General features: G+C 72.5%; 50 protein-coding genes and 1 pseudogene. 29 read left to right on the plus strand and 22 right to left on the minus strand.

Annotated features, from left to right (window positions below; genetic code table 11):
* Positions 1-174: 174 nt before the first annotated feature.
* Positions 175-870, minus strand: coding sequence for a PepSY domain-containing protein (locus ACWDZ7_RS35210; protein WP_451802744.1), 696 nt, complete (start codon positions 868-870; stop codon positions 175-177).
* A gap of 211 nt (positions 871-1081) precedes the next feature.
* Between ACWDZ7_RS35210 and ACWDZ7_RS35215 the strand changes: the two genes are divergently transcribed.
* The 3 genes from ACWDZ7_RS35215 (at position 1082) to ACWDZ7_RS35225 (ending at position 3983) form a co-directional block, all read left to right on the plus strand.
* On the plus strand, positions 1082-2644 hold the full coding sequence (locus tag ACWDZ7_RS35215) for an RICIN domain-containing protein (RefSeq protein ID WP_451802746.1): 1563 nt from the start codon (positions 1082-1084) through the stop codon (positions 2642-2644).
* A 99-nt stretch (positions 2645-2743) separates the two neighbouring features.
* Positions 2744-2887: a hypothetical protein gene (locus ACWDZ7_RS35220; RefSeq protein ID WP_451513878.1), complete on the plus strand. Its 144-nt coding sequence runs from the start codon at positions 2744-2746 to the stop codon at positions 2885-2887.
* Positions 2888-2990: 103 nt separating this feature from the next.
* Entirely contained in the window at positions 2991-3983 is a 993-nt protein-coding gene (locus ACWDZ7_RS35225) for an SDR family oxidoreductase (RefSeq protein WP_451802747.1), read from the plus strand.
* A gap of 207 nt (positions 3984-4190) precedes the next feature.
* Here ACWDZ7_RS35225 and ACWDZ7_RS35230 read toward each other — a convergent pair whose 3' ends face one another.
* Both ACWDZ7_RS35230 and ACWDZ7_RS35235 read right to left on the minus strand, forming a co-directional pair.
* Positions 4191-6419 (minus strand): catalase, encoded by a 2229-nt coding sequence (locus ACWDZ7_RS35230; RefSeq protein WP_451802749.1) that lies wholly within the window; start codon positions 6417-6419, stop codon positions 4191-4193.
* A 182-nt stretch (positions 6420-6601) separates the two neighbouring features.
* Positions 6602-6829, minus strand: a complete 228-nt coding sequence (locus ACWDZ7_RS35235; protein WP_451802751.1) for a DUF5133 domain-containing protein — start codon at positions 6827-6829, stop codon at positions 6602-6604.
* Positions 6830-7017: 188 nt separating this feature from the next.
* Between ACWDZ7_RS35235 and ACWDZ7_RS35240 the strand changes: the two genes are divergently transcribed.
* Positions 7018-7173, plus strand: a complete 156-nt coding sequence (locus ACWDZ7_RS35240; protein WP_451802753.1) for a DUF6131 family protein — start codon at positions 7018-7020, stop codon at positions 7171-7173.
* A 49-nt stretch (positions 7174-7222) separates the two neighbouring features.
* Here ACWDZ7_RS35240 and ACWDZ7_RS35245 read toward each other — a convergent pair whose 3' ends face one another.
* Positions 7223-7972: an iron-containing redox enzyme family protein gene (locus tag ACWDZ7_RS35245; protein ID WP_451802755.1), complete on the minus strand. Its 750-nt coding sequence runs from the start codon at positions 7970-7972 to the stop codon at positions 7223-7225.
* Positions 7973-8187: 215 nt separating this feature from the next.
* Here ACWDZ7_RS35245 and ACWDZ7_RS35250 point away from each other — a divergent pair, with 215 nt between their 5' ends.
* The 8 genes from ACWDZ7_RS35250 (at position 8188) to ACWDZ7_RS35285 (ending at position 14589) form a co-directional block, all read left to right on the plus strand.
* The gene (locus tag ACWDZ7_RS35250) at positions 8188-8379 is read left to right on the plus strand and encodes a hypothetical protein (RefSeq protein ID WP_451802756.1); all 192 of its coding nucleotides are present in this window, start codon (positions 8188-8190) and stop codon (positions 8377-8379) included.
* On the plus strand, positions 8376-9188 hold the full coding sequence (locus ACWDZ7_RS35255) for a hypothetical protein (RefSeq protein WP_451802758.1): 813 nt from the start codon (positions 8376-8378) through the stop codon (positions 9186-9188). Before ACWDZ7_RS35250 ends, ACWDZ7_RS35255 begins: the two co-directional genes overlap by 4 nt.
* Complete coding sequence (locus tag ACWDZ7_RS35260; protein WP_451802759.1) at positions 9185-10114, plus strand: DUF6895 family protein; 930 nt, start codon at positions 9185-9187, stop codon at positions 10112-10114. Before ACWDZ7_RS35255 ends, ACWDZ7_RS35260 begins: the two co-directional genes overlap by 4 nt.
* Positions 10111-11283: a serine hydrolase domain-containing protein gene (locus ACWDZ7_RS35265; protein ID WP_451802761.1), complete on the plus strand. Its 1173-nt coding sequence runs from the start codon at positions 10111-10113 to the stop codon at positions 11281-11283. The genes ACWDZ7_RS35260 and ACWDZ7_RS35265 overlap by 4 nt, the downstream gene beginning before the upstream one ends.
* 52 nt (positions 11284-11335) lie before the next feature.
* The gene (locus ACWDZ7_RS35270; RefSeq protein WP_451802763.1) at positions 11336-12028 is read left to right on the plus strand and encodes a ribonuclease H family protein; all 693 of its coding nucleotides are present in this window, start codon (positions 11336-11338) and stop codon (positions 12026-12028) included.
* Positions 12029-12160: 132 nt separating this feature from the next.
* Complete coding sequence (locus ACWDZ7_RS35275; RefSeq protein WP_451802765.1) at positions 12161-12607, plus strand: ATP-binding protein; 447 nt, start codon at positions 12161-12163, stop codon at positions 12605-12607.
* Between the two features lie 201 nt (positions 12608-12808).
* A complete protein-coding gene (locus ACWDZ7_RS35280) occupies positions 12809-13801 on the plus strand; it encodes an ATP-binding cassette domain-containing protein (protein WP_451802767.1) in 993 nt (330 codons plus the stop codon).
* Positions 13798-14589, plus strand: a complete 792-nt coding sequence (locus ACWDZ7_RS35285; RefSeq protein WP_451802769.1) for an ABC transporter permease — start codon at positions 13798-13800, stop codon at positions 14587-14589. The genes ACWDZ7_RS35280 and ACWDZ7_RS35285 overlap by 4 nt, the downstream gene beginning before the upstream one ends.
* Here ACWDZ7_RS35285 and ACWDZ7_RS35290 read toward each other — a convergent pair.
* The 3 genes from ACWDZ7_RS35290 to ACWDZ7_RS35300 form a co-directional block, all read right to left on the minus strand.
* Complete coding sequence (locus ACWDZ7_RS35290; RefSeq protein ID WP_451802771.1) at positions 14570-17737, minus strand: ATP-binding protein; 3168 nt, start codon at positions 17735-17737, stop codon at positions 14570-14572. The genes ACWDZ7_RS35285 and ACWDZ7_RS35290 overlap by 20 nt on opposite strands.
* Positions 17738-17769: 32 nt before the next feature.
* A complete protein-coding gene (locus tag ACWDZ7_RS35295; protein ID WP_451802773.1) occupies positions 17770-18339 on the minus strand; it encodes a tellurite resistance TerB family protein in 570 nt (189 codons plus the stop codon).
* Between the two features lie 94 nt (positions 18340-18433).
* The gene (locus ACWDZ7_RS35300; protein WP_451802775.1) at positions 18434-18859 is read right to left on the minus strand and encodes a pyridoxamine 5'-phosphate oxidase family protein; all 426 of its coding nucleotides are present in this window, start codon (positions 18857-18859) and stop codon (positions 18434-18436) included.
* A 145-nt stretch (positions 18860-19004) separates the two neighbouring features.
* Here ACWDZ7_RS35300 and ACWDZ7_RS35305 point away from each other — a divergent pair, with 145 nt between their 5' ends.
* The 4 genes from ACWDZ7_RS35305 (at position 19005) to ACWDZ7_RS35320 (ending at position 23683) form a co-directional block, all read left to right on the plus strand.
* The gene (locus ACWDZ7_RS35305) at positions 19005-19871 is read left to right on the plus strand and encodes a LysR family transcriptional regulator (RefSeq protein ID WP_451802777.1); all 867 of its coding nucleotides are present in this window, start codon (positions 19005-19007) and stop codon (positions 19869-19871) included.
* Positions 19872-20017: 146 nt separating this feature from the next.
* A complete protein-coding gene (locus tag ACWDZ7_RS35310) occupies positions 20018-20551 on the plus strand; it encodes a 2Fe-2S iron-sulfur cluster-binding protein (protein WP_451802779.1) in 534 nt (177 codons plus the stop codon).
* A complete protein-coding gene (locus ACWDZ7_RS35315; RefSeq protein ID WP_451802781.1) occupies positions 20548-21543 on the plus strand; it encodes an FAD binding domain-containing protein in 996 nt (331 codons plus the stop codon). Before ACWDZ7_RS35310 ends, ACWDZ7_RS35315 begins: the two co-directional genes overlap by 4 nt.
* Positions 21544-21586: 43 nt before the next feature.
* The gene (locus ACWDZ7_RS35320; protein WP_451802783.1) at positions 21587-23683 is read left to right on the plus strand and encodes a xanthine dehydrogenase family protein molybdopterin-binding subunit; all 2097 of its coding nucleotides are present in this window, start codon (positions 21587-21589) and stop codon (positions 23681-23683) included.
* Between the two features lie 224 nt (positions 23684-23907).
* Here the strand turns inward: ACWDZ7_RS35320 and ACWDZ7_RS35325 are convergent, their stop codons facing one another.
* The 5 genes from ACWDZ7_RS35325 to ACWDZ7_RS35345 all read right to left on the minus strand — a co-directional run bounded on the left by ACWDZ7_RS35325 (position 23908) and on the right by ACWDZ7_RS35345 (position 28533).
* A complete protein-coding gene (locus ACWDZ7_RS35325) occupies positions 23908-24942 on the minus strand; it encodes a PHP domain-containing protein (protein ID WP_451802784.1) in 1035 nt (344 codons plus the stop codon).
* 102 nt (positions 24943-25044) lie between these two features.
* Positions 25045-25305 (minus strand): hypothetical protein, encoded by a 261-nt coding sequence (locus ACWDZ7_RS35330; RefSeq protein WP_451802785.1) that lies wholly within the window; start codon positions 25303-25305, stop codon positions 25045-25047.
* Between the two features lie 210 nt (positions 25306-25515).
* The gene (locus tag ACWDZ7_RS35335) at positions 25516-26361 is read right to left on the minus strand and encodes a SigB/SigF/SigG family RNA polymerase sigma factor (protein WP_451802787.1); all 846 of its coding nucleotides are present in this window, start codon (positions 26359-26361) and stop codon (positions 25516-25518) included.
* A 221-nt stretch (positions 26362-26582) separates the two neighbouring features.
* Complete coding sequence (locus tag ACWDZ7_RS35340; protein ID WP_451802789.1) at positions 26583-27245, minus strand: HAD family hydrolase; 663 nt, start codon at positions 27243-27245, stop codon at positions 26583-26585.
* A gap of 25 nt (positions 27246-27270) precedes the next feature.
* Positions 27271-28533 (minus strand): cytochrome P450, encoded by a 1263-nt coding sequence (locus tag ACWDZ7_RS35345; protein ID WP_451802791.1) that lies wholly within the window; start codon positions 28531-28533, stop codon positions 27271-27273.
* Between the two features lie 310 nt (positions 28534-28843).
* Here ACWDZ7_RS35345 and ACWDZ7_RS35350 point away from each other — a divergent pair, with 310 nt between their 5' ends.
* Entirely contained in the window at positions 28844-31681 is a 2838-nt protein-coding gene (locus ACWDZ7_RS35350; protein ID WP_451802793.1) for a BTAD domain-containing putative transcriptional regulator, read from the plus strand.
* A gap of 79 nt (positions 31682-31760) precedes the next feature.
* Here ACWDZ7_RS35350 and ACWDZ7_RS35355 read toward each other — a convergent pair whose 3' ends face one another.
* The 4 genes from ACWDZ7_RS35355 to ACWDZ7_RS35370 all read right to left on the minus strand — a co-directional run bounded on the left by ACWDZ7_RS35355 (position 31761) and on the right by ACWDZ7_RS35370 (position 35098).
* Entirely contained in the window at positions 31761-32027 is a 267-nt protein-coding gene (locus ACWDZ7_RS35355; protein WP_451802794.1) for a hypothetical protein, read from the minus strand.
* Between the two features lie 81 nt (positions 32028-32108).
* The gene (locus ACWDZ7_RS35360; RefSeq protein ID WP_451802796.1) at positions 32109-32282 is read right to left on the minus strand and encodes a hypothetical protein; all 174 of its coding nucleotides are present in this window, start codon (positions 32280-32282) and stop codon (positions 32109-32111) included.
* Between the two features lie 152 nt (positions 32283-32434).
* Positions 32435-33928, minus strand: a complete 1494-nt coding sequence (locus ACWDZ7_RS35365; RefSeq protein ID WP_451802798.1) for an alpha/beta hydrolase — start codon at positions 33926-33928, stop codon at positions 32435-32437.
* Positions 33929-34111: 183 nt separating this feature from the next.
* Positions 34112-35098: an RICIN domain-containing protein gene (locus tag ACWDZ7_RS35370; RefSeq protein ID WP_451802799.1), complete on the minus strand. Its 987-nt coding sequence runs from the start codon at positions 35096-35098 to the stop codon at positions 34112-34114.
* 79 nt (positions 35099-35177) lie between these two features.
* Here ACWDZ7_RS35370 and ACWDZ7_RS35375 point away from each other — a divergent pair.
* The 4 genes and pseudogenes from ACWDZ7_RS35375 to ACWDZ7_RS35390 form a co-directional block, all read left to right on the plus strand.
* Positions 35178-35576: pseudogene (locus ACWDZ7_RS35375) on the plus strand (hypothetical protein); the annotation flags it as partial.
* 223 nt (positions 35577-35799) lie between these two features.
* A complete protein-coding gene (locus tag ACWDZ7_RS35380; protein ID WP_451802800.1) occupies positions 35800-36702 on the plus strand; it encodes an MBL fold metallo-hydrolase in 903 nt (300 codons plus the stop codon).
* Positions 36703-36747: 45 nt separating this feature from the next.
* Positions 36748-37017, plus strand: coding sequence for a hypothetical protein (locus ACWDZ7_RS35385; RefSeq protein ID WP_451802801.1), 270 nt, complete (start codon positions 36748-36750; stop codon positions 37015-37017).
* A 58-nt stretch (positions 37018-37075) separates the two neighbouring features.
* Entirely contained in the window at positions 37076-37852 is a 777-nt protein-coding gene (locus ACWDZ7_RS35390; protein ID WP_451802802.1) for a hypothetical protein, read from the plus strand.
* Here ACWDZ7_RS35390 and uriT read toward each other — a convergent pair.
* Together uriT and uriH are read right to left on the minus strand one after the other, a co-directional pair.
* Positions 37842-39287 (minus strand): uridine transporter UriT, encoded by a 1446-nt coding sequence (gene uriT, locus ACWDZ7_RS35395; RefSeq protein WP_451802804.1) that lies wholly within the window; start codon positions 39285-39287, stop codon positions 37842-37844. The genes ACWDZ7_RS35390 and uriT overlap by 11 nt on opposite strands.
* Positions 39284-40231 (minus strand): uridine-preferring nucleoside hydrolase UriH, encoded by a 948-nt coding sequence (gene uriH / locus ACWDZ7_RS35400; RefSeq protein ID WP_451802805.1) that lies wholly within the window; start codon positions 40229-40231, stop codon positions 39284-39286. The genes uriT and uriH overlap by 4 nt, the downstream gene beginning before the upstream one ends.
* 292 nt (positions 40232-40523) lie before the next feature.
* Here uriH and ACWDZ7_RS35405 point away from each other — a divergent pair, with 292 nt between their 5' ends.
* The gene (locus ACWDZ7_RS35405) at positions 40524-41576 is read left to right on the plus strand and encodes a LacI family DNA-binding transcriptional regulator (protein WP_451802807.1); all 1053 of its coding nucleotides are present in this window, start codon (positions 40524-40526) and stop codon (positions 41574-41576) included.
* 276 nt (positions 41577-41852) lie between these two features.
* On the opposite strand, the gene ACWDZ7_RS35410 is transcribed toward ACWDZ7_RS35405, so the two are convergent.
* Entirely contained in the window at positions 41853-43190 is a 1338-nt protein-coding gene (locus ACWDZ7_RS35410; RefSeq protein ID WP_451802809.1) for a M64 family metallopeptidase, read from the minus strand.
* 233 nt (positions 43191-43423) lie between these two features.
* Between ACWDZ7_RS35410 and ACWDZ7_RS35415 the strand changes: the two genes are divergently transcribed.
* The 5 genes from ACWDZ7_RS35415 (at position 43424) to ACWDZ7_RS35435 (ending at position 51270) form a co-directional block, all read left to right on the plus strand.
* Complete coding sequence (locus ACWDZ7_RS35415) at positions 43424-44950, plus strand: helix-turn-helix domain-containing protein (protein ID WP_451802810.1); 1527 nt, start codon at positions 43424-43426, stop codon at positions 44948-44950.
* A gap of 239 nt (positions 44951-45189) precedes the next feature.
* Complete coding sequence (locus ACWDZ7_RS35420) at positions 45190-46077, plus strand: CPBP family glutamic-type intramembrane protease (protein WP_451802812.1); 888 nt, start codon at positions 45190-45192, stop codon at positions 46075-46077.
* 160 nt (positions 46078-46237) lie between these two features.
* Positions 46238-47434 (plus strand): NAD(P)/FAD-dependent oxidoreductase, encoded by a 1197-nt coding sequence (locus ACWDZ7_RS35425; RefSeq protein WP_451802813.1) that lies wholly within the window; start codon positions 46238-46240, stop codon positions 47432-47434.
* 48 nt (positions 47435-47482) lie between these two features.
* Entirely contained in the window at positions 47483-48874 is a 1392-nt protein-coding gene (hglS, locus tag ACWDZ7_RS35430; protein ID WP_451802815.1) for a 2-oxoadipate dioxygenase/decarboxylase, read from the plus strand.
* Between the two features lie 119 nt (positions 48875-48993).
* On the plus strand, positions 48994-51270 hold the full coding sequence (locus ACWDZ7_RS35435; RefSeq protein WP_451802816.1) for an FUSC family protein: 2277 nt from the start codon (positions 48994-48996) through the stop codon (positions 51268-51270).
* Between the two features lie 10 nt (positions 51271-51280).
* Here ACWDZ7_RS35435 and ACWDZ7_RS35440 read toward each other — a convergent pair whose 3' ends face one another.
* A complete protein-coding gene (locus tag ACWDZ7_RS35440; protein WP_451802817.1) occupies positions 51281-52138 on the minus strand; it encodes an NmrA family NAD(P)-binding protein in 858 nt (285 codons plus the stop codon).
* On the minus strand, positions 52135-52473 hold the full coding sequence (locus ACWDZ7_RS35445; protein ID WP_451802818.1) for a nuclear transport factor 2 family protein: 339 nt from the start codon (positions 52471-52473) through the stop codon (positions 52135-52137). Before ACWDZ7_RS35445 ends, ACWDZ7_RS35440 begins: the two co-directional genes overlap by 4 nt.
* Before the next feature lie 103 nt (positions 52474-52576).
* On the opposite strand from ACWDZ7_RS35445, the gene ACWDZ7_RS35450 reads away from it, so the two are divergent.
* Together ACWDZ7_RS35450 and ACWDZ7_RS35455 are read left to right on the plus strand one after the other, a co-directional pair.
* Positions 52577-53188, plus strand: a complete 612-nt coding sequence (locus tag ACWDZ7_RS35450) for a TetR/AcrR family transcriptional regulator (RefSeq protein ID WP_451802820.1) — start codon at positions 52577-52579, stop codon at positions 53186-53188.
* Positions 53189-53195: 7 nt separating this feature from the next.
* The gene (locus tag ACWDZ7_RS35455; protein WP_451802822.1) at positions 53196-53978 is read left to right on the plus strand and encodes a PIG-L deacetylase family protein; all 783 of its coding nucleotides are present in this window, start codon (positions 53196-53198) and stop codon (positions 53976-53978) included.
* A 27-nt stretch (positions 53979-54005) separates the two neighbouring features.
* Here ACWDZ7_RS35455 and ACWDZ7_RS35460 read toward each other — a convergent pair whose 3' ends face one another.
* Complete coding sequence (locus ACWDZ7_RS35460) at positions 54006-55970, minus strand: M13 family metallopeptidase (RefSeq protein ID WP_451802824.1); 1965 nt, start codon at positions 55968-55970, stop codon at positions 54006-54008.
* Positions 55971-56042 lie beyond the last annotated feature (72 nt).

Below are 56042 nucleotides of genomic sequence, written 5' to 3' on the forward strand. Positions count from 1 at the left end.
CTGGCAGCACTACGCACCCGGCGACCACTCACGGTGACCCCGAGCCCTCAACAGCTGAGGAATACGCGACTCCCGATTACGCGAGGTCGCCAGTTCACGCCCCCTCATGGTGTCCAGGTCGGCACCACGAGGCCCCGCTGGAGGCGCATGGGCGTACAGCGGCGTGCGCGTCGGTCAGTCCCGGTCCACGTGTTCCCGAAGGATCTTGCGGTTGGTCGCGTCGATGTCGAACGTCGTCTTGTTCCAGTCGTTGGTCGTCACGACATCGACAGACCACTTCGGCGCACCCCCGTCGGAGTCCTCCAGTTCAATGGAGCTGACGGTGCCCTTGGTCTTGTCCGTGGCGGTCTTCGCCGCCTGTTCGGCGGTCACGGTGGCCTTGCGGAGGCGGTCCGCCAGCTCGCGCTTGTCGTCGCTGTCCTGGTCCGAGTCGGCCCGCGCCTCGCCCGCCTTGCCGCTGACCGCGTCGACGTCGAGCTTGTGACTGGCTCCGTCGGCCGTCGCCACCTCGGCCTCCCACTTGGGGCTGTCCGGCGTCCCCTTCAGCTCGATCGAGACCGGCTTCGACTTGTCCACCGCCGCCACCGCGGTGCGCAGCGCCTCGTCGTAGCCGATCTTGGCCTTCGGGATGAGAGCCTTCCGCTCGCTCTGGTCGTCGGTGAGGGCGCCGTCGGTTGCCGACGGGGAGGGCGACGTCGCAGGCGTCCGCGCGACCTTGGCCGCGTCGGTCTTCGTGCCGCCGCCGTTGTCGTCATCGCCACAGCCGGTGAGCAGGGCCGCCGCCGCGGCCGCGGCGCACATCAGGCCGGTGCCCCGCGAGATGGGGTGGCGTCGACGCTTTGAAGCGGAGATGTTCCTGTTAGTGACCATAAGGGCACATTAAGCGAGATTGCCGTCCAGTGCCCGGAAAGAACCACCGCCGGGGTCAGCGAGCCGTCAGGGGGGTCTGCGAAGCTCCGGCCCGGTGCGTCCGACGCTCAGGGGTGGGGTCCGTATGCGCAGTGGCAGCAGTGGCAGCAGTGGCAGCGATCGCAGTGGTACCAGCAGCAGTGGCAGTGTCCGTACGCGTGGGTGGTCGCTCGTGTGGCTCCTCGTCACCGCGCTGTCCGTCGTGGCCGCCCTGCTGTCCGCGCGGACCGCGGCGGCTGCCGCTTCGGGGGCTGACACACCGGTCAACCTCCTCAACGTCCACAGCGGCAGGTGCATGGAGGTGGAGAACTCCTCCAGCGCCGACGGGGCGAAGATCCGGCAGTGGGACTGCGACGGCCAGCCCGGAGCGCGCTGGCTGCTGCGGCCCTCGGCCGCCTCGACCGACGCGGTCAACATCGTGAACGCGCACAGCGGCAAGTGCCTGGCCGTACGGACGGACGCGCCCGCGGGCGGCACATCGGCCCCGCGGGTCGAACAGTGGGGCTGCGCCGGCTCGCCGGGCGTCGACTTCGAGCTCGACAGCCGCGCGGACTCCGCCTGGATCCTCTCCATGACGACCTCACCGATGCGCTGTCTGGAAGTGGAGAACTCCTCCGACCGCCGGGGCGCCCCCATCGTGCTTTCGACCTGCGCGAACCAGAAGGGCGTCGCTTTCCAGCAACGGCAGGACCGCGTCGGCAACGACATCCGGCGCGACGACCTCTCCGCCCTCTACGGGTACGACAACGGGTCGGTCTCACTGTTCCGCTTCCCCACGAACGGCGCGGGCGGGTTCGAGATACCCGACGTGCCGTGGAGCTCCCCCACCGGCACCTGGGACTTCGCCCAGAGCCGGATCACCTCGGGCGACTTCAACGGTGACGGCCGCCGGGACGCGGCCCTGCTGCGCGGGCACGGCGACGGTTCCATCGCGCTGTTGACGATGCTCGGCACCGCCGACGGCGGGTACGCGGCCCCCTTCAAGTCGTGGGAGCGGCCACCGGGCAACTGGTGGGGCAGCCACGTACAGCTGACCGCCGGGGACTACGACGGCGACGGCCGCGACGAGGCCATGGCCCTGTACGGCTACGACGACGGCAGCGCCGCGCTGTTCCGCTTCGGCACCACTCCCGAGGGCGCCTTCCAGGTCCCCTCCACTCCCTGGAGAGCGCCCGCCGGCACCTGGGACTTCGCGCAGAGCCGGATCACCACGGGCGACTTCGACACCGACGGCCGACAGGACATCGCCCTTTTCAAGGGCACCCGGGACGCCGCCGCCGAACTGCTCACCCTCGTCGGCACCCCGGACGGCGGGCTCGGGGCGCCGCTGAAGTCCTGGCAGCGGCCGCCCGGCAACTGGTGGGGCAGCCAAGTGAAACTGTCCGCGGGGGATTATGACGGTGACGGCCGCGACGAGTTGATCGCGATGTACGGGTACGACGATGGGTCCGTCGCCCTGTTCCGGTTCGCGACCACCGCCGACGGCGGCTTCCAGGTGCCCACCGTTCCGTGGAGCGCTCCGGCCAGCACCTGGACGTTCTCCCACAGTCATCTCGTGTCCGGCGACTACAACGGCGACGGGCGGCGGGACATCGCGCTGTTCAAGGGAACCGTGGACGGGGCGGCCACGCTGCTCACCCTGTCCGGCACCGCCGACGGCAGGCTCGCCGGGCCCCTCACGTCATGGCAGCGGCCGCCGGGCAACTGGTGGGGCAGCCAAGTGAAACTTGCCTGAGTCCACGATTCGGGCGTCAGCAGGCGGCAGTACTTCTCCGCGGCGGGGTATACGGAGCTGTGCAGGATACGTTCGCCACCCCGTCACAGGAGGAGAGTCATGCCAGGAATGCTGACGAAGATCAAGCAGTTCGTCCGGAGCCCGCAGGGCCGACGCGCCATCGAACAGGCGCGTCGTGCCTCCGCCGACCCGCGGCGACGCGCCCAGGCCCAGCGGTTCCTGGGCAGGCTGCGCCGGCGTTGACGCCGGTGCCGTCCAGCGCTGAGCCGGTTGCCCGTCTCCCGAGTGCGACGCGGGCGTGCCCGCGGTCCACTGCTTGCGCGCAGGCCGGAAGGAGCCGATTCTCGTGGCTGAACAGGGCAAGGTCGTGGTGATCACCGGGGCGTCGAGCGGCGTCGGGCGGGCCTGCGCGCTGCGGTTCGCGTCCCGGGGCTGGTCGGTGGTGCTCGCCGCGCGGCGGGCCGAGGAGCTGGAGCGGGTCGCCGCCATGTGCCGTGAGCGCCGCGGAGCACGGGCGCTCGTGGTCCCCACGGACGTGACGGACACGCGGGCGGTCGATCACCTTGCCCAGCGGGCCGTCTCCGCGTTCGGACGGATCGACGTATGGGTCAACAACGCGGCGGTGGCCGCCTTCGGGTCACTGGAGGACATTCCGCCGGACATCTTCCGGCAGGTCGTCGACGTGGACGTCCTGGGCTGTGTGAACGGAGCGCGCGCCGCGCTCGGTGTGATGCGCGAGCAGGGCGGCGGCACTGTGATCAACGTGTCCTCGGTGGTGGGCGCGGGCGTCGTCCCGTACAACATCCCGTACGTCATCTCGAAGGCGGCGGTCCGGGCGCTGAGCGGCGGCCTGCGTCAGGAGATGCGGCTGGCCGGGCAGCACGGCGTTCACGTCTGCACCGTGCTGCCCGCGACCATGGACACGCCCTTTTTCCGGAGCGCCGCCAACTACTCGGGCCGCGAAGTGACCCCCATGGCGCCCGTGTACACGGCCGAACGAGCGGCGCGGACGGTGCTCCGGCTGACCCACCGACCACGGCGTGAGGCCTACGTCGGTCCGGCGGGCCGACTGCTCGGGATGCAGGCGAAGCTGATGCCCGGCCTCACGGAGCGCGGCCTGGCGCACCAAATGGACCGCTCCCACCTGTCCCGCGAGCACACCGCCGAACCGACCTCCGGCAACGTACTGCGCCCGCTTCCGGAGACGGCGGCGGTGGACGGCGGGTGGCACGGGCGCAGGCGCACGGTGATGAGGCGGCTGGGCGTCGGGACGGCGCTGGCCGTGGGCGCCGTGTGCGCGGCCAAGCAGCGGGCCCGGAACGGACCGGGACGAGCATAGGGCGGGCATAAGGCAATAGACCACTTGGCGTCGCCGAGCATCGCGGTGCGTCGCGGTGCGTCGCGGGCCATCGCGGTGCATCGCGGTGCATCGCGGTGCATCGCGGTGCGTCGCGGTGCGTCGCGGTGCGTCGCGGATGGTCCCGCCCCCCGACCGGGCGCGGGACCAATACACCGCTCGCCACCGACCATTGCGGCGGCCGGAAGGTCAGACGGCGGCGGGGAAGCGGTCCCAGACACGGTGTTCGCCCAGGAGCTGGGCCACTTGCTCCAGCACCCGCACGCCGCCGTCCGCGAACACCACGCCGGGCGCCGCGTCCGTGATCCCGGCCGCCCGGAGCGCTGTGTCCGCTCCTGCCCAGCCGCCGATCGCCTTGCCGTGGCGGAAGGCCTCGGACGCCATCAGCAGGACCCGCGGGTCGATGAGGCCGCCGACGTTGCCGGGGCTCGTCGGCTCACCGGCCTTGGCGTCCCTTGCTCCGTAGGCGTCGGCGCCGGGCGTCGGTGAGCCGGCCAGCAGGAGCGCGTCGAATTCGACCGACCGTGCGTTGACGAACGTACGCTGTACGGCGAGCGCGTCCTTGCCCGAGCCCAGCTGGCCGCCGGTGGGGGCGATGACGAGCGGGACCATGCCCGCGTCGAGCACCGCTTGGCGTACGGAGCGGATTCCGTCCAGATCGGTCGCCCCGTCGGTGATGATGCCGATGATCCGGCCCTGCACGGGCCAGGTCTTGCCGATCTGGGAGAGGGCGGGACTGGGCAGGGGGTCCCTCAGGGGGACGGTCGGCTGCGGTGCGGGGAGGCCGAGTCCGTCGGCGACCTGCTGGCACAGTTCCGGGTCGATGTTGGCCAGGACCTGGAGCGCCCGCTCCTTGATGGCCTGTTCGTAGCATTTGCTCAGCTCGAAGGTGTAGGCCGCGATGATGTGTTCCCGCTCCACGGGCGTCATGGAGAGCCAGAACATCCGGGGCTGGCTGAAGTGGTCCGAGAAGGACTCCGGGGCCTCCCGGACCTTCCTCGCGGCCGGTACCTCGACGGGGACCTCCACGTACGCGCCGTTGTCCGCCCCCGCGAGGAACGGGCAGCCGCCGTCGAGGGAGTTGGGCCGGTACGGCGCGGTTCCCGCGTGGACGGCGGTCTGGTGCATCCCGTCGCGCAGCATGTCGTTGACCGGCGCGTGGGTGCGGTTGATCGGGATCTGGGCGAAGTTGGGGCCGCCGAGCCGACTGATCTGCGTATCGAGGTAGGAGAAGAGGCGGCCGGTGAGCAGCGGGTCGTCGGTGATGTCGATGCCGGGGACGAGGTGGCCGGGGTGGAAGGCGACCTGTTCGGTCTCGGCGAAGAAGTTGGTCGGGTTCGCGTTCAGTGTCAGCAGCCCGATCGGCTGTACGGGGGCCAGCTCCTCGGGGACGATGTTGGTCGGGTCCAGCAGGTCGATGCCCTGGAAGGTCTGCTCGGCGGTGTCCGGGAAGACCTGGACGCCCAGCTCCCACTGCGGGAACGCCCCGGCCTCGATGGCGTCGGCCAGGTCGCGGCGGTGGAAGTCGGGGTCCATGCCGTTGGTGATCTGTGCTTCTTCCCAGGTCAGGGAGTGCACGCCGAGCTTCGGCTTCCAGTGGAACTTGACCAGCGTGGTCGCGCCCTCGCTGTTGACGAGCCGGAACGTGTGGATCCCGAAGCCTTCCATCATGCGGTAGGAGCGGGGGATCCCGCGGTCCGACATGTTCCACAGGGTGTGGTGCGCCGCCTCGGTGTGGAGGGTCACGAAGTCCCAGAAGGTGTCGTGTGCGCTCTGGGCCTGCGGGATCTCCCGGTCGGGGTGCGGTTTCCCCGCGTGGATGATGTCGGGGAACTTGATGGCGTCCTGGATGAAGAAGACCGGGATGTTGTTGCCGACGAGGTCGAAGGTGCCTTCCTCGGTGTAGAACTTGGTGGCGAATCCCCGGGTGTCGCGCACGGTGTCCGACGACCCGCGCGACCCCAGCACCGTCGAGAAACGTACAAAGACGGGTGTCTCGGCGTCCTTGGCCAGGAACGCCGCCTTGGTGATCTTCGCCGCCGTCCCGTACCCCTGGAAGATGCCGTGCGCCGCCGCGCCACGGGCGTGCACCACGCGCTCGGGGATGCGTTCATGGTCGAAGTGCGTGATCTTCTCGCGCAGGTGGTGGTCCTGCAGCAGGACCGGCCCGCGGGCACCGGCCTTGAGTGAGTGGTCGGTCTCGTACAGGCGGGCGCCCTGCGCCGTGGTCAGGTAGGCGCCGCTCTGGGCGCGCGCGGAGGCGGTGGCGCCGGTCGGCTTGCCTGTCGGGGAGACCGCCTCCGGGGCCTCCTGGTCGGGCTTCGGGGGCAGGGGCTCGTGCGGCGTGGTGGGCTCTTCGACCGTCGGGGGCTGCGGGGTCGGCGCTCCGGGGATGTCGTTGCGGTTCTCGTCACTCATGGTCGCTCCAGACGTGAGGGAGGGGGGTGTCACAGCCATGGCCTCAGGAGGGCGAGCCCAAACAGGCATACGTCCGTCCAGCCGTGCGCCTGAGAGCCGTGCGCCTCTGTGGGGAAGGCGTGCTGTGCGCCTGCCGCCCCGTGTGCCCGGGGGCCACGGGGCGAAACGGAGGACCTGAGCGGTCAGGCGGCCAGACTGGAGTCGTTCTGGGAGGCCACTCCGGCGAGCTGGGCGCGGGCCCAGGCGAGGGCCGCGTCGATGGTCCGCGTACCGGTGGAGACGCAGAGGGTGTACGAGACGTCGTCCAGCTGTTGGCGGACCGCCGCGGAGTCCTCCTTGGCCTGGAGGTCTCGGAGCATCGCGTGGGTTTCGAGCAGGGAACGCAGGAACGAGGTGTGGGGCCTGAGCACGGTGGTGATCCTTCCGTCCGGTGCGAGGAGACGCTGTTCTGCGGGGGGAAGCGTCGTTTGGCTGTCCCCTTGTGCCCCCTCGGACGGGCGGTATTCACAGAAACTTCGGGAGGGCCCATAAGAGGACCGATTGGACGAGAAGGCGCATACTTGAATGATTCAGAGGCTCGCGAGGGTCGGAGGATTCAATGATCGCTCTCGGAATCATCCTGCTTGTCATCGGCCTGGTGTCCGGCATCTCCATCCTGTGGACCATCGGCCTCATTCTGGTCATCATCGGTGCGGCCCTGTGGGTCCTCGGCTCCGTGGGCCACGCCGTGGGTGGCCGACGGCACTACTGGTAGCCGGGGCCGGCACCAGTCGTGACCGTCGGCCGTCCGGTGGGCGTCGGCCTCAGCGGCCTCGGCCCATCGCGAGGTCGGCGCGGGCCAGTTCCAGGCACTCGCCCACGAACTCCGCGTAGGAGGCGAGCACTTCGGTGCCCGCCTCCACCATGGCGTCGAGCAGCTGGGGCCGGTCGGTCAAAGCGGTCTCCAGCATGCGCCGGTCCAGGGCGATGTGGCCGACGTCCACGACGACGTGCTCGTCGAGGAAGGTGAAGCGCGAGGGGTCGTCGCCGATGGCGCGCTTGCAGTTGGCGACCAGCTCGATGGCGAAGCCGGCCGAGAGCTGCTCCATCTCGTACAGGGCGGCCACGGTGCACACCGGGTCCTCACCGCCACTGAGGCGCTCGAACAGGGCGTTGTACCGGGCGGCCGAGGCGAGCGCGGGGGCGTCCGCCAGGATGCCCTCGGTGTCCAGGACGGTGCCACCCTTGTCGGCCAGCAAGGGGACCATGGAGCGGGCGTCGTCGACCATCAGCCGGTCGTGGCCCGTCTCGCCACGGGCGTGCTTGACGAGCCCCTCGCCCACGGAGGCGTGGCCCGCGGCCCGGGACCGGGTCCCGGCGGTCTCGATGACGCGCTGCATGTCCTGAGTGACGTGCACGCCGTGCAGGCAATAGCGGTAGTGCCACTGCGAGAACAGCGTGGCGTCGATCTGAGGCGACCCCAACTCGCGGACGGCGGGGTGCTCGGCGAACCCCTTCCTGCCTGCCTCGGCGCGCGCTTCGTACTGATCCAACTGATCCAATACAGCGGCCATGCGCGATCTCCTCCAACTGACGGGAACCTGGCGGGCGTTACGGCCCTCCAGTGTGTGTTCGCCCCCTGACAGTGGACTGACGCGCGTCGGCGTGCCCCCCGTGCGACCTCGGACGATACGAACCAAGCAGACAGTGTTGGAGAATTGCCCTAAAATAGTCCAAGGGTGGGCGTCACTGGACATAGTGACGACGTCTTTCTCTATGAGGAGGCATAATGCTTGCTCAGCACACACCGCTTCTCGTCACCCCGACAGAAGCGACTGCGCTCGGAACGGCCATGGTGGAACCGGAGGCGGTTCTGAGCGACGCTCCGATCTACGCCCCTGAGGCGGCGGGCAAGCTCCTGGCGCTGCTGCTCGCCTCACCGCAGGAGCCGAAGGAGCCGAAGGAGCCGAAGGACAAGTGAGTCCCGATCAGTCGCAGACCGCGTACGCGACGTCAGCGGCTGACCTGGCTCTCCGTGCCCTTGATGCCCTCCAGGGCATCGGGGGCACGGCCCTGGTCGCCCAGTACGTCGAGCGCGCCGACGACCCCAAGGCGGCGCTCGCCGCCGTTCGCGTCGTCGGTGCCGACCTCTTCGCCCCCAGTCTGCTGGGCGACACGGTCTTCCATCCCCAGGACGCGGCTACCGTCGTACAGTCTTTCGATCTGTTCCCGCCCGCGGTGAGCACGCCTCCCGCGCCGCCGGAAGGGCCCGCCGAGCCGTGGCTCATCGCCTGGCGGGACTGGGCCACGGCCGCGCTGCTCGCCCGCTTCACCGACCCCGCCGACACGGGACTGGCCGGGGCTCTTCTGGCCCCTCAGCCCTTTGGCGCCCCGGTGCTCTCGAATACGGACACGGATACAGATACGGATACGGATACGGACGCCGGCACCGGCACCGGCACCAACACTGACACCGACTGGCAACACTGGTCCGTCCGTATGGGCCAGCTCTCGCCCCTCGCCCTGCCGGAGCTCGAAGGACCGGTGCACGACGCCGCCCGCGCCGCCCCGCTGGCCTTGGCGCGCGGCGCCGCCCGCGCGGTACTGCGCCGCGACTACCCCACCGCCGCCCGTATCACGCGCTGGCTCGCCCTGCTGGGCGCCGAGGGCGTGTCCTTGCCCTTCGAGCCGGCACCGCTGATCGAGCATCTGCGACTGCACGGCGGCGGTTCGCGGCTCGCGCTCGACGTCGCGATCTCCGGACGCCTGCTCGCATTGGAGATCCCATGAAGGCGTCCGTGACGCGGAACGCGCATCAGGTGAGCGCACAAGCCCTGGCCTGGCTCCACTCGCACCGCGAGCGTGGCGCGCTGCCCGCCGGCACCACCGCCGATCTCTGCGATCCGGACAGCGTCTACAAACCCCTCGGAGAGGCCGCGCTCGCCGCCTCGCTCGTGCTGCGCGAGTCGGCGGCCGGCAGCGCCGAGCTGGGCATGGCCCGCCAGCTGCTGGACTTCTGCTGGCGGCAGCTCGGCGACGGCGACATGCTGTACGAGCGGCTGCTGCGGTACTCGATGATGACCGATCCCTTCGAAACGTACGCGCCCTTCGCGCGCTGCGGCCTGCGCCACGAACCCCTTGAGCGGCTGCTCACGCACACCACCGCCCTGCGTTCGGTCCGGGGCGTCGAGATGCAGCCCAACCGCAGGCTCGCCGTCGCCAACGCGGCCCACGTCGTCGGCCTCGACCGGGGAGACCGCGCGTACGACTGGCCGAGCCTGACCCGCGCCACCTGGCTCGGCGGCATGCCCGAGCCCTGGCTCATCGACTGGATGACCGGCTACTCCCTCACCCACGCCGTCTTCCACCTCACCGACTGGGGCGGCTCGCCCACGGGGCTCCCGGACGACCTCACATCGTACGTACGTACATGGCTGCCGGTGTGGATCGACATCTGGGCCGAGATCGAGCAGTGGGACCTGGTCGCCGAACTGATGATCGTCGGCTGCTGTCTCAAGGAGCCGTACTGCGAGCCCGCCGACTGGGAGCGGCTCGCCGGGGTGCAGCATCCGGACGGTCTCGTGCCCCGTGACGGCGACCCGGTCACCGACGACCCCGATCAGCGGTTCGTGGCCCACCAGCACACCGCCGTGGTCGCCGTGATCGCCGGCACCCTCGCGGTCTCCCGCACCATGGGCGGGGCGAGCCCGCGGTGACTTTCCGCGGTCTCCCGCACGCGGGCCGGAGCGACGCGCCCGCCGTAGTGGCCCCCGGGAGCCCGGACTGGGCGGCGGACCTGCTCGCCGCCCTGCGTGGTGCCGCGCCTGGCGCGAGCACCGTGGCGCTCGCCGTCCGGCGCGGCCCCGAACGCGCCCTCCTCGCCACCGGGGAGACCGCGCTGCGCGGCGGAGCGCCCGCCGACCCCGACACCCGTTTCGAGATCGGTTCTCTCACCAAGACGTTCACCGCGTTGCTCCTGGCCGAGATGGTCGCGCGCGGCGAGGTCGCGTACGACGACCCGATCACCCGTTTCCTGCCCCGGACCGCCGCGCCGCACCTGCGGGGCTCCCCCATCACCCTCCTCCACCTGGCCACCCACACCTCGGGCCTGCCGCGCCTGCCCCCAGGCTTCCTGCGCGGCGGCGCGACCACCCGGTTCAACAATCCGTACGCCGGCTACTCCCCCGAAGCGTTCCGCCGCGCCCTCGCCCGCACGCGACCGCACGCGGCCCCCGGCATGCGCGTGCGCTACTCCAATTTCGGCGTCGGTCTGCTCGGCGATCTGCTCACCCGCGCCGCCCACGGCGCCGGTTGCCCCGATGGCCCCGATGGCCCCGGGGGCGCCTTCGCCCATCTGCTCGCCGCCCGCGTACTGCGCCCGCTCGGCCTGGCCCGCACCAGCTGCGCCACCGATCAGCCCCAGGCCACCGGGTACTGGCACGGCAGGGCGCGCCCCAGCTGGCAGATGGACGCCATGCCGGGCGCCGGAGCCGTGCGTTCCAGCGCCCGGGACCTGCTGACCGTCCTGGACGGCCTCCTCGACCCCACCAGCGTGCCCACGGGCGTCCCCGGCACGCTGCGGGCCGCGCTCGCCGACGTCACCGTCCCCCGCATCTCCCTGCCGCGCACCGGCAGACGTATCGCCCTGGTCTGGAACATCAGGCCGCGCCCCGGCCACGATCTGTACCACCACTCCGGCGGCACCCGGGGCTTCACGACCTTCGCGGGCTTCAGCCCCCAGACGCGCATCGCCTTCGCCGCGCTGGCCAACACCAGTCCCGCCGTGACCGGCGGCTTCATCCAGCGGGCGTATCTGGGTCTGTGGGCGCTCGCCCAGGGCGAGCGACTGCACCTGCCTTCGTGCGGGCCGGTCGCCTACAGGTGAGCCGGGCCGACCGGAGGTCGGGGAGCGACGGCTCCCGTGAAATCATCGGGGAATGTCTGACTTGATCATTGCCGCCTGTGACGGTGCGGCGAAGAAGAATCCCGGGCCCGCGGCCTGGGCCTGGGTGGTCGCCGACTCCGAGGGCCGCCCGCAGCGCTGGGAGGCCGGTCCGCTCGGCCACTCCACGAACAACGTGGCCGAACTGTCCGCGCTCGCCGAGCTGTTGGAGGCCACGGACCCGGCGCTGCCGCTCGAGGTGCGGATGGACAGTCAGTACGCGATGAACGCGGTCACGAAGTGGATCGCCTCCTGGAAGCGGAACGGGTGGCTGACCGCGGCGAAGAAGCCGGTCGCCAACAAGGACCTGGTCGTACGCATCGACGCACTGCTGCAAGGTCGCGCGGTGACGTTCCGGCACGTGGCCGCCCACCGCGTGGACGGCGACCACCTCAACGCGATCGCCGACGTCGCGGCCAGCGACGCCGCCACGACCCAGCAGCCCGCGGGCACGGCCCACGGCGCGCTGGAGATTCCCGAACCGCGTGCGGAGCGCATGACCGCCTCCCCCGCGAGCCGCACCCCCCAGAAGGCCGGCGGCCGCGCGAAGAAGGCGGGTTCGGGCGCCGTCATCAAGGCCAAGTTCCCTGGCCGCTGCCACTGTCAGAAGTCGTACGCCGTCGGGGAGAAGATCGCGAAGAACCCGCACGGCTGGGGCCACGTGGAGTGCCGGGACGCCGGCGACTGACGGCGCCGAGCCGTTTACAACGGTTCGGCAACCGACGTTTCCCGGCCACTCCGAGCGCATTAAACCTGCCACTTTTCGGGCAGGGGTTCTACTCGAACAGCCATCACACGGGAGGACCCGGAGGAGGGGCTCATGCGGACGCGGCAGACACGGCTCCATGACGTGCCGCCCGGGACGGCTGCCTTCGACAAGGAGCCCCGGACAGCGACCTTCGCCAAGGAGCCCCAAGCGGTCACCGACGCGCGGGACCTCGCACGCGACTTCATCGCCGGGCTGAGTCCCGCTGTGGGCGACCAGACCGCCGCGAGCATCGAACTGGTCGTCTCCGAGCTGGTCACCAACGTCGTACGTCATGCCCGTGGCGCCTTGTGCTCGCTCCGGCTGCAGGCGCGGACCGACGCCATAGCGATCACGGTCTCCGACGCGGACCCGCGACCGCCTCAGGAGCGGACTCCGGATCTCGTAGGGGGAACGGGCGGGTTCGGCTGGCCCATGGTGCGGAATCTGGCCGAGGCCGTGAGCGTCACGCCGGGCGCGACCGGCAAGACGATTTGCGCGGAGCTGGCGAGGAGTGCGTGAGCGGCCGCGTCCCTGTCCCACGAAGGCCGCGGCCGCTCAGCTCACAGGAGGCACCGTCCACTGACCATCCGACGGCGCCATCAGGTTGTCACCCCTGCACCCGTCGCCTGCCCGTCACGGAGACGCCCACACCTGCCGAACGAGCTGGGCTGAAACCGTCGTGAAACCTCCCTGAATGCGTCATGCCGCAACCTCTGCGGCATGACGACCACGACGACAGCGACATCGCGCCCACTCGCCATCGCGGCCAAGGGGCTGCGCAAGGCATACGGGGACAGGACCGTCCTCGACGGCATCGATCTGGCGGTGCCGGCCGGTACCGTCTTCTCCCTGCTCGGGCCGAACGGCGCCGGCAAGACCACCGCCGTGAAGATCCTCTCCACCCTCATCGGCGCCGACGCCGGTGACCTGCGCGTGGGCGGCCACGATCTGGCCACCGACTCGCAGGCCGTGCGGGCCGCGATCGGTGTCACCGGACAGTTCTCCGCCGTCGACGGCCTGATCACCGGCGAGGAGAACATGCTCCTCATGGCGGATCTGCACCATCTCCCCCGCCGCGAGGGACGCCGGGTCACCGCCGAACTCCTGGAGCGCTTCGACCTGGCGGAGGCCGCGAAGAAGCCCGCCTCCACCTACTCCGGCGGTATGCAGCGGCGCCTGGACATCGCCATGACGCTGGTCGGGGCCCCGCGGATCATCTTCCTCGACGAGCCCACCACCGGCCTCGACCCGCGCTCCCGGCACAACATGTGGGGGATCATCCGCGAGCTGGTGTCCGGCGGCGTGACCGTCTTCCTCACCACCCAGTATTTGGAGGAGGCCGACGAACTCGCCGACCGCATCGCCGTGTTGAGTGGCGGCAATATTGTCGCCGAGGGCAGCGCCGAGGAGCTGAAGCGGCTCGTCCCGGGCGGGCACGTGCGGCTGCGGTTCGCAGACCCGGCCGCTTACCGGGGCGCCGCCACCGCCTTGCGCGAGGTCACCCGGGATGACGAATCCCTCACCCTTCAACTCCCCAGCGACGGCAGCCAGCGCGAGCTGCGCTCCATCCTCGACCGGCTGGACAGCGCCGGCATCGAGGCGGACGAACTGACCGTGCGCACCCCCGACCTCGACGACGTGTTCTTCGCCCTCACCAGCAGCAGTCCGCACACCGACGCCCCCGTCGGCCAGGCCGAGGAGTCCGTCCGATGAGCGCCCTCTCCCTCGCCGTACGCGACTCGTCCACCATGCTGCGCCGCAACCTCCTGCACGCGCGCCGCTATCCGTCCCTCACCCTCAATATCCTGCTGACGCCGATCGTTCTGCTGCTGCTCTTCGTCTACATCCTCGGCGACGTGATGAGCGCGGGCATCGGCGGAGGCGGCGCCGACCGCTCGGCGTACATCGCCTATCTCGTACCGGGCATCCTGCTGATGACCATAGGCGCCACCCCGGCCGGGACCGCCGTGTCCGTCGCCATGGATACGACCGAGGGCATCACCGCCCGCTTCCGTACGATGGCGATCCACCGCGGATCCGTGCTCATCGGGCACGTCGCCGGCAGCGTGTTGCAGGCGGTCATCAGCGTGGTCCTCGTGGGCGCCGTCGCCGTGGCCATCGGTTTCCGGTCCACGGACGCGACCGCCCTGGAGTGGCTGGCGGCGTTCGGGCTGCTCGCGCTGGTCGCCATGGCGTTCACCTGGATCGCGGTCGGTGTGGGCCTGGCCGGCCCGAGCGCCGAGGCGGCCAGCAACAACGCGATGCCGCTGCTCATCCTCCCGTTCATGTCGAGCGCCTTCGTCCCGGTCGGGGCGATGCCGGGCTGGTTCCAGCCGATCGCCGAGTACCAGCCGTTCACCCCGGCCATCGAAACCCTGCGCGGCCTGCTCCTCGGCAGCGAGATCGGCCACAGCGGATGGCTCGCCATCGTCTGGTGCCTAGGGCTCACGGTGCTCGGCTACTCCTGGTCCTCCTCGCTTTTCAACCGCGACCCGAAGTGAGCGCGCGGGCCGCGTCCCGCAACTCATCCCGCTTCAGGGCGGCGTACTCCGACACCGCGTCGGCGTACGCCGCCCCGTCGGCGTCCTCGGCCGTCCGCCGGGCGCGGGCCGCCGACATCGTCGGCTGGAACTCGCGCAGCACCCGCAGCCGTTCGGCCAGCGCGATCATCCGTACGGCACGGGCGTCGCCGGACGCGAACCCCGCCATGCCGAGCGCGTGCAGCACCGTCCCGAACACGGGGAGCTCCATGGGCGAGCGGGGCGGGCCGTAGAGCAGCGTACGCAGCCGCTGCCGCAGCCGGTCGGCCGGCTCCGCGACGAGTTCGAGACAGCCGGCGTGCGCGTGCGCCGTCACGGCCGCCGACTGGATCTGCAGCGCCCACGGGTCGAGCCAGGGATCGCCGCTGTGCGTCGAACCGGCCTCGGACAGGCGTTCCAAGGCGCTGCGCCACAGGCCGAGCCCGGCCTCCGTCAGTCCGCGGGTGAGCGCGATCTCGGCGCGCGCGCCGAGATCGGGGCTGTAGAAGGCCTCCTTCTGCGGGATGTTGTCGCCCTCCGTCTGCCGCAGCCAGTACTCGGCCTCGTCGGGGTCGCCGCGCTGCAGGCAGGCGAGGGCGAGCGCCGAGCGGATGCCGATGTAGTCCTGCTCGTCGCCGAGCCGCGGCAACGCCTCACGTGCCGCCTTCAGGTGCTCGTACGCGGTCTCGCCCCGGCCCGTCCGCAACGACAGTTCGCTCAGTCGGGAGTGCCCCATGAGCTGCAGGGACGGGTTGTCGACCGGCGCCAGCACGGCGATCGCCCGGCGAGCCGAGGTGAGTGCGCGGTCGATGTCGTGTTCGTACTCCCATACGTAGGTGGCGACGCACTCGGCGATACCGGCGACCAGCGGCTGCCCGCCGTCGCTGTCACAAGTACGGAGCCGGTGCAGTACTTCGTAGTCGGGTGGCTGCATCTCGGGGATCGCGCTCAGCACTACCGCGGTGGCGCGCAGCAGCGTGTCGGGCGGGGCCGGGGGCAGCCGCCGGAGGGTGACGAGTTGGCGTACGACGTGCGGGCCGTAGTTCATGAACAGGCCCGCCGTGCACAGCACCGCGGCGGCGCGGGCGGCTTCGACGTACGCGGGCTCGGGGTGGTAGTGCGACAGCGGCGGGCCGGTGTCGGCGGCCAGGGCGGCGAGACGGGGGTAGTTGGAGTCGGTGGACCAGAGTGCGGCGAGGACGGCAGTGAGGGCGGCGGTGGTCGGACCGTCCGTCCGGGCCAGGGCGTGCCGCAGGGCCAGTACGAGGTTGTCCTGCTCGGGCCTGATCCGCTCCCAGGCGGCCAGGGGCCGCGAGCCGAAGGGCACATCGTGGTGGGCGACCCCGAAGTCCCGCGCCCAGGCGAGGAACCTGCCGAGGGCCTCGCTCTCCTCACCGGCCTCCGCGCGGCGGGCCGCGCTGAACTCCCGTACGGTCTCCAGCATCCAAAATCGCACGCCGACCGGGGTGTCGGCGACGGTGAGCAGCGACTGGTCGGCCAGCTGTTCCAGCAGGAGCAGCGCGTCCTCGCCGAGGACGTGCTCCGCCGCTTCGCCGGAGAAGCCGCCGGGGAAGACGGAGAGCGTGCGCAGCGCCGCCCTGGCGTCCTGTGCGAGCAGGTTCCAGCTCCACTCCACGACCGCGTGCAGCGTGCGGTGGCGTTCCGGCACGTCGCGGGCTCCGCCGCGCAGCAGCGCGAACCGGTCGCCGAGGCGGCGGGCGATCTCCGGCACCGACAGGGCCCGGACCCGTGCCGCGGCCAGCTCCACGGCGAGCGGCAGCCCGTCGAGGTGGCGGCAGATTCCGGCCACCGCGTCCGGTGGCAGTTCCACGCCGGGCCGGGCGGCCCGGGCCCGCTGCGTGAACAGTTCGACCGAGGTGTCGAGAGCGAGTTGCGGCAGCGCGTACAGCGCCTCCGATGTGAGGTCCAGCGGGGCCCTGCTGGTGGTGAGCACCCGCAGGTCCTTCGAGGACGAGACCAGGGACTGGACGAGGCGGGCAGCGCCGCGGATGACCTGCTCGCAGTTGTCGAGGACCAGCAGGGCGGGTCCGGGGCCGAGCGCACCGAGGATGCCGGGCAGCGGGTCGGCCAGCGGATCGTTCAGCGGGTGGTCGGCCGGGGCGTGGCCGCTCATGGCTCCGTGCCGCCCCTCTCCCGCGCCGAGCGCGGACGCCACCTCCGCGGCCAGGTCCTCGTCCGCGGTGACGCCGGCGAGCGGCACGAAGTGGACGACGCGCTGCTGGGCCCGGCGGCTGACGGCGTGCGCGAGGCGGGTCTTGCCGAGGCCGCCGGGGCCGACGACGGTGACGGCTCGGGAGGCGCGCAGCAGCCGCTCCACGGCGGCGATGTCCTCGTCCCGGCCGAGCAGCGGGTTCGGCTCGTGCGGTACGCCGTGCCGGACCACAGGTGCCTCGCCGTGCAGCAACTCCTGCTGTACGGCCTTGAGTCCGGCGCCGGGGTCCGTGCCGAGTTCGTCGCGCAGTTCACGGCGGTACGCCTCGTACCGTGTCAGCGCGGCGGACGGGCCCGCCGTCGCCGCCTCGGCGCGCAGCAGTTCGGCGAGCACCTCCTCGTCGCGCGGGCGCCGGGAGGCGGCGACGGCCAGCGGCTCGGCCGCCTCCGCGTGTCGGCCGAGGCGGCCGAGCGCGAGCGCCCGCGCGCGTACGAGCGCGCTGTGGACGGGGGCGCGCTCGGCGCGCAACGCGGCTACGGGGTCGTCGGTTTCGGCGGTCCCGTCGTGGGTGCCCGCCCACAGCGCGAGTCCGGCCTCGGCCGCGGCGAGCGATCCCGCGTGGTCGCCTGCCCTGGCCCGCTCGGCGCTCGCGGCGGCGTGCAGCGGCAGGGCGGAGCTGTCGATCTGGTCCTCGGTGAGGGTGAGCCGGTATCCGGTAGGCGTGCCGGCGATGACGCTGGCGCCCAGCTGGGCCCGCGCCCTGGACACAAGGACCTGCACGGCCTTCGCCGGCCGCTCGGGCAACGCGCCCGGCCACAGCCCCGCCACGAGCCGCTCGGTGCTGCACCCGGTCCGCAGGTCGCCCGCGAGCAGCGCGAGGAGAGCCCGGAGCCGGGGCGCGGTGACCTCCTGCCCGCGGTAGGCCACACCGGGCAGGAGGGTCAGGTCGGTGCTCACGCGTGCAGGGCAGCCGGGGCGCGAGCCGGTGATCAGAGGCCGAACTCCTGCGGGGACACGCCCAGTGCGGCGCACGCCTCGCGCAGGACCTGCTCCTCGGCCGGGGCGATGTATCCGTCCGCGCCGGCGACCACGAAGCCGGTCTGTACGACCGCCTTGGCCTCCATCGGCTTCTTCGCCGCCTTGGCGATCTCCTGCATGACCTGGGTCTTGCCCTGCTGGAAGTTGACCGTCAACTGGTCGACGTGCTTGTTGAACCGCTGGCGCAGCTGGTCCGGCGGGAAGTTCTGCAGGACGTCGTTCTGCAGGATCAGCGTCTCCACGTGCTGCCGCTCGGCGGGGTCGACCGAGCCGTCGGCGGCAGCGACCAGGGCGCACATCGCCATGCTGGCGTCCCGGTAGGCACCGCTCTTCAGTTCCGTCTTGAGGGAGGCCAGCTGGGACTTGAGTACGCCCACGAGCTGGGCCTTCGATCCCCCGCCGGGCTTCGATCCCCCGCCGGACCCGGAACCCGGCTGTCCGTGACCGCCGGAGCTCCGCGCCCCCTGCGACTGCTGCTGCAGACCCTTGGCCTGGTCCTTGAGCCGGTCCCACATCGCCATCCGTGCCACCTCGGTTAAGCGTTCACTTGGCCGCGCGTGATCCGCGCGTCCTTCTGCCAACGCCTCCGCGGCTTTCGAAGTTCCGGGGTCGAACTCACAGTGAGCCTAGGTCGGAGGAGTACCAGTGTTCGGGGCGCAGGTAGTAGACGGCCTGTTCGCCGTGCTCCTTCTGCGCGAACCGGACGTACTCCTCCACCTTGTCGGCCGGAAGGTAGCGGGCCGACATCTCCCGCAGCTGCTCGATCGTGGCGTCCTCGCTGCGGACCACGGGGCCCTCGACGGAGACGTAGCGGATGGTCGGCTCCAGGCGGTCGACCATCAGGGAGAAGCGTCCCGCCGCGGCGATCAGCCGGCCCTTCTTGGAGTGGCGTCCGGTCATCACCCACAGCTCGCCACCGGGTGCGTACTGGTACCAGATCGGGAGCGTCAGTGGGGCCCGCCCCTCCTCCCCGGCCACGGCCAGCGCCCCGATATGGGGTTCGGCCAGGAACTGCTCACGCTCTTCGACGCTGAGGGGCATGCGAATCTCCTTCGGTGGTATGGCGATATGGCGGTACGGCGGTATGGGCCGTGACAGCTCACGTCGCCCTCAACTCCGCTGCCCCCTACGGGTATTCCGCGTGCTCGCGTCGTACCGTCGGCAGCCGCCGTTATGCTCCTGAGGCATGACCATCGAGCTGCGGCACCTGCGCGCGTTCCTCGCCATCGCCGAGGAAGGCAACGTCACCCGCGCCGCCGTCCGCCTCAATCTGAGTCAGCCCGCGCTCTCCCGTACTCTGCGCCAGCTCGAAGACCACCTGGGGGCCCGCCTCGTCGACCGCTCCACGCACCACCTCGAACTGACCTCCGAGGGACGTACGTTCCGCGACAAGGCCGCCGCCGCTCTCTCCGCCGTCGAGACCGCCCTCGATCCCGGCGGGCTGAGCACCTGGCCGCTGCGGCTCGGACACACCTGGGCGGCGCTCGGTGATCACACCGTTCCGCTGCTGCGCCGCTGGGACGAGACGCGTCCCGGCACTCCGCTGGAGCTGCTCCGCGTCGACGACCGCACGGCGGGGCTGACCCAGGGCAAGGTCGACGCGGCCCTGCTGCGCGGCTCCGTCACCGCGCCGGGCCTCCGCACGGAGCCGCTGCTGCGCGAGGAGCGCGTGGCGGTCATGCCGGCGGACAGCCCGCTGGCGGCCCTCCCCCGGGTCACCCTGGCGGACCTCGCCGCCCATCCGATCGCCCTGAACACCGTCTCCGGCACCACGACACCGGAGCTGTGGCCCGCCGGGGGCCGCCCCGTGTCGACCGTCGAGGTCGGCAACACCGACGAGTGGCTCATCGCCATCGCCGCGGGGCGTGCCCTGGGGATCTCCACGTCGGCGACCCCGAGCAACCACGCGCACCCCTCTCTGGTCTACCGCCCGCTCGCGGACGCGCCGAGCGTCCCGCTCGTCCTGGCCTGGCGCGAGGGACCGGGACAGCACCCGGCCCTCTCCGATCTGGTGGCCGTCGTACGAGAGATCCTGGCGACGGGCGGAGGCTGAACCCGGCGAGGGGGAGTCCGAGCCCGGGATCAGGGCCTTGGACCCTGACACCTGCGGCTCCCTCCGGCATGCCGGAACGTGTGTCCTGGCTCAGGCTGGATAAACGGTCACCTCATGGACCACGTCGGACGAGGGAGCAGAGCGTCATGGGAACCGAAGTGTTCCACTCGGAAGTGCCCCTGACGGTGAACGGCGAGTCCTGCCGCGTCACCGTCGACCACCGCTCGACACTGCTGGACGTCCTGCGCGAGCAGCTGGGCCTGACCGGCGCCAAGAAGGGCTGCGACCACGGCCAGTGCGGTGCCTGCACCGTCCTCGTCGACGGGCGCCGCGCGAACAGCTGTCTGCTGCTCGCCATCGCCCATGAGGGCTGTGACATCACCACCGTGGAGGGGCTGCGCTCCGCCGACGGTGAGGGCACGCATCCCCTTCAGCGGGCCTTCGTGGAGCGCGACGCCTTCCAGTGCGGCTACTGCACCCCGGGGCAGATCTGCTCCGCCGTCGGCGCCGTCGCCGAGGCCGGGGCGGGCCACCCCTCGCATGTCACCGACCCGGGCGCGGACACGGGGACGCCCGTGGAGCTGACCAGGGACGAGATCCGCGAGCGGCTCAGCGGCAACCTGTGCCGGTGCGGCGCCTATCCGCACATCGTCGAGGCCGTGGAGGACGTAATCCGGTGAAGTCCTTCATGTACGTGCGCGCCCACAGCGTCGACGAGGCGACCGCGGCCCACGCGGGCCGCCCCAGCTCCCGCTATCTGGGCGGCGGCACCAATCTGGTGGACCTGATGAAGCTGGGTGTGGAGCGTCCCGGGACGCTGATCGACGTCAGTGGGCTGCCGCTGGATGCGGTCGAGGAGCTTCACGACGGGTCCGTCCGCGTCGGGGCCACGGTGCGCAACAGCGACCTCGCCGCCCATCCGCTGGTGCGCGCCCGTTATCCGGTGTTGTCCCAGGCGCTGCTCGCGGGCGCCTCGGGTCAGCTCCGCAACATGGCCACGACCGGCGGCAACCTCCTCCAGCGCACCCGCTGCCCGTACTTCCAGGATCTGAGCAAGCCGTGCAACAAGCGGGAGCCGGGCCGCGGCTGCGCGGCGCGGGACGGCGTCCACCGCGACCACGCGGTCCTGGGCCAGTCGCCGCAGTGCATCGCCACGCACCCCTCCGACATGGCGGTGGCGCTGGCCGCGCTGGACGCGCAGGTGGAGCTGTACGGAGCGGCCGGCCGGCGCACCGTCCCGGCGGCCGAGTTCCACCGCCTGCCGGGCGACCGCCCCGACGTGGACACGGAGATCGAGCACGGCGAACTCATCACCGGTGTCGTGCTGCCGCCCGCGACCGCGGGGCTGCCGTCCGCCTACCGCAAGGCCCGCGACCGCGCCTCGTACGCCTTCGCGCTCGCCTCCGTGGCCGTGGTCCTGAACGTCGAGGAGTCCGTCGTACGCGACGTACGGATCGCTTTCGGCGGTCTGGCGCACCGGCCCTGGCGCGCGCTGCGTGCCGAGCGGGCGCTGCTGGGCGCCGCGCCGACCGAGGAGGCGCTGCGGCGGGCCGTCGACGCCGAGCTAGCCGCCGCGGAGCCGCTGCGGGACAACGCGTTCAAGGTGCCCCTTGCCCGCAACATCGCGTGTGACGTCCTGCGGCGCCTGGCCGCGTCGCCCGCCGTCTCCTGACTCGGCCCCCGCCCCCTCCTCCGCCATCCAGGGAGAAACACCCATGCCGGACACCGTCAGTGCTCTCGGGGCACCCACCGAGCGCAGGGAAGGCCACGCCAAGGTGACCGGGGCCGCCCGTTACGCCGTCGAGCGCACACCTGACGCCTGCGCCTACGCCTGGCCGGTCCCGGCCACGGTGGCGCGCGGCGAGGTCACCGCCGTCGACGACACGGCGGCCCTCGCCCTGCCCGGCGTCATCGACGTCCTCAGCCACCTGAACGCGCCCCGCCTGGTCGAGCCGGACGACGCGACGCTCGCCGTCCTCCAGGACGCACATGTGCCGCACCGCGGCTGGTACGTCGCTCTCGTCGTCGCCAGGACCCTGGAGACGGCCCGCGAAGGTGCCGCCGCCGTCCGGGTGAGCTACGCCGAGGAGCCCCACGACGTCACCCTGCGCGCCGATCACCCCGACGCCTACGTGCCCGAGGACTCCGACGGCACCTCCGGGGAGCACGCACGCGGTGACGCCGAAGGCGCGTTCGACTCCGCGCCCGCCCGTGTCGATGCCGTCTACCGGGTGCCGCCGCTGCACAACCACCCCATGGAGCCGCACGCGGCGACGGCCCGCTGGCACGACGGGCGGCTGACCGTGCACGACTCCAGCCAGGGCGCCACCACCGTGCGCGACGCCCTGGCCGCCATGTTCGCGCTGCCGAAGGAGCGGATCACGGTCGTCTCCGAGCACGTCGGCGGCGGCTTCGGTGCCAAGGGCACGCCCCGGCCGCACGTGGTGCTCGCCTCCATGGCCGCACGCGTGACCGGGCGTCCGGTGAAGATCGCCCTGCCGCGGCGGCAGTTGGCGACTGTCGTGGGCCACCGCTCGCCGACCCTTCAGCGGGTGCGGCTGGGCGCGGAGGCGGACGGCACGCTGACCTCCGTGATCCATGAGGTGACCTCGCACACCTCACGTATCAAGGAGTTCGCGGAGACGGCCGCCGCCGCGACGCGCGTCATGTACGCCTCGCCGCACGGCCGTACCGCCCACCGGGTGGTGCCGCTCGACGTGCCGAGCCCTTCCTGGATGCGGGCGCCGGGCGAGGCGCCCGGCATGTACGCGCTGGAGTCGGCGATGGACGAACTCGCCGTACGCCTCGGCATGGACCCCATCGAGCTGCGGCTGCGCAACGACACCCGGACGGAGCCCGACAGCTCCCGGCCCTTCAGCAGCCGGCATCTCGCCGAGTGCCTGCGCGAGGGGGCGCGGCTTTTCGGCTGGTCCGAGCGCGATCCTCGGCCCCGCTCGCGCGCCGAGGGGCCCGTCCTGGTGGGCAGCGGGGTCGCCTCCGCGACGTATCCGGTGCTGGCCTCGCCGTCCCGGGCGAGCGCGCACGCCTATCCGGACGGCAGCTTCGTGGTCCGCGTCAACGCCACCGACATCGGTACGGGCGCCCGCACCGTGCTCGCCCAGGTCGCCGCCGACGCCCTGGGGGTCCCGGTGGACCGCGTGCGCGCCGACATCGGCAGCAGCGACCTGCCGGACGCGCCACTTGCGGGCGGTTCCTCCGGGACGGCGTCCTGGGGCTGGGCGGTCCATGAGGCCTGTACGCGACTTGCGGCGCGCCTGTCCGGGCAGCAGGGGCAGCAGCTGCCGCCGGAGGGAGTGGGCGCCACGGCCGACACGGCGGGCACCGCGGACGCGGACAGCGACTACGCCCGGCACGCCTTCGGCGCGCACTTCGCCGAGGTCGGCGTCGACACGGTGTCCGGCGAGGTCCGCGTGCGCCGGCTGCTGGGCGTCTACGCGGCGGGGCGCATCCTCAACGCCCGCACGGCGCGCTCCCAGTTCATCGGGGCGATGACCATGGGCCTGGGGATGGCGCTGACCGAGAGCAGCACGATGGACGCCGCCTTCGGCGACTTCGCGGAGTGCGACCTCGCCTCGTACCACGTCCCGGCGCACGCGGACGTCCCCGCGATCGAGGCGCACTGGATCGACGAGGAAGATCCCCATCTGAACCCCATGGGCAGCAAGGGAATCGGCGAGATCGGCATCGTCGGAACGTCCGCGGCCATCGGCAACGCGGTCCACCACGCAACCGGCGTACGGCTACGGGAACTACCGCTCACGCCGGATCGGGTGCTGGCGGGGGGCGGCTGAACCGTACGGTGTCGGTCGGCCCGGAGCGGGGCCGCCCGCCGGCCGACCACACGGACCGGCCTAGCGACTGGTACCACCCGACCACCGACCGCACGCCGGTAGCGCCGGGCGCCGCGGGCCGGTGATGGTCGGCTGCCGACCGAAGGCGGGTGCTGCCCTGCTGCCGGTCGCGGGCTGGAACGCCCCGGCGCATCGGCCGTCGGCCGGGGCCGGTGGCGGCCGGGTCAGGACCTGGGTCCGGCTCGGCTCTCGCGGGTCCAGGCCAGCAGTTCCTCCGCCTGCCAGGTCGTCACCACGCGGTCGGCGGGGACACCGCACTCCTCCGCCCTCTCGCACCCGATGATCTGCCAGTCCAGCTGGCCCGGCGCGTGCGCGTCGGTGTCCACGGAGAACAGGGCCCCCGCCTCCACGGCCCGGCGCAGCAGTCGGCGCGGCGGGTCGAGCCGTTCGGGGCGGCTGTTGATCTCCACCGCCGTGCCGGCCGCCGCGCACGCGGCGAACACCTCGTCCGCGTCGAACTGCGACTCCGGCCTGCCGCGCCCGGTGACGAGCCGGCCGGTGCAGTGGCCGAGGACGTCCGCGCGGGGGTCGCTGACGGCGGTGACCATGCGGCGCGTCATCGCGGGGGCGTCCATGCGCAGCTTGGAGTGGACCGACACGACCACCACGTCCAGTCGGTCGAGCAGTTCGGGCTCCTGGTCGAGGGAGCCGTCGTCGAGGATGTCGCACTCGATGCCGGTGAGCAGCCGGAAGGGCGCCCAGCGCGTGTTGAGGTCCGCGACCACCTCCAGTTGCTCGCGCAGCCGCTCCGGCGACAGTCCTCGCGCGATGGTCAGCCGCGGCGAGTGGTCGGTGAGTACCGCCCACTCGTGCCCGAGGGCCTGGGCGGCGCGGCCCATCTCCTCGATCGGGCTGCCGCCGTCGGACCAGTCGGAGTGCAGATGGCAGTCGCCGCGCAGCAGCGCGCGCAGCTCGGCGCCGGCGCCGCCCTCGGTGAGCGGGTCCCCCGCTTCGCCTTCCAGGCGTTCCAGATACACCGGTACCCCGCCGGAGAGCGCCTCACGGACCACGCCCGCGGTCTTGGGCCCGACGCCCTTGAGCGACTCCAGGGTCCCGTCGGCGGCACGTCGGGCGACTTCGCCGTCGGCCAGTGCCCCGAGCACGGCGGCCGCGGTGCGAAAGGCCCGCACACGGTAGGTCGGGGCGCGCCCGCGCTCCAGCAGAAAGGCGATCCGCTCCAGCGCCTCCACGGGCTCCATCGACACCTCCGGCCGCCGGTGTACGTGTCCTTCCAGCGTCGCGCATGACGGGCCGCTGGGCACGGCGACGCCCGGGGCCCCGGGCGTCCCGGGGGCGTGGCCTCAGCCGGTGGGTTCGTCCGGCTGAGGCTGGTCGGTGCTGCCGGTGCCGGACGCGTCGGCGCCCGACGTGTCGCGCCTGCCGGTTCCGGCCTCGTCCGTGTCGGGTACGTCGTCGTCGGCGTCGCCCCGGGTGCTGCCCTCGGCGGCCGGTTGCTCGTCCAGGTCCCAGGGGTCGTTCTCGTCGGAAGCCTGCTGGTCCGGCAGGTCCCTGGGCACGGGCGGGCCGTCCTGGCCCGGGGACGGGGGATTACGTTCGGTCATGGGCTGTGCTCCGTTCCCTCGGCGCTGCTTCGACCTTACGGCGTGGAAGCGCAGGTACCCGCCGCCGCAGCGACAACACCCCGGTTTGGCGAACCGGACCCTGCGGCGGCACCAGTGGGCGCGCGTCGGCTCTACGAGACGTCGAGTCGAAGTACCTCGGTTCGACCCACTCCGGCCCGATCCCGGAGAGGATCGGGCCGGAGTGGGCGCTCACGCGGCGTGGGCGTGCTCGGCGCCCGCGTGGCCGGCGTCGGCCTCGGCGCGCACCCGGGCGCAGCTGCGGCTGATCAGACGCGAGACGTGCATCTGCGATATACCGAGTTCCTCCGCGATCCGGCTCTGCGTCATGTCCTCGAAGAACCGCAGGTACAAGATGGTCCGCTCGCGTTCCGGCAGCTGCCGCAGACCCGCCTTGGCCGCCTCCCGGTCGGTGACGCAGTCGTACGCGGGGTCGGGCGCCCCCAGTGTGTCGACGAGGCTGAAGCCGTCCGGGTCGGCGGAGGAGATCTCGGCGTCGAGCGACAGGGCGCTGTAGCCCTCCATGGCCTCCATGCCGTCCCGGACCTCGTCCTCGGTGAGCCCCGCGTGCTCGGCGATCTCGGCGATGCCGGGCTCGGGACCGCTGCCCGGCCGGTCGAGCAGCTCACGGCGCGCGACACGGACCTTGTTCCGCAGTTCCTGGACGCGCCGGGGCACACGCACGTCCCACATGCGGTCGCGGAAGTGGCGCCGCAGCTCGCCGGTGATGGTGGGCACCGCGTAGCTCTCGAAGGCGCCGCGTCCGGGCTCGTACCGGTTGACCGCCTTGACCAGGCCCATCGCTGCGACCTGCTGCAGGTCCTCGATGCTCTCCCCCTTGTTCCGGAACCGACCGGCTATCCGGTGCGCCATGGGCAGCCAGGCCTCGACGATCTCCTCGCACAGCAGCTCGCGCTCGGGGCCGTCCTCAAGGGTGGCGAGGCGGGCGAACTCCGCCGCGGTGTCGGGTGCGTCGTTGTGGGGGTGCCGGGTCGTCGAACGACGACGGGCAGAGTACGCAGTCAGGTCCGTAAGCATCAGTGAATCGCTCCTCAACGGTGCCGCCAACAGGGACCGCGGGAAACGGGGCGCCCCGGTGACAGGCATCCACCAGGAGTCGACATACCGCTCCCGCGAACGCGCCTCCGGTCCGAAGCACGTTATTCGCCTGCCCTTCGAATCTGCGCCCAAACAGAGCCCTCCGCAAAGCGAGGCCGGGCATATCTCCGGTCAGAGGGGGCACACGCGTGTGCTCCCGCCTACTTCTCGGCGGGGAGCGCGCTGTCCAGGCGGTCCAGCAGATCGGCGGGGTCCGCGTACACCGCGCTGGCCCCGGCCCCCTCCAGGTCGCTTCGGGGGATGCCTCCGGAGAGCAGCGCGATGCTCCGTACGCCCGCCCGGGAAGCGGCCCGCATGTCCCATACGGTGTCGCCGACGAACAGCGCCTCGTCCGGGGAGCACCGCGCGATGTCCAGGGCGTGGAGCACGGGGTCGGGAGCGGGTTTGCCCGAGGACACGTCGTCCGAGCTGGCGATGCCGGCGATGACGTCGTCCGCGTCGATGGCCCGGCGCAGCGCGCCGAGTTCCGCTCCGCCCGCGGACGTCGCCAGGACGATGCGCCAGCCGCGGCCGTCCAGGGCGTGCAACAGCTCACGGGCGCCGTTCAGCGCGGGCAGCCGGTCGAAGTACGTGCCGTACAGGGTGCTGTGCGCGGAGCTGATCTCCTCGTCGCGGTCGTGGTCGCGTTCTTCGCCGAGCAGGTGGGCGATGAGGTCGGTCGAGCCGAGGCCGATGGCGTGGTGGATGTCGTGCATCGCGACGTGCTGGTCGGCTTGGCGGAACGCTTCCCACCACGTGATGACATGCAGGTGGTTGGTGTCGGTGAGCGTTCCATCGACATCGAACAGCGCGGCACGCGTCATGGCTGCACACCCTTCCCTTTCGCTCTCAACGCACGTCTGTTCGTTCTCCGTGTACGTCTGTCATGACGAAGCCGCTGCGGGGCCTGGTCGGGACCCGGTGCAGCGGGATACGCAAGTCCTGTTCGGGGACGCGGTGGTCGAGCCGCGCGAGGCGCGGGAGCAGAGTGGTCAGCACCGCCAGGGTGACGTCCTCGCCGGGGCAGCGGTGCCCTTGGGCGGCGTCGCCGCCGCCTTGGGGGACGAGTTCGTCGCGGCCGGGTTCGCGGCCGGTGAACCGCTCGGGGTCGAAGGTGTACGGCGCGTCCCACAGCTCGGGGTCGTGGTTCTGTCCGTAGAGGTCGAGCAGGACCATGGTGCCCTCCTGGATCGGCTCGCCGTGCCAGTCCAGGTCGCTGGGCGCGAGGCCGGCGACGAACGGCGCGAACGGGTAGAAGCGCCGTAGCTCGTGGGCGAACGCCCGGGCGTAGTCCGTGCCCTCCGCGGCCAGCCGCTTCCGCAGCGCCGGATGCCGGTGCAGCGCGTGCGCGCCGAAGACCGTGAACCAGGTGACGGCGACGGTCGGCCGCAGGACGTTGAGGACCTCGACGGCGGCCGTGCGGAGGTCGAGCGGCTGTCCGTCGGCCTCGCGGTGCGCGGCCACGGCCTCCACCACGGTGGGTGACGCGCCGCCCTGCTCCGACGGGCCGTGGCCGGCTGCCCGCACGTCCTCGATCAGACGGGCCAGCCGCTTCTCCTGCCGCTGCCGGGCGCGCCGGGCCCGCCAGTGGCGGGGCCCCGCGGTGGCGAATCCGTCGACCATGGCCACCAGGTCGTGGGCGGTCCGCCGCGCTTCGCCGTCTCCCCGCTCCGTGAGGGGGACGCCGGCCCAGGCGCACACGGCTCGCGTGATCAGGACGCTCACCTCGTCGAACAGCGTCACCTGCGAGCGGTCGGCCCACTCCTTGCAGGCACGTTCCCATTCGTCGCCGACGCGTTGGGCCAACGCGGTGACGCCCGCCGCGTCCTGGAGGAGCGACATGAACAGGGCCTTGCGCTCGCGGTGCTCCTCCCCGTCGAGGGTGTGCACCGCGCCCTTGCCGAAGAGGGTGCTCAGTACGGGTTCGGGCAGGGCCGAACGGCGGCGTACGTGGTCCTCGTCGTAGAAGAACGTGACGGCCGCCGGACCGCGCAGCGCGATGGCGGGCTTGCCCAGCAGGCGGGTGCGTACGGGCCCCGGACCCTTGCGGCGGCTCAGGTCGGGAAGCCACGCGTACCCCTGGGCGAGCAGCGGCAGCGTGTGGTCCAGCATGAGGTCCTCCTGGGTGGGAACGACGCAGACCGTGACATGTGACAGGTGACATGTGACATGAGGGCCGATGCCCCTCATCGGCATCCTGACCGAATCAGGAACCGCACGCATTTCCCCGGCCGGCGCACGACTCGGTCTCCGGCGGTCCGCCGATCAGGATGGTGGTGATCGGCGGACCGTGGTGACCGGGTGCCCCGGGTTGCCTCCATGAACCGGAGTGAAGGGCGTGAAACCGGGGCCTGCGGCGTGACGGTGGGACGGATGTGCTGTTCCGGTAATCTGGAGCTTTTCCCGCAGAGGAGTTGCATCAGTGGAGTTTCGGCTGCTCGGAGCGGTTTCCGTCGCCACTGAGGTCGGCGTGCTGCCGCTCGGTCCCGCCAAGCGGCGCAGCCTGCTCGCCGCGCTGTTGCTGAGGTCCAACCACCCGGTCACCGTTGACCAGTTGGCGGCCGCGCTGTGGGACCAGGAGCCGCCCGCGCGTGCCCGTGGGGTCATCCAGGGACATGTGTCGCAGCTGCGGGTCCTGCTCGCCGGCGCCGAGGCGGAGATGTTCGGCGTCGAGCTGGTCACTCAGGGCACGGCGTACGTCCTTCGGATGCCGGAGTCCCTGCTGGACGCCCACCGCTTCGAGGAGCTGGTGACGCTCGCCCGGAGTCAGCGGGCGCCCGGCGACGCCGTGGCGATGTACCAGGAAGCGCTGTCGTTGTGGCAGGGGCCCGCGCTGACCGGCGCGTATCCGAGCCAGCCGCTGCAGGCCGCCGCCCAGGCGCTGGAGGAGCTACGGCTGGCGTCCGTGGAGTCGCTGGCCGGGGCCTACTCGCGGATGGACGAGCATGCCCGGGCCGCCGCCGTGCTGCGGGCGGAGGCCGGCGCGCACCCGCTGCGCGAATCGCTGTCCGCCGCGCTGATGAGGGCGCTCCAGCGGGCGGGGCGCCGGACCGAGGCGCTCGACTGGTTCCACCGGACCCGGCGGCTGCTCGCCGACGAGTTGGGTGTCGACCCCGGCCGGGAGCTGGCCGACGCCTACGCGGTCGCGCTGCGCGGGGCGGGTGAGGGCGAGGGCCTCGGTGAGCGGGAGGGGGGCCCGGTGGGGACGGCGGCGTCGGTGTCGGTCCCCGGTCCCGTCGCGGCACCGGCTCCGCCTCCAGCCCTTGCTCCGGCTCCGCCGCCCGCGCCCGCCTCGCCGCCGCCCGCGCCCGGTGCGGCGCTCGGACCGTCGCCTTCCCTCCCGACCGGCACGATCGATCTTCTGCCGCGCATGCCCCGCGGATTCCACGGGCGAGCCGCGGAACTCACCGCGCTGACCCGGGCCGCCGCCGGTGAAGCGCCCGTCTGTCTGGTCACCGGGCCCGCGGGCGTGGGCAAGACGGCGCTGGTGACGCAGTGGGCGCACCGCAACCGCGAGCTGTTTCCCGGCGGTCTGCTCTATGCCGATCTGCGCGGCTTCAGCGACACCGGCGAGCCGGCCCTCCTCGAAGTGCTGCGTGAGTTCCTGCTGGCGCTGGGCGTCGCGCCGCGCCGGATACCGGAGTCGGCCGGCGCCGCGTCCGCGCTGTTCCGCTCCCTCTCCGCCGAGCGTCAGCTCCTGGTGGTCCTGGACAACGCGCGGGCGTCCGAGCAGGTCAGGGAGTTGCTGCCGGGCGGCGCCCGCTGCGTCACCGTGGTCACGAGCCGCTACCGGCTGCGTGGCCTGATCGCCTCCGACGCGGCGCGTCCCGTACCCGTGGACGTACTCGAACCGGACGACAGCACCGCCCTGCTCGCCGCGGTGCTCGGCACGGAGCGGGTGCTCGCGGAGGAGGTGGCCGCGCGTCGCCTCGCCGAGCTGTGCGGTGGGCTGCCGCTCGCGCTGCGGGTGGCCGCCGCCAGGCTCGCGGACCAGCCGGAGTCGCCGCTGAGCGTGATGTGCGCCGAACTGTCCGACGAGTCGAGGAGGTTGAGCCTCCTCGCCGTGGAGGACACGGGCGTACGCGCCGCCCTGCGGCTCACCGTGCGCCGACTGCCCGCGAGCGCCGCGCGGCAGTTCGCCGAGTTGGGGCGCCACCCGGGCATGTACGTCGACCGGTACACGGCGGCGGCCCTCGCGGACACCGACCCGGCGACCGCCGAGGCCGCGCTGGACAAACTCACCGCGGCGCACCTCGTCGTACGGGCCGGGCCGGACCGCTGGACGCTGCACGACCTCGTACGGCTGTACGCGCGCGGCCTGGATGCCGGTGCCGACGCCCTGACGCGGGTGCTCGACCTGACCGTGGCCACCGCGCTGGCCGCCGCCGACGCGGCCGAGCCCGGTGACGAGTCGTGTTTCACGCTGCCCGCGGATTTCCATCCGCCGCGAGCCACAAAGGAGTTCGCCGGTCGCGAGCAGGCCATGGCGTGGTACGCGGCCGAACGCGACGACCTGACGCTGGCGGCGGCCGCCGCGGACTCGGCGGGGCTGCACGGCAGGACGTGGCGGATCATCCTCGGGATGTGGCCGCAGATCGTATGGCGGGTGCAGGACGGCTGGACTCCCCTGCTCCGTACGGCACTTGAGGCGGCGCGGGCCGATGGTGACGCCCGCGCCGAGTCACGGGTCCTTGCCCTGCTGGGGTGGGTGCTGACCGAGGAGGGCCGCGTCGACGAGGCGCTCGTCCATCTGGAGGCCGCGCCCGTGCTCGCGGCGCGGGCACGGGACACGCGCGGCGAGGCGACCGCGCTGATCAACCTGTCGCTCGCCCAGGCCGCGCTCGGCAGCCCGGAAGAGGCCGCCGAGGGGTGCGCGCTCGCGGCGGAGCTCGCGCACAGCGTCGGCGACCGCCACACGGAACGCCTCGCCCTTGGTCACCTCGCCCGGCACCGGCTGGACAGCAGGGAGTGGCAGGCGGCCCACGAGACGGCCATCGCCGCGCTCGACCTCGACAGCCCCTCGGAGACGTCGGCGGCGGCCGGGGTGCTGCTGCTCACCACCATCGGCGAGGCGCTCCTGGGGATGGGCGACGAGACCGAGGGCATCCGACGCCTGGAGAACGCGGCCCTCGAAGCGGAGTCGTGCGGCTACGACGACGGCGCGGTGCGGGCTCTCGGCGCACTGCTGCGAGTCTCGGCGGACGCGGGACTGCAGGCGCGGTACGACACGGCGATGGTGCGGCTGATGGCTCGGACGTAGCTCCGAGTGCTTCCTCGTCGGCCAGGCGGCGTGCCCCCGGGCAGGGATGTCCGCGCCTTGGCGGGACGCCCCGTCGCGGTCACGCGTCGTCCGCTTCGCGGGTGGCGTGGTCCGTGAGCTGCCGGTTCACCTCGGCCGTCTGCTCGGTCAGGGCCCGCGCTCTCGCCTCGGCCCGGTCCGCCCGGGCGTTGATGCGGGCGATGTCCTCCTCGATGACCTTGAGGGCCAGCTCGGCCGCGGCGCCCGCCTCCCGCGGGGGCAGGTCCTCGGGGAGGTCCGCCAAGGCGCTCTTGACCGCCGGGATGCCGCCGCGGTCGTGGATCTCTTTCCAGAACTCGTAATCCATCGCGCCATCCTCGCCGACCGGCCGCGCGCCGCGCGAGGCGGTGCCGCCGCCGGGTCGGAGACGGCCCGGGCCGGACACGGCCTACGAAGCGGGGTCCGCGGGCGCGCTCACCCGGGGCGGCACGCTGAAGTCGAGGACGTCCTGTGCCGTCTGCTGGGTCTCCTCCGCGGCCTTGCGGGCCGTGGCGACGACGTCGCCGTGCTCCTGGACGAGGGTGTGGTAGATCGGCGCCTGGGTGGCGTCATTGGCCGGCATGACCTGCGGCTCCTTGTTCGGTGACAGCGTGGTTCGGGTCGGCCGAGTGAGCGGCCGACCCGCGACCTTACGCGAACTCGGTGCGTGAAGGGCACCCGCCCCCGATCATCAGTTCGGGGCTTGTGACCTCTTTCACAGGCAAGAGGGCCTGGTCAGGGGCAGTGGACGTCCCGGGCCGGCCGCTCCCCCGTGGCCAGGTAGCGGGAGACGATCCGGTCACCGCATGCGTTTCCGTTGGCGAGGTAGGCGTTGTGGCCGGTGGCGTTGACGGTCACCATGGTGGCCCGGCGGCCGAGCGCTTCGCGCAGTCTCAGGGCGCCGTCCAGCGGGGTGGCGACGTCGCGCTCGTTCTGGACGAGGAGGACGTTCGACGGGCCGCGGTCGGTGATCCGCACCGGCGCCTCCTTCGGCTCGAAGGGCCACGCGGCGCAGAGCATCGCGTTCCTGGTCATGCCGGCGGTCAGCGGATACGCGGCCCGGCTCTCGTCCACGCCCTTCTGGTAGGCGGCCGCCGAGGTGGGCCACGCGATGTCGTTGCAGAGGGTGCCCGCGCCGACCGCGGTGACGTTCTGGATCTGTCGCAGCGCCTCCTCGGACGGGGCCGGCGGCGCGGCCGGCACGGTGCCTTTCCGGGCGGCCAGGATGAGCTGGGCGAGTTCCGGGAAGCCGTCGGTGTCGTACAGCGCGTTCAGCATGGTCTGGCGCAGTACGTTGCCGTTCAGCTCCGCGGGGTTCGCGCCGGGCCAGGGGATCGGCTCGCGGTCCAGGCGCGCCGCCAGGCGCAGGAAGAGCGGGCGCACCTCGGCCGCCGTGGCGGCGAGGCGGGACGGATTGCCGGGCGCCGAGGCCCACTCGGCGAACTCGGGGAAGGTGTCCTCGACGCCCGCTTCATGCGCCGCGAGCCAGGCGCGGCCGACGCGCGCGGGGTCGGGGTCGTCGTTGCTGTCGAGGACGACGCGGTCGGTGCGGTGCGGGAACATCTGGCTGTAGACGGCGCCGACGTACGTGCCGTACGAGACGCCCCACGCGGAGAGTCTCCGCTCGCCGAGCGCGGCGCGGACGCGGTCGATGTCGCGGGCGTTGTTGGCGGTGCTGATGTGCTGGAGGAGTTCGCCGCCGTTGCGCGCGCAGGCGTCCGACGTGCGGTGGGCGGTGGCCATGTTCTCCGTGACGGAGCCGTCGGGGGCGGGCCAGGGCCGTAGCTTCGAGGGGGCCAGGTCGGCGAGGCCGAGGCCGCAGCTGACCGGGGTGGAGCGGCCGAGGCCGCGCGGGTCGAAGCCGATCAGGTCGTGCGCGTCCCGCACGCTCCGCGGCAGCTTCCGGCCCTTGCCGGAGGGGTCGTTCAGGCTGGAGCCGCCGGGCCCGCCGGGGATCAGGAGCAAGGCGCCGCGGCGGGCCGCGGGCTTCTCGGCGGGGATACGGGAGATCGCGATCCCGATCTTCTTGCCGCCGGGGTCGGCGTAGTCCATCGGTACGTCGAGGGTGGCGCACTCCTGCCGGGGGTCGAGCTCTCTTCCCTGGCACTTCGCCCAGTCGAGCGGTGGCGGCGTGGCGGTCGTCGACGCCGAGGCGGCGAGCGGAGCGGTGAGGGTGAGGACGGCCGCGGAGGCGGCGAGCAGGGCGGTGTTCCGCTTGATCTTCGTCACACGGACAGCTTCGCCCGGCCGTCACTGCCGTCACATCCTCCCAACGGGCCTATGTGGGCAAGGGTTTACCCCGACGGGGCACCTAGGGGGCGGGGGCGGCATGTGAGGGGTGGCCCCGCCGGGTACCCAGGGAGTGCGCAGCTCACGGTCAACGGTCAGGTGCCTGGACCGCCACACTCGCCCTCACTCCCCCATGGAGTTCATTCGCCACAGCTGATCCGCGTTGGCCGTGCGGTCCCACTGCTCCGCCTGGGCCGCGTCGTCCATGCTCCGGCCGCGAATGCCGAGGTACTTGCCGCTCCTGAGGTTCGCCAGCGTGTACGTTCCGGTTCCGGCCGGGGCCATCGCCCACGTGTGGAACTTGTAGCCGTCGCAGGAGAACTGGTTCGCGTTGGCGCCGTTGTCCAGGCTGCCGTTGCTGATCGCCAGGCATTTGCCGCTGTTGCCGTTGACCACGGCCACGTTGCCCTCACCCAGTTCGACGACCTGCCACCGCTGGTCGGCGCTGGCGGCGCAGGCGCGCTGGATCGCCCTTGCGCCGTCCGCGCCGCTCAGGTCGAGGATTCCGAGGCACTTCCCGCTGTTGACGTTGACGATCGTGGTGTCCCACTGACGGGGAGGCTGCCGCTGGAAGAAGACCGCACCGGCCTGCTGCTTGCAGTCCCACTGCCGCAGCGCCGCGCCGTCGGCGGTGGAGGACTCGGTGACCTCCAGGCACTTGGGCGTGGTGGACGTCATGGTCTGAAGCCCGACACCGTCACCGACCGGGACGATCCGGAAGCTCGCGCCGGGCCGACTGCCACAGCCCCCGAGCCGGATGGCGGCGCCGTTGTCCGGACTGGAGTCCGCCACTTCCACGCAGGCTCCGCTGTCGGCGCTGACGATGTTGACCGCGCCGCCGGCCGCGCCGGAGTACTGGAGGTGCCACCGCGCACCACGTTTGCCGAAGCAGCGTCCTTGGCGCACCGGCTGGCCGACTTCCGAGGCAGGGACCTCCACACACAGGGAGCTGTGCGCGTTGACGATGTTCACGATCTGCCCGGCGGAAGCGGACGCCGCGGGACCGGCGGCGGAGGCCTGCGACAGGGGCGCGAGCGCGCAGCCCAGTACGGTGCACAGGAGCACCAGCAGGGCACGGAGTGCCTTGCCCGAACCGAAGGACGCGTGCATGGCGGACTTCCTCCCTGTACGACCGGCACCGCACCGATGCCATGGTTCCCGGGGCCGCTGACACACAACTGACCCCGGGCAGGTCGCCGAGGAGGCGCGGGGCGCCTTGCGGATGATCCGCGGGGCGTACGAGGCGCTCGGGATGCGCCCGGCCCGCTACCGGCCCTCGCTGCCGGGGCCCGGCGGCGAGTACGTCGCCGATCCGAGAAGTGGCGACGCTTCACCGCCCTGCTCCCGGCCTGGCTCTCCCCCACCCAGGTGGTGGTCCTTCCGGTCTCCGAGGCTCAAGTGCGCCCGGATCGTACCCTGTCAAGTGGTCATCGGGGCGAAGGAGGCCGCCGACGGCCGTGTCGCACCGCGGCTGCGCGACGGGCGGCGCGTCGACGCCCTGCCGGCCGGCGAGGTCGTGGCCCGCGTCGGGGCGCTGGTCGCGGCGCACCGGGCCGAACTGCGGGACGAGGAGCCTCCGCCGTCCTGACGTGGCGGTGGCGGTGGCAAGGTGGGTGTCCCCGTACGCCGCGGCCATGGGGGCGCGCATCCGCCCCGTTGGCTGTCATGCCCACCTCACACATACAGGTCGCGTTAGAGCGGCCTCCGCCCGTGGAAACAAGTGTCCGACCCCCTTCCACTTCGGTCCGGCGCCGGGATAACCCTGGTGGGAGAAGACCCGACCCCCTCCCCCGCAGGAAGTGAGTCACACCGTGACCGACGACGCACCCGCCGCCCGGCCCCTGACCTCCGGTTGGTCCGTGGACGATCGCTGCACGAACTGCGACGTCGCCAGGCAGCTCGCGCCCGAGCTGATCCATGAGGTCGACGGCCGTTCCGAGGTCCTGCGCCAGCCGCGCGACGCGGCGGAGGAACGCCTGCTGTACGCCGCCGCGTTCGCCTGCCACACCCGCTCCATCCGGCCCGCCTCCGGCCGGCTGGAAGAGGAGCGGGACCCCTATCCCCTGCCCGTCGACGACGCGGTCCTGTTCTGCGGGCAGAACTCCACGCACACCGCGGGCGCCAATTCCTACCTCCTGCGGCGCCCTTCGGGGAGCCTGATGATGGTGGACACCCCGCGCTGGAGCGAGACGCTTGCCGCCCGGTACGAGGGGGTCGGGCCCGTCACCGACGTACTCCTCACCCACCGGGACCACGCCGCGCACGGCCGCCGGTACGCCGACCGCTTCCGGGCCCGGCTGTGGATCCACGAAGGCGACCTGGACGCCGCGCCCGACGCCGACCGCGTCCTGCGCGGCACCGACAGCGTCGAGATCGGCGACGGCGTCCTCGCCCATCCGCTGCCGGGCCACACGCGGGGCAGCGTGCTGTACGTCGCCGACGAGCGGTACTGCTTCAGCGGCGACAGTTTCTACTGGTCGCGTTCGACGGGTGACATCGAGGTGGCCGAGAGCGTCACCTGGTACTCCATCGAGGAGCTGGCGGCCTCGTTGGCCCGCACGGCCGAACGGCTGCGCTTCGAGTGGCTGCTGCCCGGACACGGCGACCGCAGGCACCTGCCCGCCGCCGAAATGGCGGACCGGATGCGTTCGTTGACCGCCCGTACGGCCACCCTGCGGCCACGCCCGGTGGACTTCACGGCCCTGCGCTGGTGACCCCGTGGCAACGCCGGCGCCCCCGTGACGAGTAGCGTCGCTCGCATGAAGACTGAACCGCAGAGGTACGAGATCCTGCTCGTCCCCGAGTTCACCGGGGACGGCAGGAGCACCAGCGACAGCCGCGGCGTCCTGCGTTCCGCCGTCGTGGTGGCCACCGGCGAGACCGGTGCCTCCGGCTACCCCCGGTACACGGGGGACGGCATGGAGGCCGACATCGACCCCGCGACCCGCGCCGTCGAGGCCCTGCTCGTCGACGGGGCCGAGCTGGACTACGGACTCTCCGTCCGGGTCGCGGACGCCCAGGACGGCTGAGCCCGCGGGCCGCTACCCGCGGGCTCGGTCACCGGGTGGCCCCCGGTCACCAGGTGGCGTGTCCCCTTACGAGCCCCCGGGGCGGCGTGCTGCGGCCCGCTGGGCGCGGCGCGACACCCGGCCGCCCCTCGCCGAGTTCACGCCGCCCGTGGTGACGGGTGACGCGCGCCGCCGACGGCAGATGCACCAGGCCGGCATCCGGCGGGACACCGAGCGTACCGAGCACGCCGGGACCGACGAGGAGTTCCTGCGCTCGCTCTCCCTGGAGCTGCGCGTCGAGCGCGCCGGTGACGAGGAGATCTGCCGCGTCGAGGAACTGACGCCGCGCACCAGCCAGATGAACGCGCCGGGGGTGCGCTACTCCGACCAGGCGCTGCGCGCGCTGATCGCGGACGAGGAGCACGAGGTGCCGGTGGCCTCGCTCACCGACCGCTTCGGCCCGCTCGGCGCGATCGGTGTGATCCTCCTGGAGCGGCGGCCGGACAGCCGGCACATCAAGCTGCTCGCCACCTGCTGCCGCGTGGTGTCCTCCGGCGTGGGGTCGGCGCTGCTGCGCTGGCCTCCGACGGGACGGCGCGGGCGGGCGTCCCGCCGACGGCCGGGTTTCCTGATCCGCCCGCGCGGCCCCGTCCGAGGGCTTGCTGAAGCCCGCGAAACGGTAGGCGACGTCCATCATGCGGTCGCGCTCGTTGCGCCGGAACCCTCCCACGCATCTGAAGGTCCTGGCGCTCCCGTCTGTTCGACCCCGCGCGCGAGCTGGTGGAGTGGACGCCGGCCTGATGGACGCACCGGGGCCCGCGCCACCGCTCACGCCGTGGCGCGGGTCACTCCGTGACCTCGGCCTCCACCGGCTTGGGGATGAGGAAGGACGTCGCGAAGGCCGCCGCGATGAGCGCGACCCCGGCGATCATGCCTGCCGTGTATCCGGCGGGTGACGTCTTGTCGGCCGGTGCGGCGGCGGTCTGCACGGCGTACAGGACGGCGAAGCTGAGACCGGCGCCGAGGTTGAAGGCGCCCGCGTTCAGACCGGGCAAAAAGCCCGGGTTCTCCTTCGGGGAGAGCACGATGCCGAGGCCGTTGAGGACGATGTTGCCCACGCCCGCGTAGGTGACGCCGATGAGGACCGACGCGGCCAGGAGCAGAAGCCGCGAGTCGGCGTGCAGCGTGAACAGCATCAGGGCCACCGTCACGGCCGAGCCGATCAGGCCGAGGCGCAGGATGCGGCCGTATCCGTACGTGGCGGCCAGGCGCCCGGCGATCGGGCCCATGGCGAGGCCCGCGAGGGCGTACGGCGTCAGGGTCCACCAGGCGGACTGCTCGGCGCCCATGCCGAACCCGGCCTGGGCGTCCTGGGCGAAGGCGGGGATCATGCCGTTCATCACGGCGAAGACGCCCGTCATGGTGAGGACGGTGGTGAGCAGCAGCGCCCAGGTGGAGCGCTGGCGCAGATGCCGGGTGGCGACCAGCGGGTGGCTGCTGCGGTCCTCGGTGCGCCAGAACAGGGCGAAGGCGACGGCCGCGACGACGAGCAGACCGGCGACCAGCGGCCAGTTCGCGGCGCCCAGCTTCCCCGCTTCGTTCAGGGCGATGAGGGCGGCGCCGACCGAGACGACCAGGAGCGTGACGCCGGGCCAGTCCATGCGGGTGTCCGCGCCGTCGGTGGTGTGGGCGGCCTTGGACTCCGGGGTGAGGGTGGCGACCAGGAGCGCGGCGAGGGCGGCCACGCCGGCCATCGCCCAGAACACCGACTGGAAGCCGTGGTGGTCGGCGAGGTAGCCGCCCGCCAGGGAGTCGACGCCCGCGATGCCGCCGTTGACGGCGGTGATGACGCCGAGGAGGGTGCCGTACTTCTTCGGCTCGTGGACTTCGTTGCGCAGCATGATCAGGCAGAGCGGCACGGTGGGTCCGGAGACGCCCTGGATGACGCGGCCGACGAAGAGCATGGGCACGCTCTCGGCGAGCGCGGCGACCACGCAGCCGACGACCATGAGCGCGAGCATTCCGGCGAGCACCTTGCGGCGTCCGACGAGGTCGCCGAGGCGCGGCAGGAAGAGCGAGAAGAGCGCGGCGGAGGTGAAGAAGGCGGTCTGGGTCAGGCCGACTTCGGCGGAGGTCGCCCCGAGGGAGTCCTCGATGTTCTTCAGGGCGGGGCTGAGCATGCTCGCGTTGAGCTGGAAGGCGAAGCACGCGGCGAGGAGGGCTGCGACCAGGACGCCGACGCGCACCGGGCGGGAGCCGCGGGTGGTGGTGGGAACGGTGGAGGCGTTCATGCGGGGACGTCACCGATCCGCTCCAGGGCGTCCACGATCAGGTCCCAGAAGCGCTGGTGGTCGAGGTCGACGGCGACCTGGGTGTGGCAGTCGTCGGGGGCGGGCGCGCGGAGGTCCGTCACGGTCATGCCGAGGGTGAGGGTGCCGGTCAGCTCGATGTCGACGGGGGCCTTGCGGACCGTCATGACGTCGGGGTCGATGACGTACGCGACCGCGCACGGGTCGTGCACGGGGGGCGCCGCGAAGCCCTGGGCCTCCAGGTACATGGTGCCGAAGAAGTCGAGAAGCTCGCCCACGAAGACGGCGGGCCCGGTGCCCACCTTCGCGATGCGCTCGACGACCTCGGGGGTGGCGAGCGCCTGGTGGGTCAGGTCGAGGCCGACCATGGTGACCGGCCAGCGCTCGTTGAAGACGATGTGCGCGGCCTCGGGGTCGATCTTGATGTTGAACTCGGCGACGGGGCTCCAGTTGCCCGTGTGGTAGCCGCCGCCCATCAGAACGACCTCGCGGACGCGCTCGACGATGCGGGGTTCCTTGCGGGCGGCCATGGCGATGTTGGTGAGGCCGGCGGTGGGGACGAGGGTGATCTCGCCGGGCTCGTGCGCCATGACCGTGTCGATGATCAGGTCGACGGCGTGGCGGTCGTCCAGGGCCAGGGTCGGCTCGGGCATGACGGGGCCGTCGATGCCGCTCTCGCCGTGGATCTCGGCCGCCGTCTCGATGGTGCGCACCAGGGGGCGGCCGCAGCCTGCCGCGAAAGGCACGCCGGTGATGTTCGCGATGCGGGCCACCGACAGGGCGTTGCGGGTGACCTTCTCCAAGGTCTGGTTGCCCACCACGGTGGTGACGGCGACCAGCTCCACATCCGGGTTGCCGTGCGCCAGGAGCATGGCGATCGCGTCGTCATGTCCCGGGTCGCAGTCCAGGATGATCTTTCGGGGCATCGCGGAACCTCTTTGTTCGGCTGAGCCGTCGCCGCGGGGCGAAGGCTCGGGAAAACGTTCTCCGAAGACTTTGTGCACAGTGGCGAATTATGTCAATGGCCGAAACCACACCCTGGCAAACTCGCCCGGAACGGACAGGCCCCGATGGGTCCCGGCAGGTCCCGACAGGTCCCGACAAGCCGCGGGCAGGCCACAACTGGCTGAAACCGACCCAAAACAAGGGTCTGGTTGTGACGAACACCCGCTGATAACGTTTGCCGAAATTTGGCTTCAGTCGAAGGGTGGGCGCGGCGTGGCCGACGTAACGCTGAGAGATGTGGCCCGGGCATCGGGCTGCTCCGTCGCCACGGTCTCGCGGGTCCTCGCGGGTACGCGCCCCGTCGGCGCCGAGACCGCCCGCCGGGTCCGCGAGGCCGCCGACGCGCTCGGCTACCGGCCCAATCACGCGGCCCGGGCGCTGCGCGGCCGCTCCACGGGCACGGTCGGCCTCGTCCTGCCGCAGATCACGAACCCCTTCTATCCCGCGCTGGTGCGGGAGTTGACGCACGCTCTGCACGCCGACGCGCGTGCCGTGCTGCTCGCCGACTGCGACGACGATCCGGCGGCCGAGGCGGAGTACGTGGCCGACCTGCTGAGCCGGCAGGTAGACGCGCTTCTGGTGATCCCGGCGCACGAGGACCGCAGCCGGGAGGCGGTGGCCGCCGCCGCCGCCCGGGTGCCGCTCGTCCTGATGGACCGCGGGTGCGGGCCCGGCGTCGCGGACTCCGTCGCCGTCGACAACACCGCGGGCATGGCCCTCGTCCTCGATCATCTGGCCGCCACCGGGCGCCGCCGCGTCTGCTTCATCGGGGCGGCCGGGACGGCCTCGGCCGCCGCCGAGCGGCGTGTGGCCTACGCGGCAGGGGCGGGCGCGCTCGATCCCGGCGCCCCGGAGCGGGTGGCCCTCGGCGACTTCTCCGTGGAGTGGGGGCGGGCCGCGGTCGACGAGGTGTGGGGCGCCCGTCCCGACGCCCTGGTCTGCGCCAACGACCTCATCGCGATCGGGGCGCTGCAGCGGCTCCAGCAACTCGGCGTGGGCGTGCCGGGCGAGGTGGCCGTCACCGGCTTCGACGACATCCCGATGGCGGCGCTCTCCGCGCCGGGCGTCACCACGGTCCGCCAGCCGGTCCCCGAGCTGGCCGCCGAAGCGGCGCGCCTGCTGGACCTACGCCTGTCCGGCGACGAAGCCGGTCCCCAGCGGGCGATACGGCTCGCGCCGACACTCGTCGTACGCGAGTCGAGCGCCCCACGCCGCGCGGGCGTCCCGCTCCAGGGAGAGCGGGACGAGGCGGAGCAGGTCACCTAGAGAGGCGGACGGCGCATCCCCGGGATGGAGCAGGAGCGGGACAACCCCGCGCGGGGCCCCAACTCATGCCTGCCGCCGATGCCCGCCGCCGATGCCCGCGGCGAGCGCTCCAGGAAGGCGGACGGCGCTCCAGGGGCCGTGCCCATCCTTTCGTCGGGGGTGGGCCCCCCGGCGCGGTGATGTCGTCTCGCGCCGGGGGAACCGCCGACGACTACGGGGGACGCCGTAGCCCACGCCCCCTGGCGGACGCCGTGCCTCCGCCCCCGAAGGCGCCGATCAGCGTGTTACCTGCCACGTGAGCGTGTCCGTCAGCAGGGAGCGCAGCTCCGGGTCGCGGACCGCGTCGGTCGGGTCGGTGGCGCGGACCGAGAGCGTGTGCGTACGTCCGTCGGCGGGGACGCCGAGGGCGCGTGGGCTCACCACGGTGTCGCCCCTGGCCCGCCTGACCTCGCGGCCGTCGACGGACCAGCGCAGCCGGACGCCCCGCGCCACCCGCACGCCCACCTTCGCGTCGCGCCGCACCGCGCGGTCCGTGGGCGTGACGGCGGTGACGACGGACGCGTGCCGGTGGAAACCGGCGATCATGGCCTCGCGCCCGGGCAGGTTGAACTCCCGGCCGAGCGTACGCATGATCGAGTTGGCGGTGGGCCGGTAGAGACCGCGCGGGTAGTAGCCGCCGCCCTCGTACGCGCCGACGGTGCCGCCGTCCGGCGAGGTCCGGCCGATCCACCGGTACCACTTCTTCTTCTGGGCGGTCAGCTGGGCGGCCGTGAGCTTGCTGGTGTTCGTCTCCCAGGGCTCGGCACCGGTGTAGGTGCCGTACTCGTCGTACCAGTATTCGTCGGCCAGCTTGCCCAGCGAGTGGCCCGTCTCGTGGACGACGACCTGGTCGGACTGGGCGTTGTCGGAGGAGGCGGTCGCGATGCCGTCGTAGCCGGACGGCGAGGTGATGTCGTTGTAGCCCGCGCCGCCGTACTTGGTGGAGTTGGCGAGGACGATGACGAGGTCGGGGTCCGCGGCCTTCTTCGCGTACGACTCGACCTTGTTGGTGTCCACGCACAGCAGACGCTCGATGCCGTCGCAGAAGAAGGCCGAACCGAGCGCGGTGTCCTTGACGGTGCCGCTCACCGGGTCGCCGGAGACGCCGGACTGCCGGGACACCGCGTCGACGGCCCAGACGTTGAAGAGGCTCTTGTACGAGGCGTACGGCTCGACGGCGGCTACCTTCGCCCACTTGGCGCGCGCGTCGGCGTGGAAGTCCCCCTGCTGGGACGCGGTGTAGCCGTCGCCGATGAAGACGACGTCGAGCTTGGAGGCGGTGGGCCCGGCCTGCACGATCGGGACGACGTCTCCGTCCGCCTTGATCGTGGCGCGGTCCTTCGCGGTGAGCGGCTCGGCCGCCGGGACCTCGGTGTGCCGCGGATGGCCTCCGGTGCCGGTGAAGTACTCGACGCTCTGGGTCCGGGTCCGCCGGTCCGGGTCCGGGCCCGCCGCCGTGGCCGTGCCGGCCGGGGCGGTGGCGGCGAGCCCCGCGGTGAGGGCGATCCCGGTGGCGAGGGCGGCGCGCAGCGGCGTGCGTCTGACCCTGCCGGGTATTCGGTGCGTGGGGGGCATGGGCGTCCTTCCGAAGTACGCGATGCACGCGATGCATGCGATGCACGCGATATAAATGGCGTGTTAAGCGGGGTTAAGGCGCGGCTCAACGTAGAGGCTCCTGGGGCTCCAGGCAATGGCTGTGCGTCAAGTCGCCTGTGAGACGGGCGTGTTCGTCGCCGCAGCCGCGTACGTCGCCGCAGCCGCGTTCACTCCGCCCTGAGCCCCGGGCGCGACGCAGGGAGAGGCCAGTAGTGGCGACGCAGAACAGTTCCGACGGCGTACAGTCCGACGACCCGGCCGAGATCGGGCGGCGCGTCCTGCGTCTGCGCCGCGAACGCGGGCTCACCCAGCGACAGTTGGCCGAGCCCGCCTACACGCCCGCGTACGTCTCCACCCTCGAATCGGGCAAGGTGCGCCCCTCCGAGGCCGCGCTGCGCCACCTCGCCGAGCGCCTCGGCGTCAGTCACGAGGAGCTGGCCACGGGCCGCCCCGCCGAGCTGGCCGCCGGGCTGCGGCTTCGGCTGACCGACGCCCGGCGCGCCCTCGCCACCGGCGCCCCCGAGGACGCGGCCAGGCTCTTTCGCGCCCTGCACGAGGAAGCCGTCGCGCATACGCTCGCCGAGGAGCAGGCGGCCGCGCTGCTCGGCCTCGGCGACTGTCTGCTGGAGTCGGGTGAACTCACAGGCGCCCGCGACTGTTTCGCCGCCGTCGAGCGGCTGCTCGCCGACGAGCCGCTGCCGCGGCGGGTCCCGGCCATCCGGGGCCGGGCCACCGCCCATCTGCTCACCGGCGAGCTGCGGTACGCCTGTTACCTCCTGGAGAGCACCCTCGACGAGCTCGACGCCGCGGACCTGCACGACCCGGAGTCACTGCTGCTCCTCTACACGGCGTCCATCGCGCCCTACATGGACATGGGCGCGCACGCCCGTGCGGCGCACGCCGCCGAGCTGGCGCTCGCGCTCGCCCCGCGTGTGAACGATCCGGCGCTGGTCGCGGGCATGCACCGCGGAGTCGCCCGCACGCTCATCGCCGAGGGCCGCATCGCGGAGGCGGACGCGTCGCTCGCCAAGGCCCAGGAGCTCTACCGCCAGCTGCACATCCGCACCGAACTCGCGCACTGCCACTGGATGCGCGGCTACGTACACGCCCAGGACGGCGACCTGGAGCACGCCGAGAGCGAGCTGCGTACGGCCCGCTCCATCCTCGCCTCCAAGCGGGCCGCGCTCTTCACCGAGCAGGTCGAGGTGGAGCTGGCGGACGTACTGCGGCGGCGCGGCAGGACCGCCGAGGCGGAGGCCCTGCTGCGGCCCCTGCTGACCTCCGGGCCCCCGCCGGCCTCCGGACCTCTGCCGGCCTCCGGCGGCGAAGCAGGCGGCGCGGGCGGCGCGGACGGCGCGGACGACGGTGCGAGCGGCGCGGGCGGCGCGGATGGCGCGGGCGGCGCGGGCGGCGCGGACGACGCGGGTGAGGGCACGGGGGCGCTCGGGGCCGGGCGGGGCGCGGTGCATGCGGGCGGCGCGCACCGGCTGCTCGGGCTCATCGCCGAGGAGCGGGGTGACACGGAGGGCGCCGAGGAGCACTACTGCGCGGCGCTGTCCCTGCTCGAACGGTCGAGCGCCGCGGGGGACCTCGCGGACCTCTGCCGTCTCCTCGGGGATCTGCTGCGCCGCACGGGACGGGTGGAGGCGGCCATGGACGCGTACCGGACGGGGCTCGGCCACCGGGCCGCGCCCGGCACGACCACGCTCGGGCCCGCGCCCGCCACTCCTCCGATGTGATGCGGCCCCGCGTCCGACCCGCGTCCCTCCCGCGTCCACCCCTCCCCTGCATCGAAGGATGTAGCCCCATTTCATCCGCGGCTACGACTCCAGTGATCGCGACGGCTCCGACGATGGGAGGAAACACGCCTGTTGCGACGGGTGTCCCGCGAGGAGACAGACATGACAGGTCTTCACCCCACTTCCCCGGCGCCTCACTCACCGGAGCGCTGGGACGCGCGCTGGCCGGCGGCCTCGTCATGGGTTCGGCGCTGGGCGCCGGCACCGAGCTGGGCCCGGTGGTGGCCGACGCCCTCGGGGCGAGCGGCTTCGTGGCGCGACTGGTTCCGGCCGTGCTGGTCAGCGCGGTGGCCGTGCCGCTGGTGGTGCTCGCGCTGCGCCGCCGGGGCGGCTCGCTGAGGGACCTGGGGTTCGGCGGGGCGGGCGAGAATCCGCGGGCCCTTCTCTTCGGGGCCGCGGTGGTCGTGGGATCCGCGGCGCTCGTGCTGGGCGCGGGGACGGCCGCCGGGGTGCTGCGGTGGTCGCGGCCCGATCCATGGACGCTCACCGGGTACGTGGTGACGAACGCCGTGGTCGCGCTGCTTCTGGAGGCCCTGCCGGAGGAGACGACGCTGCGCGGCTACGCGTGGACGTCGCTGCGGGGGCGCTTCGGCGGCCTCGGCGCGGCGCTGGGCACGACGGCCGTGTTCCTGGTCGTGCCCGGCGTCTCGACGGTGGTGGGGGCGGCGACCGCACACCTCGTCGGCCGCGAGGCCGGGCCCGTCGGGCTCGCGCCGGGCGGGCAGGATCCGGTCGGCTATCTGGTCCTGCTGACGGTGTTCGGCTTGACGCTCGTCTCCGCCCGCACGGCGGTGCGGCGCGCCCCGCTGTGCGTCGGCATCGGCGCCCATCTGGCGTTCCTGACCGTCAACCGGGTCGTGTACGAAGGCGACCGGCGCGGGGCGGGCTGGCACGCGGAGCCGTCGTCGCCGGGACTGGAACTCCTCGTACCCCTCTACCTGTTGGTGGCCATGGCGGTGTTCGCGCTGTGGCGTCGGGCAGGGCGAGGGCAGAATCCGGCCGCACCGCGAGGCCGGCGAGTCCTGGACCGGGCGCCGGGCCCACCGCACAGGCAGAGAACGCCATGAGTCGGCCGCGGCGACCGTTCCTGGACAACGGCGGTGGCGAAGGCGCGCCATTCGTGGACGTCGGCGGCGACAGGGCGCACCATGGCGGGGCAGACAGCCGGCCCGCGTTTCCCGGCACCCGAGACAGCCCAGGCCGAGCGCCTGGGAAGGGAGCGGCCCCTTGGCCTCCTCAGCGCCCCCGCCCGAGCCCCAGTCCACCTTCCGTACCCTCCCCTCCACCGCCGAGGTCGTGATCGTCGGCGGCGGGGTGATGGGCGCGAGCATCGCCTTCCATCTCGCCGAAGCGGGCGTACGGGACATCGTCGTCGTCGAGCGCTCCACGCTGGGCCGCGGCAGTTCGGGCAAGCCGATCGGCGGAGTGCGGGCGCAGTTCTCCGATCCGCTCAACATCGAGCTGGGCCACCGGAGCCTGCGCGCCTTCCAGGACTTCCCGCGCCGCCCCGGCGCCGCCATCGGGCTCGACACCGTCGGCTATCTGTTCCTGCTGACCAGCCCGCCGCAGGTGGCGGAGTTCGAGACCGCCGTACGCGTCCAGAACGGACTCGGCGTCCCCAGCCGCATGATCGGCCCCGCGGAGGCCCAGGCGCTCTGCCCTTACCTCAGCACCGAAGGGCTGCTCGCCGCCGCCTACTCCCCCGACGACGGCCACGCGCGTCCCGCCCTCGTCGTCCAGGGGTACGCGCGCGCCGCGGCCCGGTCCGGTGTCGTCTTCGCGACGCACACCGCCGTCACCGGCATGGACACGGCCGGGGACCGCGTCACGGCCGTGCACACGGACCGCGGCCGGATCTCCTGCGCGACGGTCGTGTGCGCCGCGGGCGCCTGGTCGGCGCGGATCGGCTCCATGGCGGGCGTCGAGCTGCCGGTGCGCCCGCTGAAGCGTCAACTCGCCTTCACCGCACCGCTCGTGCCCGCCCCACCGCGCACCCCCTTCACCATCGACTTCTCGTCGTCGGCGTACTTCCACAACAGCGACGACGGGCTGCTGATCGGCCTCGCCGATCCCCGCCAGGCGGAGGGCTTCGACACCACGTGGACGCCGGAGTGGCTCGACCTGTTCCGCGCGGCCGTGCGGCGACGGGCGCCCGCGCTCGCCGGCATGGAGGCGATCGGCGGCTGGGCGGGTCTGTACGAGGTCACGCCGGACCACAACGCGCTGATCGGCCGCTCCGCCACCGTCCCCAACTTCCTGTACGCGACCGGGTTCTCCGGGCACGGGTTCCTGCAGGCCCCCGCCGTGGGCGAGATCGTCCGCGATCTGCACCTGGGGCGCCGGCCGTACGTCGATGTCACCCCGCTCGGCGCGGACCGCTTCCACGCCGGATACGAGAGCCGCCCCGAGGCCCATGTGGTGTGAAGGCCCGCCGCAAGAGGCGCGGGCCCGTACCGGAAGGACGACTTGCCGATGATCGCCCAGTGGCGGCTGCGTGCCGCGTTCGCCGCGCGGCTCTCCCGAATGTACGGGCGTGAAGTCCCGGCGTACACCACGCTCGTGGACGTCTCCCACGAGGTCAACGAGGACGTCCTGCGCGCACGGGGAGCCGACGCCGAGCGCCTGGGCTCCATCGGCCGGGTCACCGCCGAACGGCACGGCGCCATCCGGGTCGGCACCCCCGAGGAGCTGCGGCAGGTCGCCCGCGTCTTCGGCGCGCTCGGCATGCGCCCCGTCGGCTTCTACGACCTGCGCGACACCGCGGGCGGCGCGCTGCCCGTCGTATCGACCGCGTTCCGGCCGGTGACCGAGGACGAGCTGGACCGCAATCCGTTCCGGGTCTTCACCTCCATGCTCACCGTCTCCGATCCCCGCTTCTTCGACGCGGACCTGCGCTCGCGGCTGACGGCGTTCCTCGCCGGGCGTGAGCTGTTCGCGCCGGAGCTGCTGGCCCTGGCCGACCGGGCCGAGGCCGAGCGGGAGCTGCCCGAGGCGGACGCCGAGCGCTTCCTCGCTCTGGCCGTGCGGGCGTTCGAGTTGTCGGCGGAACCCATCGACCGGGACTGGTACGCCGCCCTGGAGCGGGTCTCCGCCGTCGCCGCGGACATCGGCGGCGTACGCAGCACCCACATCAACCACCTCACCCCGCGCGTCCTGGACATCGACGAGCTGTACCGGCGGATGACCGAGCGCGGCGTCGAGATGATCGACACCATCCAGGGGCCGCCCCGCTGGGAGGGTCCTGACGTCCTGCTGCGCCAGACGTCCTTCCGGGCGCTCGCCGAACCGCGGGCCCTGCGCGCCGCGGACGGCACCGTGACCCGCGGCGCGCTGCGGGTGCGCTTCGGCGAGGTCGAGGCCCGCGGCATCGCGCTGACCCGCGAGGGCCGCGCCCTGTACGACCGGCTGCTCGGCCTCGTCGACGAGCGGACCGCGGGCCGGCCGCCCGCCGAGCGGGGTGACATCGCCCGCGCCGTGTGGGCGGAGCACCTGCCGCCGACGGAACAGGGGTTGGCCGAGCGCGGGCTCGGCTTCTTCACGTACCACGTGGTTCCCGGCACCCGCCCCAGGGACAGCCGTCCGCCCTCCGGCATCGGCGCGCTCCTGCGGGACGGCCGGGTGCGGGCCGAGCCGATCGTGTACGAGGACTTCCTGCCCCGCTCCGCCGCCGGGATCTTCCAGTCGAACCTGAGCGACACCGGGTCCAGGGACGGCGCCCAGGAGGGCAGCGCGTACGACGCCGAACGGCTCTCCGGCGCCATGGACCGGGAGGTGCTCGACCCCTTCACGCTGTACGAGCGGCAGCGCGACCGCTCCCTGGCCCGTGTCGCCCGCGAGCTGCACCTCACCGCCGTGCCCCGCTGAGCACGTGTCGGCGCTGCTCCCCACCGGCCTCCCACCGGCCTTGATCTTCACGATCGCCCTCGTGCGATGCTGGGAACGCGCCCAGAGGCACCGAGAGCAACGGGGAGTACGGCATCGCGATGGCAGTGGCACGAAGGACAGCGAAGGGCGTCTGGGACCGTTTCTCGGCGTCCGACCCCGGACTCCTGCGCCTCATGGCGGGGTTGCGTACGGTCGGGGCGATCCTTCTCGCGCTCGCCGTGCTCGCCCTCGTCGGCACCTCGGTGACGCATCTCGTCGCGGGCGCGATGACGGCGATGGTCGCCACGTTCGCGATCCAGGAGAAGGAGGTGCGCGGCCAGGCGATCACGCTGGCGCTCGGCCTGCCCGTGGCGCTCGCCGCGATATCCCTGGGAGCGCTGCTCAACTCGCGGGTGATCGCCGGTGACGTCTTCTTCGTGATGCTGATCTTCGGGGCGGTGTACTCGCGCCGGTTCGGCGACCGGGGCACCGCGCTCGGTCTGATCGGCTTCCAGGTCTACTTCGTCTCGCTCTTCGTGAGCGCGTCCGTCCCGGCCCTGCCCGAGCTATGCCTGACGCTGACCATCGCCTTCGTGTGCGGCGCGGCCGCGCGGTTCGCCCTGGTGCCGGAGACGCCCGAACGCACCCTGGCGCGGCTGCGCGAGGCGTTCCGCGCCCGGCTGGCCCAGCTCGTCGCCCACCAGATCGAACTGCTCGAAGCCGACGCCGAGGACGTGGACAAGGTCCTCGGCGATCTGCGGCGCAGCACCGCACGGCTGCACGAGGCCGCGCTGATGATCCAGGGCCGCCTCGAAGAAGGCACCAGCGACGCCTCGGCGGCGGCCCTGCTCCAGCGGAGGATCGCCGACGCCGAGATCGCCGCCGAGCGCCTGGGCGTCCTGCTCCTCAACGCCCGCAGCGCCGAGCGCGTGGACACGCTCACGCTGCATCTGCCGAACGCGTCCGCGCCCATGCCACCGCGCGCCCGGATCGCGCAGGACGCGGGCACGGCGCTGCGCAGGGACCTGCGGGCCCTGCACCTGCTCGTGGTGCGCCTGGTGCCCGACGACCGCGGCACGGCGCTCCCTTACGTACGCAACCGGCTGCTCGGCTACCGCGAGGAGCAGGGCCTGCCGCAGGGTTCACCCGCGATCCAGGACTGTTTCCGCGCGGTCGGCGAGGCGGCGCGCGCCATCCTCGGCCTGCGTCTGGCGGTGGCCGGTTCCCGGGACGAGGAGTACGACACCCCCGAAGCGGCCCGCTCCCGCGAGGAGTTCGAGGCGGAGGAGATCTCGATCTCCGGCGAGGCGGTGGAGGCGGCCGAGGAGGAGCCGAGCGGGCTGCGCCGCCCCACGACCAGGGCCGCGGTGCAGGTGTCGGTGGGCTCGGCGCTGGCCATCGTCGGGGGCGAGTTCCTGTCCACGCAGCGCTGGTACTGGGCCGTGCTGACCTGCTGGGTCGTCTTCCTCAACACCGCGTCCACCGGCGAGATCCTGGTCAAGGGCTACCGCCGTCTGCTCGGTACGGTGCTCGGCGTGGTGGCCGGGGTGGCGCTGGCCGGGGCGGTCGGCAACCACACGTGGATCGCGTTCGCCCTGGTCCTCCTCTGCGTCTTCGGGATGTTCTTCACCGCGCCGCTGTCCTACGCCCTGATGTCCTTCTTCGTCACGGCGATGCTGGGTCTGCTCTACACCCTCCTCAACACCTACAGCCTCGACGTCCTGGTGCTGCGCGTCGAGGAGACGGCGCTCGGCGCGGCCTGCGGGATCATCGCGGCGGTCCTCGTCCTTCCGGTGCGTACGTCGCACCGTACCGACGAGGAGCTGGGCACCGTCCTCGCCCGCCTCCGGGACGTCGTATCGGCCGCGGTGGCGCAGCTCAGCGGCGGCCCCGCGGTCGATCTCGTGGACCTGGCGCGGGACCTGGACACGGCGCTGGACGATCTGCGCAGCTCCACGAAGCCGTTGACCCATCCGATCGCCCCGCTACGGGCGCGGCGGCAGAACGCCCGCTATGTGGTGGCGCTCCTGGAGACCTCCGCCTACCACGCGCGTTCGCTGGCGGCGACGGCCGAGTTGGTGCCCTCCAGCAAGAGCGTGGCGGCCGACGCGCGCCTGGCGCTCGCGGGGCGGCGCATCACGCACAACCTCGATCTGATCGCCGCGCACGTACGCGACGAGGAGCCCACCGGCGAGATCGAGTCGGGCGCCAGCATCGCCTCGATGCTGGACAGCGGCCGCCAGGACGTACTGCGCACCGGCTCGGTGGCGTTCCGCGTGCTGCGGCATCTGCAGCGCCTGGACGAGGGCATCGTGGGCCTGGCCCGCCCGCTCGGCGTCCCGCTGACGGCGCGGGAGGAGAAGGTGGCGGGGGCGCGGGGTGCCGGGAAGGGGTGACGGGCGCCGGTCACCGCCGCCGGACGGCCGCGTGCGCCGCGGCGAAGTCGGCGAAGGAGCGGGGCGCGCGGCCCGTGACCCGTTCCACGGCGGGGCTCGTACGGTCCTCCGCTCCCTTCCCGATCGCCTCGTCCATGCCGGCGAGGAGGTCGGCGAAGCGCTCCGGCATGCCGGTGGCGGCCAGCCGGTCCCGCATCGCCGCGCGAGGAACGGCACGGTGGCGCACCGTCCTGCCCGTGACGCGGGAGAGCGTCGCGGCGACATCGGCGTAACTCAGCGCCTCGGGCCCCGTGATGAGGTGCGCCGTGTTGTGCGGCCGCTCGTCCGTCAGGGCCCGCGCGCCGACCTCCGCGATGTCCTCGGCGTCGACGAACGCGACACGGCCGTCTCCGGTGGCCGTCACGATCTCGTCGCGCTCGCGGACACTGACCGCGTGGACGTGGTCGCCGGTGAAGTTCTGCATGAACCAGGAGGGTTGGAGCACGGCCCACTGCGGGAACCGCTCGCGGACCGCGCGGTACACCTCGCCCAGGCCGCCGTCCGACTCCGCGATGGCCGAGGAGCCGAGCAGGACCACGCGGTCGACTCCCGCCCCGCGCGCCCGCTCCAGGAACGGGAGCAGACGCGTGGCGGGTTCCGGCGCGGCGGTGGGCGGGACGAGGTAGAGGCGGCGTACGCCTTCCAGGGCCGGGGTGTGGGTCGCCGTGTCGTCCCAGTCGAAGCGCGCGGACTCGTGACCGGCGTCCGGGTCCGGGCGCCGGCTCGCCGCCCGCACCCGGTGGCCCGCACCCGCCAGGCGGTCGGCGACGCGGCGGCCGGTGTTGCCGGTGCCGCCGGTCACGAGGATCGGCTCCGCGCGGCCGCTCATCGCCCGGCTCCCACGAACGGGGCGTCGGTGCCGCCCGCGATCACCAGGGCGGTCAACGGGTCCCAGTAGTCGCGGTAGCGGGCGATCAGCCCCTGCCTGACGGTCACGACGGCGACGTACGACATCGCGAAGGGCCTCCCTGTGGCCACCGAGCGTCCCTCGGCGCGCATTTCGACGATGACGACATCGGGGTCGCCGGTGTGGTGGGTCTCGACGTGCGGGAAGGCGGCGAGGTCGATGTGGTCCGGATAGGCGGTCATGTACGCGCGGACGGCGGCCTTGCCGTCCAGGCGGCGCGGGGCGCCGGGCGGGGCGAAGGGGAACTCCTCGGTCACAGCTGTGCCTCTCCGTGGTCATGGCGGAGCCCGCGCTAAAATGCGGACCATCAGTCCGGATTCACGATACGGACTAGCGGTCCGTTTTTCCAGTGGAGGCACCGTGACACCACCCCCGCGCAAGGAACGGGCCGACGCCCAGCGCAACCGCGAGGCCGTACTGGCCGCCGCCGAGCGGCTGTTCACCGAGCGCGGCGATCCCGACCGCGTCTCCATGGACGACATCGCGGCCGCCGCCGGGGTGGGCAAGGGCACGCTCTTCCGCCGGTTCGGCGACCGCGTCGGGCTCGTCAAGGCGCTCGTGGAGCAGCGCACCGAACAGCTGCGGGCCGAGGTCGTCGCCGGGCCCCCGCCGCTCGGCCCGGGTGCGCCCGCCGAGGAACGCGCCCTCGCACTCCTGGACGCCCTGCTGAGTCTGAAGCTGGCCACACGGCCCCTCATGCTCGCCCTGGAGAGCGCGGGCAGCGGCAGCCCCTACCGCAACGACACCTACACGCTGTGGCACGCCGAACTCACCACGCTGCTCACCGAGGCGCGCGGCGAGCGGAACGCCGATTTCCTCGCGCACGCGCTGCTGGCCGCCGTGCGCAGCGACCTGATCGAACACCTCTGCGCGAACGGCACCCCGCCCCGGCGCATCCACGACGGCGTGGCCGCTCTCGCCCGCGCGACACTGAGCGCGGACACGCCCCAGCCCCCGTACCGGAAGGCGTGACACATCGATGACGGCACCCAGCCTGCTCGCGGTCTTCGCCCACCCCGACGACGAATCCCTGGCGGCCGGCGGAGTGCTCGCCCGGCACGCCGCGGCCGGCGCCCGCACCGCGGTCGTGACGGCGACCTGGGCCGCGGGCACCCGGCGCGCGGCGGAGCTGGCTGAGGCGGTGCGGATCCTCGGCGCGGGCGTGCCACGCCTGCTCGGCTACGCCGACGCGCGCGTACCGGAATCGGCGCCGGGCGAGGCGCGGTTGCGCGACGCGCCGCTGGACGAGGCGGTGGGGCGGCTCGTGGCGCATGTCCGGGAGGTCCGCCCGGAGATCATGGTCACCCATGACGCCTATGGAGGGCTGACCGGCCACCCGGACCACGTCCACACCCACCGGCTGACCGTGCTCGCCGCACAGGCCGCCGGGCTCGAACAGCTCTACCCGGAGGCCGGCGCCCCCTGGCGGCCGCACGCCCTCTACCTGGCCACGCACCCGCACTCGGCGGTGGCGGCGCTGAGCACTGTGGTCGGCGTACGCGAGGCGGTGCGCAGTGTCCCGGACGCGTGGGTCACCGCGGCCGTCGACGTGGGCCCGTGGCTGGACCGGAAGACGGCCGCCGTGCTGGCCCACCGCAGCGAGGTGGAGCGGGGCGCCGTACCCGGCCTGATCGCCGCCCTCGCACCAAAGGACCGCGGGCGGCTCCTCTCCACGGAGTGGTACATCCGCCACGACCTCACCCCGACGGCCGGGAGACAGACCGAACTCACCGCCGCGCCGTGTCCGATCACAGGCGGATGACTGCCTTCCCCGGAGCCCAGTAGAGACTCACCAGATGCGGACGCGCTCCGCCGGGTCCAGCCACAGGCCGTCGCCCTCCACCGTGCCGAACGCCTCGTGGAACTCGTCGAGGTTGCGGACGATGTTGGCGCGGAACTCCGGCGGCGAGTGCGGGTCGATCGTGAGGTACTGCTGCTCCTGCTCCTTGCGGCGCTTGGTGCGCCAGCAGTACGCCCAGTTCTTGAAGAGCCGCTGCGAGCCGGTGCCCTCGTCGCTCTGCGGCATCGGCGCCCCGTCGAGCGCGATGAGGTACGCGGTGTGCCCGATGGTGAGGCCGCCGAGGTCGCCGATGTTCTCGCCGACCGTCAGCGAGCCGTTGACGAACTCGCCGGGGAGGTTGCGGGGCGAGAAGGCGTCGTACTGCTTGATCAGTGCCTTCGACTTGGCCTCGAACGCGGTCTTGTCGGCGGCGGTCCACCAGTCGTTGAGGTTGCCCGCGCCGTCGTACTGCGCGCCCTGGTCGTCGAAGCCGTGGCCGATCTCGTGGCCGATGACCGCGCCGATGCCGCCGTAGTTCTCCGCGGGGTCGGCGTCGGGCGAGAAGAACGGCGTCTGCAGGATGCCCGCGGGGAAGCAGATCTCGTTGGTGCCCGGGTTGTAGTACGCGTTGACCGTCTGCGGCAGCATGAACCACTCGTCGCGGTCGACCGGCTTGCCGATCTTGGCGAGCTGCCGGTCCGACTCGAACGCGGCCGCCGCCCGCGCGTTGCCGAGCAGGTCGTCGGCGCTGACCTGGAGCGCCGAGTAGTCGCGGAAGGTGTCCGGGTAGCCGATCTTGGGACGGAACGTGGCGAGCTTCTCGTACGCCCGCGCCTTGGTCTCGTCCGTCATCCAGTCCAGGCGGGCGATCGACTGGCGGTAGGCCTCCAGGAGGTTGGCGACGAGGTCGTCCATCATCGCCTTGGACGACGGCGGGAAGTGCCGCGCGACGTACTCCTTGCCGACGGCCTCGCCCATGGCGCCCTCGACGAGGGAGACGGCGCGCTTCCAGCGGGCGCGCAGCTCGGGCGTCCCGTTGAGAGTACGGCCGTAGAACTCGAAGTTGGTCCGCACGAACTCGTCCGAGAGATACGGCGCGCAGGCGCGCAGCACCCGCGTCAGCGCCCAGTCGCGCCACTGCTCGATCGGCACCTCGGCGAGGACCGTGGAGAGGTGGGAGAGGTAGGACGGCTGGCGGACGCAGGTCTCCGCGATGGTGGCGTCCGAGCCGCCGAGGCCCTCGATGAAGCCGCGCCAGTCGAACTCCGGGGCCAGCGCGAGGAGTTCGTCCAGGGTCGTGAGGTTGTAGGTCTTCAGCACGTCCCGGGTCTCGGCGCGCTCCCAGTGGCCGGCGGCGAGCCTGGTCTCCAGCGCGAGCACCGTCTTCGCGGCGGCCTCGGGGGCGGCGTGCTCGCCGAGCGCGAGGAGTTCGGTGAGGTGGGCGACGTACTTCTCACGGATCTCGGCGAACTTGTCGTCGCGGTAGTACGACTCGTCGGGCAGCCCGAGGCCACCCTGGAGGATGTTGAAGAGGTAGCGGTCGGAGTCGCGGTCGTCCGAGTCGATGTACGAACCGAAGAGCCCCGAGCCGCCGACGCGCTCGAAGCGGCCGAGGAACGCCGCGAGCTCATGGGTGTCCCGCAGGCCCGCGACCTCGTCGATCAGCGGCCGCGCGGGGGCGAGCCCGCGGGCGGCGATGGTCTCCTCGTCCATGAAGGAGGCGTACAGCGCGGCGATCTTCCGGGCCTCGTCGGCGGAGGCGCCCTCCCCGTCCGGTGACTGCGCCAGTTCCTGGATGATCTCCTTGACCTGCTCTTCGGCCGTGTCGGCCAGCTGCACGAAGGGGCCCCAGCTGGAGCGGTCCTCGGGGATCTTCTCGGTGTCCAGCCAGCGGCCGTTGACGTGCCCGAAGAGGTCGTCCTGCGGCCGGACCTCGGGGTTCATGCCCGCGCGGGCGTCATCCAGAATGCTCATCCACTCAGCCTATGCGAGCGATCAGCCCGGCACGAAGGGCTTATGCCCCGCCGCGGAGCCGCGGCCCGGCCA

The sequence above is a fragment of the Streptomyces sp. NPDC003032 genome, assembly GCF_053591415.1.

Coding starts and splice junctions, on each gene's coding strand:
- ACWDZ7_RS35435 (WP_451802816.1), top strand. CDS start 48,994: ATGGCAGTGGCACGAAGGACAGCGAAGGGCGTCTGGGACCGTTTCTCG.
- ACWDZ7_RS35285 (WP_451802769.1), top strand. CDS start 13,798: ATGAGCGCCCTCTCCCTCGCCGTACGCGACTCGTCCACCATGCTGCGC.
- ACWDZ7_RS35345 (WP_451802791.1), bottom strand. CDS start 28,533: ATGCTGGACCACACGCTGCCGCTGCTCGCCCAGGGGTACGCGTGGCTT.
- ACWDZ7_RS35420 (WP_451802812.1), top strand. CDS start 45,190: ATGGGTTCGGCGCTGGGCGCCGGCACCGAGCTGGGCCCGGTGGTGGCC.
- ACWDZ7_RS35270 (WP_451802763.1), top strand. CDS start 11,336: ATGTCTGACTTGATCATTGCCGCCTGTGACGGTGCGGCGAAGAAGAAT.
- ACWDZ7_RS35310 (WP_451802779.1), top strand. CDS start 20,018: ATGGGAACCGAAGTGTTCCACTCGGAAGTGCCCCTGACGGTGAACGGC.
- ACWDZ7_RS35360 (WP_451802796.1), bottom strand. CDS start 32,282: ATGCCGGCCAATGACGCCACCCAGGCGCCGATCTACCACACCCTCGTC.
- ACWDZ7_RS35280 (WP_451802767.1), top strand. CDS start 12,809: ATGACGACCACGACGACAGCGACATCGCGCCCACTCGCCATCGCGGCC.
- ACWDZ7_RS35250 (WP_451802756.1), top strand. CDS start 8,188: ATGCTTGCTCAGCACACACCGCTTCTCGTCACCCCGACAGAAGCGACT.
- ACWDZ7_RS35385 (WP_451802801.1), top strand. CDS start 36,748: ATGAAGACTGAACCGCAGAGGTACGAGATCCTGCTCGTCCCCGAGTTC.
- ACWDZ7_RS35320 (WP_451802783.1), top strand. CDS start 21,587: ATGCCGGACACCGTCAGTGCTCTCGGGGCACCCACCGAGCGCAGGGAA.
- ACWDZ7_RS35455 (WP_451802822.1), top strand. CDS start 53,196: ATGACGGCACCCAGCCTGCTCGCGGTCTTCGCCCACCCCGACGACGAA.
- uriH (WP_451802805.1), bottom strand. CDS start 40,231: ATGCCCCGAAAGATCATCCTGGACTGCGACCCGGGACATGACGACGCG.
- ACWDZ7_RS35330 (WP_451802785.1), bottom strand. CDS start 25,305: ATGACCGAACGTAATCCCCCGTCCCCGGGCCAGGACGGCCCGCCCGTG.
- uriT (WP_451802804.1), bottom strand. CDS start 39,287: ATGAACGCCTCCACCGTTCCCACCACCACCCGCGGCTCCCGCCCGGTG.
- ACWDZ7_RS35275 (WP_451802765.1), top strand. CDS start 12,161: ATGCGGACGCGGCAGACACGGCTCCATGACGTGCCGCCCGGGACGGCT.
- ACWDZ7_RS35440 (WP_451802817.1), bottom strand. CDS start 52,138: ATGAGCGGCCGCGCGGAGCCGATCCTCGTGACCGGCGGCACCGGCAAC.
- ACWDZ7_RS35355 (WP_451802794.1), bottom strand. CDS start 32,027: ATGGATTACGAGTTCTGGAAAGAGATCCACGACCGCGGCGGCATCCCG.
- ACWDZ7_RS35260 (WP_451802759.1), top strand. CDS start 9,185: ATGAAGGCGTCCGTGACGCGGAACGCGCATCAGGTGAGCGCACAAGCC.
- ACWDZ7_RS35325 (WP_451802784.1), bottom strand. CDS start 24,942: ATGGAGCCCGTGGAGGCGCTGGAGCGGATCGCCTTTCTGCTGGAGCGC.
- ACWDZ7_RS35410 (WP_451802809.1), bottom strand. CDS start 43,190: ATGCCCCCCACGCACCGAATACCCGGCAGGGTCAGACGCACGCCGCTG.
- hglS (WP_451802815.1), top strand. CDS start 47,483: ATGATCGCCCAGTGGCGGCTGCGTGCCGCGTTCGCCGCGCGGCTCTCC.
- ACWDZ7_RS35220 (WP_451513878.1), top strand. CDS start 2,744: ATGCCAGGAATGCTGACGAAGATCAAGCAGTTCGTCCGGAGCCCGCAG.
- ACWDZ7_RS35295 (WP_451802773.1), bottom strand. CDS start 18,339: ATGGCGATGTGGGACCGGCTCAAGGACCAGGCCAAGGGTCTGCAGCAG.
- ACWDZ7_RS35245 (WP_451802755.1), bottom strand. CDS start 7,972: ATGGCCGCTGTATTGGATCAGTTGGATCAGTACGAAGCGCGCGCCGAG.
- ACWDZ7_RS35230 (WP_451802749.1), bottom strand. CDS start 6,419: ATGAGTGACGAGAACCGCAACGACATCCCCGGAGCGCCGACCCCGCAG.
- ACWDZ7_RS35335 (WP_451802787.1), bottom strand. CDS start 26,361: ATGCTTACGGACCTGACTGCGTACTCTGCCCGTCGTCGTTCGACGACC.
- ACWDZ7_RS35340 (WP_451802789.1), bottom strand. CDS start 27,245: ATGACGCGTGCCGCGCTGTTCGATGTCGATGGAACGCTCACCGACACC.
- ACWDZ7_RS35210 (WP_451802744.1), bottom strand. CDS start 870: ATGGTCACTAACAGGAACATCTCCGCTTCAAAGCGTCGACGCCACCCC.
- ACWDZ7_RS35240 (WP_451802753.1), top strand. CDS start 7,018: ATGATCGCTCTCGGAATCATCCTGCTTGTCATCGGCCTGGTGTCCGGC.
- ACWDZ7_RS35370 (WP_451802799.1), bottom strand. CDS start 35,098: ATGCACGCGTCCTTCGGTTCGGGCAAGGCACTCCGTGCCCTGCTGGTG.
- ACWDZ7_RS35305 (WP_451802777.1), top strand. CDS start 19,005: ATGACCATCGAGCTGCGGCACCTGCGCGCGTTCCTCGCCATCGCCGAG.
- ACWDZ7_RS35460 (WP_451802824.1), bottom strand. CDS start 55,970: ATGAGCATTCTGGATGACGCCCGCGCGGGCATGAACCCCGAGGTCCGG.
- ACWDZ7_RS35300 (WP_451802775.1), bottom strand. CDS start 18,859: ATGCCCCTCAGCGTCGAAGAGCGTGAGCAGTTCCTGGCCGAACCCCAT.